This window comes from Amycolatopsis sp. NPDC001319 (assembly GCF_042896185.1).
Classification (GTDB): Bacteria; Actinomycetota; Actinomycetes; order Mycobacteriales; family Pseudonocardiaceae; genus Amycolatopsis.
This window is the reverse complement of the sequence record NZ_JBIAWY010000013.1, coordinates 54,811-111,447: the sequence shown is the minus strand read 5'-3', so window position 1 is coordinate 111,447 and position 56,637 is coordinate 54,811. Positions and strand designations below refer to the sequence as shown.

General features: G+C 69.4%; 48 protein-coding genes and 4 pseudogenes (2 of these 52 cut by a window edge). 20 read left to right on the top strand and 32 right to left on the bottom strand.

The window, feature by feature from the left end:
* Together ACFY1H_RS38710 and ACFY1H_RS38705 are read right to left on the bottom strand one after the other, a co-directional pair.
* Positions 1–821 carry the beginning of a hypothetical protein gene (locus ACFY1H_RS38710; protein WP_386954897.1) on the bottom strand. Its footprint begins 1,972 nt before the window's first position, so the window shows 821 of its 2,793 coding nt (coding positions 1–821); it begins with the start codon at positions 819–821; the stop codon falls past the left edge of the window.
* A gap of 64 nt (positions 822–885) precedes the next feature.
* Positions 886–1,650 carry a GntR family transcriptional regulator gene (locus ACFY1H_RS38705; RefSeq protein WP_386954895.1) on the bottom strand — a complete coding sequence of 255 codons (765 nt, stop codon included), beginning with the start codon at positions 1,648–1,650 and terminating at the stop codon, positions 886–888.
* Between the two features lie 97 nt (positions 1,651–1,747).
* Here ACFY1H_RS38705 and ACFY1H_RS38700 point away from each other — a divergent pair, with 97 nt between their 5' ends.
* Entirely contained in the window at positions 1,748–2,344 is a 597-nt protein-coding gene (locus ACFY1H_RS38700; protein ID WP_386954892.1) for a hypothetical protein, read from the top strand.
* A gap of 3 nt (positions 2,345–2,347) precedes the next feature.
* Here ACFY1H_RS38700 and ACFY1H_RS38695 read toward each other — a convergent pair whose 3' ends face one another.
* Together ACFY1H_RS38695 and ACFY1H_RS38690 are read right to left on the bottom strand one after the other, a co-directional pair.
* Positions 2,348–4,519: a 3-hydroxyacyl-CoA dehydrogenase NAD-binding domain-containing protein gene (locus ACFY1H_RS38695; RefSeq protein WP_366579588.1), complete on the bottom strand. Its 2,172-nt coding sequence runs from the start codon at positions 4,517–4,519 to the stop codon at positions 2,348–2,350.
* Between the two features lie 9 nt (positions 4,520–4,528).
* Positions 4,529–5,740, bottom strand: a complete 1,212-nt coding sequence (locus ACFY1H_RS38690; protein WP_386954889.1) for an acetyl-CoA C-acetyltransferase — start codon at positions 5,738–5,740, stop codon at positions 4,529–4,531.
* 159 nt (positions 5,741–5,899) lie between these two features.
* On the opposite strand from ACFY1H_RS38690, the gene ACFY1H_RS38685 reads away from it, so the two are divergent.
* From ACFY1H_RS38685 to ACFY1H_RS38670, 4 genes are all read left to right on the top strand, one after another.
* On the top strand, positions 5,900–7,072 hold the full coding sequence (locus ACFY1H_RS38685; protein ID WP_386954886.1) for a TetR/AcrR family transcriptional regulator: 1,173 nt from the start codon (positions 5,900–5,902) through the stop codon (positions 7,070–7,072).
* A gap of 87 nt (positions 7,073–7,159) precedes the next feature.
* A complete protein-coding gene (locus ACFY1H_RS38680) occupies positions 7,160–7,336 on the top strand; it encodes a hypothetical protein (RefSeq protein WP_366579592.1) in 177 nt (58 codons plus the stop codon).
* A 142-nt stretch (positions 7,337–7,478) separates the two neighbouring features.
* Positions 7,479–7,805 carry a hypothetical protein gene (locus ACFY1H_RS38675; RefSeq protein ID WP_386954883.1) on the top strand — a complete coding sequence of 109 codons (327 nt, stop codon included), beginning with the start codon at positions 7,479–7,481 and terminating at the stop codon, positions 7,803–7,805.
* A gap of 58 nt (positions 7,806–7,863) precedes the next feature.
* Positions 7,864–9,066 (top strand): low temperature requirement protein A, encoded by a 1,203-nt coding sequence (locus tag ACFY1H_RS38670; RefSeq protein ID WP_386954880.1) that lies wholly within the window; start codon positions 7,864–7,866, stop codon positions 9,064–9,066.
* Positions 9,067–9,069: 3 nt separating this feature from the next.
* Here the strand turns inward: ACFY1H_RS38670 and ACFY1H_RS38665 are convergent, their stop codons facing one another.
* Positions 9,070–9,591, bottom strand: coding sequence for an EF-hand domain-containing protein (locus tag ACFY1H_RS38665; RefSeq protein WP_386954877.1), 522 nt, complete (start codon positions 9,589–9,591; stop codon positions 9,070–9,072).
* A gap of 254 nt (positions 9,592–9,845) precedes the next feature.
* On the opposite strand from ACFY1H_RS38665, the gene ACFY1H_RS38660 reads away from it, so the two are divergent.
* Both ACFY1H_RS38660 and ACFY1H_RS38655 read left to right on the top strand, forming a co-directional pair.
* Positions 9,846–11,141 carry an acyl-CoA dehydrogenase family protein gene (locus tag ACFY1H_RS38660; RefSeq protein WP_386955168.1) on the top strand — a complete coding sequence of 432 codons (1,296 nt, stop codon included), beginning with the start codon at positions 9,846–9,848 and terminating at the stop codon, positions 11,139–11,141.
* Between the two features lie 12 nt (positions 11,142–11,153).
* Complete coding sequence (locus ACFY1H_RS38655; protein WP_386954875.1) at positions 11,154–12,356, top strand: acyl-CoA dehydrogenase family protein; 1,203 nt, start codon at positions 11,154–11,156, stop codon at positions 12,354–12,356.
* Positions 12,357–12,448: 92 nt separating this feature from the next.
* Here ACFY1H_RS38655 and ACFY1H_RS38650 read toward each other — a convergent pair whose 3' ends face one another.
* From ACFY1H_RS38650 to ACFY1H_RS38640, 3 genes and pseudogenes are all read right to left on the bottom strand, one after another.
* Positions 12,449–13,453, bottom strand: coding sequence for a tyrosine-type recombinase/integrase (locus ACFY1H_RS38650; protein ID WP_386955165.1), 1,005 nt, complete (start codon positions 13,451–13,453; stop codon positions 12,449–12,451).
* A 245-nt stretch (positions 13,454–13,698) separates the two neighbouring features.
* A pseudogene (locus tag ACFY1H_RS38645) lies at positions 13,699–13,857 on the bottom strand (helix-turn-helix domain-containing protein); the annotation flags it as partial.
* A pseudogene (locus ACFY1H_RS38640) lies at positions 13,857–14,552 on the bottom strand (IS1634 family transposase); the annotation flags it as partial. The pseudogenes ACFY1H_RS38645 and ACFY1H_RS38640, both read right to left, overlap by 1 nt.
* Before the next feature lie 173 nt (positions 14,553–14,725).
* Between ACFY1H_RS38640 and ACFY1H_RS38635 the strand changes: the two are divergent.
* Entirely contained in the window at positions 14,726–15,082 is a 357-nt protein-coding gene (locus tag ACFY1H_RS38635; RefSeq protein WP_053731577.1) for a VOC family protein, read from the top strand.
* 3 nt (positions 15,083–15,085) lie between these two features.
* On the opposite strand, the pseudogene ACFY1H_RS38630 reads toward ACFY1H_RS38635, so the two are convergent.
* The 3 genes and pseudogenes from ACFY1H_RS38630 to ACFY1H_RS38620 all read right to left on the bottom strand — a co-directional run.
* A pseudogene (locus ACFY1H_RS38630) lies at positions 15,086–15,835 on the bottom strand (alpha/beta fold hydrolase); the annotation flags it as partial.
* 155 nt (positions 15,836–15,990) lie between these two features.
* The gene (locus tag ACFY1H_RS38625) at positions 15,991–16,998 is read right to left on the bottom strand and encodes an AIPR family protein (protein WP_386954871.1); all 1,008 of its coding nucleotides are present in this window, start codon (positions 16,996–16,998) and stop codon (positions 15,991–15,993) included.
* Positions 16,999–17,078: 80 nt separating this feature from the next.
* Entirely contained in the window at positions 17,079–17,567 is a 489-nt protein-coding gene (locus ACFY1H_RS38620; RefSeq protein ID WP_386954867.1) for a hypothetical protein, read from the bottom strand.
* An 894-nt stretch (positions 17,568–18,461) separates the two neighbouring features.
* On the opposite strand from ACFY1H_RS38620, the gene ACFY1H_RS38615 reads away from it, so the two are divergent.
* The gene (locus ACFY1H_RS38615) at positions 18,462–18,881 is read left to right on the top strand and encodes a hypothetical protein (protein ID WP_386954864.1); all 420 of its coding nucleotides are present in this window, start codon (positions 18,462–18,464) and stop codon (positions 18,879–18,881) included.
* A 55-nt stretch (positions 18,882–18,936) separates the two neighbouring features.
* Here ACFY1H_RS38615 and ACFY1H_RS38610 read toward each other — a convergent pair whose 3' ends face one another.
* The 4 genes from ACFY1H_RS38610 to map (ACFY1H_RS38595) all read right to left on the bottom strand — a co-directional run bounded on the left by ACFY1H_RS38610 (position 18,937) and on the right by map (ACFY1H_RS38595) (position 22,370).
* Positions 18,937–19,989 (bottom strand): alpha/beta fold hydrolase, encoded by a 1,053-nt coding sequence (locus ACFY1H_RS38610; protein WP_386954861.1) that lies wholly within the window; start codon positions 19,987–19,989, stop codon positions 18,937–18,939.
* 126 nt (positions 19,990–20,115) lie between these two features.
* Positions 20,116–20,979 (bottom strand): SDR family oxidoreductase, encoded by an 864-nt coding sequence (locus ACFY1H_RS38605; protein WP_386954859.1) that lies wholly within the window; start codon positions 20,977–20,979, stop codon positions 20,116–20,118.
* A gap of 97 nt (positions 20,980–21,076) precedes the next feature.
* On the bottom strand, positions 21,077–21,586 hold the full coding sequence (locus tag ACFY1H_RS38600) for a GNAT family N-acetyltransferase (RefSeq protein WP_386954856.1): 510 nt from the start codon (positions 21,584–21,586) through the stop codon (positions 21,077–21,079).
* Positions 21,587–21,602: 16 nt separating this feature from the next.
* Positions 21,603–22,370: a type I methionyl aminopeptidase gene (gene map, locus ACFY1H_RS38595; RefSeq protein ID WP_386954853.1), complete on the bottom strand. Its 768-nt coding sequence runs from the start codon at positions 22,368–22,370 to the stop codon at positions 21,603–21,605.
* 47 nt (positions 22,371–22,417) lie between these two features.
* Here map (ACFY1H_RS38595) and ACFY1H_RS38590 point away from each other — a divergent pair, with 47 nt between their 5' ends.
* Positions 22,418–22,897, top strand: coding sequence for a RidA family protein (locus ACFY1H_RS38590; protein ID WP_386954851.1), 480 nt, complete (start codon positions 22,418–22,420; stop codon positions 22,895–22,897).
* Here the strand turns inward: ACFY1H_RS38590 and ACFY1H_RS38585 are convergent.
* Together ACFY1H_RS38585 and ACFY1H_RS38580 are read right to left on the bottom strand one after the other, a co-directional pair.
* On the bottom strand, positions 22,894–24,336 hold the full coding sequence (locus ACFY1H_RS38585) for an FAD-dependent monooxygenase (RefSeq protein WP_386954848.1): 1,443 nt from the start codon (positions 24,334–24,336) through the stop codon (positions 22,894–22,896). The genes ACFY1H_RS38590 and ACFY1H_RS38585 overlap by 4 nt on opposite strands.
* Positions 24,337–24,400: 64 nt before the next feature.
* Positions 24,401–24,862, bottom strand: a complete 462-nt coding sequence (locus ACFY1H_RS38580; protein ID WP_386954845.1) for a MarR family winged helix-turn-helix transcriptional regulator — start codon at positions 24,860–24,862, stop codon at positions 24,401–24,403.
* A gap of 33 nt (positions 24,863–24,895) precedes the next feature.
* On the opposite strand from ACFY1H_RS38580, the gene ACFY1H_RS38575 reads away from it, so the two are divergent.
* Positions 24,896–25,639: an alpha/beta fold hydrolase gene (locus ACFY1H_RS38575; protein WP_386954842.1), complete on the top strand. Its 744-nt coding sequence runs from the start codon at positions 24,896–24,898 to the stop codon at positions 25,637–25,639.
* On the opposite strand, the gene ACFY1H_RS38570 is transcribed toward ACFY1H_RS38575, so the two are convergent.
* Complete coding sequence (locus tag ACFY1H_RS38570) at positions 25,626–26,507, bottom strand: alpha/beta hydrolase (RefSeq protein WP_366579624.1); 882 nt, start codon at positions 26,505–26,507, stop codon at positions 25,626–25,628. The genes ACFY1H_RS38575 and ACFY1H_RS38570 overlap by 14 nt on opposite strands.
* 128 nt (positions 26,508–26,635) lie before the next feature.
* Here ACFY1H_RS38570 and ACFY1H_RS38565 point away from each other — a divergent pair, with 128 nt between their 5' ends.
* Positions 26,636–27,364 carry a class I SAM-dependent methyltransferase gene (locus ACFY1H_RS38565; RefSeq protein ID WP_386954839.1) on the top strand — a complete coding sequence of 243 codons (729 nt, stop codon included), beginning with the start codon at positions 26,636–26,638 and terminating at the stop codon, positions 27,362–27,364.
* 3 nt (positions 27,365–27,367) lie between these two features.
* Here the strand turns inward: ACFY1H_RS38565 and ACFY1H_RS38560 are convergent, their stop codons facing one another.
* The 7 genes from ACFY1H_RS38560 to ACFY1H_RS38530 form a co-directional block, all read right to left on the bottom strand.
* A complete protein-coding gene (locus tag ACFY1H_RS38560) occupies positions 27,368–28,525 on the bottom strand; it encodes an acyl-CoA dehydrogenase family protein (RefSeq protein WP_366579627.1) in 1,158 nt (385 codons plus the stop codon).
* A complete protein-coding gene (locus ACFY1H_RS38555) occupies positions 28,522–30,501 on the bottom strand; it encodes an acetyl-CoA carboxylase biotin carboxylase subunit (RefSeq protein ID WP_386954836.1) in 1,980 nt (659 codons plus the stop codon). The genes ACFY1H_RS38560 and ACFY1H_RS38555 overlap by 4 nt, the downstream gene beginning before the upstream one ends.
* 6 nt (positions 30,502–30,507) lie before the next feature.
* Positions 30,508–32,121, bottom strand: coding sequence for a carboxyl transferase domain-containing protein (locus tag ACFY1H_RS38550; RefSeq protein WP_386954833.1), 1,614 nt, complete (start codon positions 32,119–32,121; stop codon positions 30,508–30,510).
* Positions 32,122–32,235: 114 nt separating this feature from the next.
* A complete protein-coding gene (locus tag ACFY1H_RS38545) occupies positions 32,236–33,126 on the bottom strand; it encodes an oxidoreductase (protein ID WP_386954831.1) in 891 nt (296 codons plus the stop codon).
* 39 nt (positions 33,127–33,165) lie between these two features.
* Positions 33,166–33,519: a VOC family protein gene (locus ACFY1H_RS38540; protein ID WP_366579633.1), complete on the bottom strand. Its 354-nt coding sequence runs from the start codon at positions 33,517–33,519 to the stop codon at positions 33,166–33,168.
* A gap of 46 nt (positions 33,520–33,565) precedes the next feature.
* Entirely contained in the window at positions 33,566–34,063 is a 498-nt protein-coding gene (locus ACFY1H_RS38535) for a hypothetical protein (RefSeq protein WP_364050152.1), read from the bottom strand.
* A 54-nt stretch (positions 34,064–34,117) separates the two neighbouring features.
* A complete protein-coding gene (locus ACFY1H_RS38530) occupies positions 34,118–34,708 on the bottom strand; it encodes a TetR/AcrR family transcriptional regulator (RefSeq protein WP_285972690.1) in 591 nt (196 codons plus the stop codon).
* 197 nt (positions 34,709–34,905) lie between these two features.
* On the opposite strand from ACFY1H_RS38530, the gene ACFY1H_RS38525 reads away from it, so the two are divergent.
* Entirely contained in the window at positions 34,906–35,673 is a 768-nt protein-coding gene (locus tag ACFY1H_RS38525) for an SGNH/GDSL hydrolase family protein (RefSeq protein WP_366579962.1), read from the top strand.
* 743 nt (positions 35,674–36,416) lie between these two features.
* Here the strand turns inward: ACFY1H_RS38525 and ACFY1H_RS38520 are convergent.
* From ACFY1H_RS38520 to ACFY1H_RS38510, 3 genes are read right to left on the bottom strand one after another with little or no spacing between them, the layout of a single operon-like run.
* Entirely contained in the window at positions 36,417–36,944 is a 528-nt protein-coding gene (locus tag ACFY1H_RS38520) for a hypothetical protein (RefSeq protein WP_386954827.1), read from the bottom strand.
* A gap of 37 nt (positions 36,945–36,981) precedes the next feature.
* Positions 36,982–38,115 carry a homoserine O-acetyltransferase gene (locus ACFY1H_RS38515; protein WP_386954824.1) on the bottom strand — a complete coding sequence of 378 codons (1,134 nt, stop codon included), beginning with the start codon at positions 38,113–38,115 and terminating at the stop codon, positions 36,982–36,984.
* Positions 38,112–39,419, bottom strand: coding sequence for a bifunctional o-acetylhomoserine/o-acetylserine sulfhydrylase (locus ACFY1H_RS38510; protein ID WP_366579639.1), 1,308 nt, complete (start codon positions 39,417–39,419; stop codon positions 38,112–38,114). Before ACFY1H_RS38510 ends, ACFY1H_RS38515 begins: the two co-directional genes overlap by 4 nt.
* Positions 39,420–39,708: 289 nt before the next feature.
* On the opposite strand from ACFY1H_RS38510, the gene ACFY1H_RS38505 reads away from it, so the two are divergent.
* On the top strand, positions 39,709–41,268 hold the full coding sequence (locus tag ACFY1H_RS38505) for a PucR family transcriptional regulator (protein WP_386954821.1): 1,560 nt from the start codon (positions 39,709–39,711) through the stop codon (positions 41,266–41,268).
* 631 nt (positions 41,269–41,899) lie between these two features.
* Here the strand turns inward: ACFY1H_RS38505 and ACFY1H_RS38500 are convergent.
* On the bottom strand, positions 41,900–42,343 hold the full coding sequence (locus ACFY1H_RS38500) for a pyridoxamine 5'-phosphate oxidase family protein (protein ID WP_366579643.1): 444 nt from the start codon (positions 42,341–42,343) through the stop codon (positions 41,900–41,902).
* Positions 42,340–43,281, bottom strand: a complete 942-nt coding sequence (locus ACFY1H_RS38495; RefSeq protein ID WP_386954818.1) for a zinc-binding dehydrogenase — start codon at positions 43,279–43,281, stop codon at positions 42,340–42,342. Before ACFY1H_RS38495 ends, ACFY1H_RS38500 begins: the two co-directional genes overlap by 4 nt.
* Positions 43,282–43,474: 193 nt before the next feature.
* On the opposite strand from ACFY1H_RS38495, the gene ald reads away from it, so the two are divergent.
* The 3 genes from ald (at position 43,475) to ACFY1H_RS38480 (ending at position 49,941) form a co-directional block, all read left to right on the top strand.
* Positions 43,475–44,590 carry an alanine dehydrogenase gene (ald, locus tag ACFY1H_RS38490; RefSeq protein WP_366579647.1) on the top strand — a complete coding sequence of 372 codons (1,116 nt, stop codon included), beginning with the start codon at positions 43,475–43,477 and terminating at the stop codon, positions 44,588–44,590.
* 593 nt (positions 44,591–45,183) lie between these two features.
* Complete coding sequence (locus tag ACFY1H_RS38485; protein ID WP_386954815.1) at positions 45,184–48,945, top strand: ABC transporter ATP-binding protein; 3,762 nt, start codon at positions 45,184–45,186, stop codon at positions 48,943–48,945.
* A 348-nt stretch (positions 48,946–49,293) separates the two neighbouring features.
* Entirely contained in the window at positions 49,294–49,941 is a 648-nt protein-coding gene (locus ACFY1H_RS38480; protein ID WP_386954812.1) for a DUF4291 domain-containing protein, read from the top strand.
* Here ACFY1H_RS38480 and ACFY1H_RS38475 read toward each other — a convergent pair.
* Entirely contained in the window at positions 49,938–50,210 is a 273-nt protein-coding gene (locus tag ACFY1H_RS38475) for a hypothetical protein (protein WP_220243991.1), read from the bottom strand. The two genes, ACFY1H_RS38480 and ACFY1H_RS38475, sit on opposite strands and share 4 nt — an antisense overlap.
* Before the next feature lie 322 nt (positions 50,211–50,532).
* Here ACFY1H_RS38475 and ACFY1H_RS38470 point away from each other — a divergent pair, with 322 nt between their 5' ends.
* Together ACFY1H_RS38470 and map (ACFY1H_RS38465) are read left to right on the top strand one after the other, a co-directional pair.
* Complete coding sequence (locus ACFY1H_RS38470; RefSeq protein WP_386954808.1) at positions 50,533–54,279, top strand: multifunctional oxoglutarate decarboxylase/oxoglutarate dehydrogenase thiamine pyrophosphate-binding subunit/dihydrolipoyllysine-residue succinyltransferase subunit; 3,747 nt, start codon at positions 50,533–50,535, stop codon at positions 54,277–54,279.
* Between the two features lie 141 nt (positions 54,280–54,420).
* Positions 54,421–55,206 carry a type I methionyl aminopeptidase gene (gene map / locus ACFY1H_RS38465; protein ID WP_386954805.1) on the top strand — a complete coding sequence of 262 codons (786 nt, stop codon included), beginning with the start codon at positions 54,421–54,423 and terminating at the stop codon, positions 55,204–55,206.
* Between the two features lie 15 nt (positions 55,207–55,221).
* Here the strand turns inward: map (ACFY1H_RS38465) and ACFY1H_RS38460 are convergent.
* Positions 55,222–56,421 (bottom strand): annotated as a pseudogene (locus tag ACFY1H_RS38460) (S8 family peptidase); the annotation flags it as partial.
* A 174-nt stretch (positions 56,422–56,595) separates the two neighbouring features.
* On the opposite strand from ACFY1H_RS38460, the gene ACFY1H_RS38455 reads away from it, so the two are divergent.
* Positions 56,596–56,637 carry the start of a GNAT family N-acetyltransferase gene (locus tag ACFY1H_RS38455; RefSeq protein ID WP_386954802.1) on the top strand. 477 nt of this gene lie beyond the right edge of the window, so 42 of the gene's 519 nt are visible here — the first part of the coding sequence; its start codon is at positions 56,596–56,598; its stop codon lies off the right edge, out of view.

The following is a 56,637-nucleotide window of genomic DNA, read 5'->3' as shown; positions in this document are numbered from 1 at the left end:
AGGTCTTCGAGGAACGCGTTGACCAGCAGCCGCGCGACGAACTCCGGCGACTCCTGCTGCCACTCGCCGTCGGTGAGGCGCACCGCGAAGCGCACGAAGCTGCCCGACATCTCCGGCGCGAGGTGCGGCTGGCGCAGGAACCACCGGTACCGCCCGGAAAGCAGCGGCACGCGGCCGGTGACGGCGAGCCGGAACGTCGCCATCGTCAGCAACCGCAGCACCAGCAACGGGTACTTCCACGCGTCGTTGGACGGCACCAGCTCCTTGCCGACGTTCTCGATCGCCGACCGGAACCGCACCAGCAGGCCGTTGTCCTGCAGCTTCCGCAGCAACGTCCGCTCCGGCGGATCCGACGCGGGCAGCTTCTCGGCCATCAGCTGCACGACGAGCGTGAACAGCCCGAACCTGAGGCCGGAACCCCGCGAACGCGGGCTGCGCAGCAGTTCGGTGCGCGCTTCCCACAGGATGTCGCGGATCGCGTGGACGCTCGCCTCGGTCGCGGGACCCTCGGCGTCTTTGCGCTGGTCGAGCGGCAGGTACGCGTACCGCACGCCGCCGCTGGGCCGCGCCGTGCCCAGGCGCCGCTTGAACTCCTCGAGCACACCCTCGGCCGGCCCCACCAGGCACACCATCGGCAAACCCTTGCGGCCCGCGCGTTCCTGCTGGTAGCCCGGCTCCCACTCGACGTTCGCCGCGTGCAACGACCGCGGCAGATCCCCCATCCGCGGCCGTTGGTACAGCGCGCCGACGAGCTTCACCAGCTTGTCGGACCCCGCGAACGCGAGCGGGTCGCGCTCCTCGGTGGGCGTCGTCGTGGTCATGAACCAGTTTCACATGCCAGCACGGGAGGGCTCCCGGCATTTCTGCCGTCACCTACCGAATGGTCTAGTCAGCGGGCCACTCGTAGGACAACTCGTAGCGATCCGCGGCCAGCACCATGTCGTTCATCTCGAGCGGCGTCCCGTCGGTCCCGTAGGCCACCCTCGTGACGGTGATGACGGGGACACCATCGGCGAGCTGCAACAACGACGTCTCACCCGGCGACGGCATCCGCGCCCCGACCTGTTCGGTGAACGAGCCGAGCCGGTGCCCGGCATCCTCCAGTCGCGCGTACGTGCCGCCAGGCCCGGTGTCGGGATCTTCGATAACGGTGCCGCGGGTCAGTTCACGAGGCAACCTCGACACCGCGAGCTGAACAACCAGATCATCGGCGCGCATCACGCGATCCCGAACGGTCACTTCGTCACCCTCGGCGATCCCAAGCCTCGTGGCGGCTCTGGCGTCCGCACGCTCGAACCGGACCTCGACCGACGCGGAGGGAGTGAGCCCGCGCGCTGTGGCATCCGCGCGGAAGGCTCCGCGGTCGCTTTGCCGAGCAGCGCGCGACAGCCGAGTGGTCGCCACTCGTTCCTGCACCAGTGCCGGCGGCCGGACGAACACTCCACGTCCGTGCTCGGAGGTCACCAGACCTTCGGAGCGCAGCATGTTCACCGCTTCGCGAACGGTCGGCCGCGACACACCGTAAGTGTCGACCAACTCGCGCTCGCTGGGCAACTGCTCACCCGGCGCGTATTCACCCGCCGCGATCTTGTCGCGCAGATCCCCGGCGACCTGCCGAAACGCAGGTATGCCGCTTCTGCGATCCACCATGCCACCATTCTTGCACTCATCAACTTGTCTTGACCAGTTGCCCTGCGGTATGTCACCGTAGCGCAACTCGTCAGGACAAGTCGCTGGATGGTGAACCATGGATTCGTTGACCGAGCAGATCGAGGTGGCGCGGACGCGGCTGGAGGAAATCCGCTACTCCCGCGGCTGGACTCTCTCGAACATCCAGGAGATGACCGGCCTCCCGAACCGCGTCACCGCCGCCCGCTGGTGGTTCCGCGCCCCGCACTCGAAGGGCCTGCACCGGCTCGCCGACTACGCCCGCGAACTCGGCTACGGCATCCGCCTGCTGATCGTGGAGGACGACCCCGCCGAACGCCCCCTGCCCTGGCGCGAACGCATGCCCCACACCGACTTCACGACCCCCGACCCCGACGCGGACGCCATGGCCGAACCCCGTCGCCTGCAAGAGAAGTTGCGCCACGCCCGTATGGCCGCCGGCCGCTCCCGCACCGACCTCGCCGACGCCCTCGACGCCAGTCCCCTCCACATCTGGTGCCTGGAGTACAGCCCGACCGTCCACGACTTGGCGTTGTGCGAGTTCCTGATGTACGCCCGTTTCCTCGGCTACACCATCCGGCTGGATCTGGTGCCCGAGCACGACTCCGTACGCGAAAGCCAGAGGGGCTCTTCCCCGGAAGAATCCGGGAAAGAGCCCCTCTCGGTCAGCGCCTAGAACTTATTCGTAGATCTCACCCTTGGCGGCCTTCGCCACCAGCGACTCCGGCGGCAGGAAGTGGTCGCCGTAGCGCGCGGCCAGTTCGCGGGAGCGGTCGACGAAGCCCTGCAGGCCGCCGGCGTACTGGTTGATGTACTGGATCACGCCACCGGTCCACGCGGGGAAGCCGATGCCGAAGATCGAGCCGATGTTGGCGTCGGCCACGGTGGTGAGCACGCCCTCGTCGAAGCACTTCACCGTTTCCAGGGCCTCGGCGAAGAGCATGCGCTCCTTGAGGTCCTCGAAGGGGACGTCGCCGGTGCCGGACTTGAAGGCGTCGCGCAGGCCGGGCCAGAGGCCGGTGCGCTTGCCGTTCTCGTCGTACTCGTAGAAGCCGGCGCCGGTGGAGCGGCCCTTGCGGTCGTACTCGTCGAGCATGCGGTCGATGACGGCCTCGGACGCGTGCGGCGTCCAGGTGCCACCGGCGGCCTCGACGGCGTTCTTCGTTTCGAGGCGGATCTTGCGCGGCAGCGTGAGCGTGAGCTCGTCCATCAGCTGCAGCGGCGGCGCCGGGTAGCCGGCCTGCGAACCCGCCTGCTCGATCGACGCCGGCTCGACGCCCTCGCCCAGCGCGGCGACGGCCTCGTTGATGAACGTGCCGATCACGCGCGAGGTGAAGAAGCCGCGGCTGTCGTTGACGACGATCGGGGTCTTCTTGATCTGCAGGGTGTAGTCGAAGACCTTCGCCAGCGTCGCGGGCGAGGTCTTCTCACCGCAGATGATCTCGACCAGCGGCATCTTGTCCACGGGCGAGAAGAAGTGGATCCCGATGAAGTCCTCGGTCCGCTTCACGCCCTCGGCGAGGGTGGTGATCGGCAGGGTCGAGGTGTTGGAACCCAGCACGGCGTCGGAGTTGACGACGCTCTCGATCTCGCCGAAGACCTTGTGCTTGAGCTCGACGCTCTCGAACACGGCCTCGATCACGAAGTCGACGCCGGCGAAGTCGGCCGCGTCGGCGGTCGGCTTGATCCGGGCCAGCAGCTCGTCGGACTTCTCCTGCGTGGTCTTGCCGCGCGAGAGGGCCTTCTCCTCCAGCTTGACGGCGTAACCCTTGCCCTTGTCGGCGGCTTCCTGCGAGACGTCCTTGAGCACGACGTCGATGCCGGCCTTCGCCGACACGTAGGCGATCGCCGCGCCCATCATCCCGGCACCCAGGACACCCACCTTGCGAGCGGTGTACTTCTCGAAGCCGTCCGGACGCGAGCCGCCCGAGTTGATCGACTGCAGGTCGAAGAAGAACGCCTTCGTCATGTTCTTCGAGACCTGACCGGTGGCCAGGCTGACGAAGTAGCGGGTCTCGACCTGGATCGCGGTGTCGAAGTCGACCTGCGCGCCCTCGATCGCCGCCGCCAGGATCGCGCGCGGCGCCGGCATCGGCGCGCCCTTGAGCTGCTTGCGCAGGTTCGCCGGGAACGCGGGCAGGTTCGCCGCGAAGCTCGGGTTCGACGGGGTGCCGCCCGGGATCTTGTAGCCCTTGACGTCCCACGGCTGCACGCCGCCCTCGGGGTTGGCCTTGATCCACGCCTTGGCGGCGGGCACCAGCTCCTCGACGGTGTCCACGACCTCGTGGACCAGGCCCAGCTCCAGCGCCTTGCGCGGCTTGTGGCGCGTGCCCTGCAGCAGCACGTTCAGCAGCGCGCTCTGGATGCCCAGCAGCCGAACGGTGCGCACGACACCGCCGCCACCGGGCAGCAGGCCCAGCGTGACCTCGGGCAGGCCGATCTGGCTGCCCTTCGCGTCGGCCGCGATGCGGTGGTGCGTCGCCAGCGCGATTTCGAGGCCACCGCCCAGAGCGGCGCCGTTGATCGCCGCGACGACCGGCTTGCCCAGCTGCTCGATGCGGCGCATCTGCGACTTCATCAGCGTGCTGGACGCGGTGAACGCCTCGGCCTGCTCCGGCTTGGCCTGGATCAGGTCGCGCAGGTCGCCACCGGCGAAGAACGTCTTCTTCGCAGACGTGATCACGACACCGGTGATGTCGTCCTTCTCCGCCTCCAGCCGGTCGACGGTCACGCCGAGCGACTCGCGGAACGCGGAGTTCATCGTGTTGGCCGACTGGTTCGGGTCGTCCAGCGTCAGCGTGACGATGCCGTCCGCGTCCTTCTCCCAGCGGATGGTCTTGCTCTCAGCCATTCTGGATCCTCACACCCGCTCGATGATGGTCGCGACGCCCATGCCGCCGCCGATGCACAGGGTCACCAGGGCGCGGCGCGCCTGGCGGCGTTCCAGCTCGTCGACCACGGTGCCGACCAGCATCGCGCCGGTGGCGCCGAGCGGGTGGCCCATGGCGATCGCGCCGCCGTTGACGTTGACCTTCTCGTCGGGCAGGTGCAGGTCCTTCATCCACTTGAGCACGACGGAGGCGAACGCCTCGTTGAGCTCCCACAGGTCGATGTCGTCCGGGGTCAGGCCCGCGGTCTTGAGCACCTTCTGCGTGGCCGGCGTGGGGCCGGTGAGCATGATCGTCGGCTCCGAGCCGATGGCGGCGGTCGCGACGATGCGCGCCTTCGGCGTGAGGCCGAAGGTCTTGCCGACCTCTTCGCTGCCGACGAGCACGATGGCCGCGCCGTCGACGATGCCGGAGGAGTTGCCGCCCGTGTGGACGTGGTCGATCTTCTCGACCTGGTGGTACTTCTGCAGCGCGACGGCGTCGAAGCCGCCCATGTCACCGATCGTGGTGAACGCGGGCTTGAGCTTCGCCAGGCCCTCGACGGTGCTGCCGGGGCGACGGTGCTCGTCGTGGTCGAGGATCGTGACGCCGTTGAGGTCCTTCACGGGCACCACGGACTTCGCGAAGTAGCCGCCGGACCAGGCCGCCTCGGCCTTCTCCTGCGAACGCACCGCGAACCGGTCGACGTCCTCGCGGCTGAAGCCCTCCATCGTCGCGATCAGGTCGGCGCCGATGCCCTGCGGCACGATGTACTCGTCGTACGCCGTGGTCGGGTCCATGAACAGCGCGCCGCCGTCGGAACCCATCGGCACGCGCGACATCGACTCGACGCCGCCGGCGATGATCAGCTGGTCCCAGCCCGAGCGCACCTTCTGGGCCGCGATGTTGGTGGCCTCCAGGCCCGACGCGCAGAAGCGGTTGAGCTGCACGCCCGCGACCGTCTCCGGCAGGCCCGACACGAGGGCGGCGGTGCGCGCGATGTCGGCGCCCTGCTCACCCACCGGCGAGACCACGCCGAGCACGATGTCGTCGATCGCCTTCGGGTCGAGGTTCGGGTGGCGGACCTTGAGCTCTTCGATCAGCCCGACCACCAGGTCGAGCGGCTTGGTGCCGTGGAGGGCACCGCCCTTGTTCTTACCTCGAGGCGTGCGCATCGCCTCGTAGATGTAGGCCTCGCTACTCACTGAACACTCCTCCGCGCAGCGGCGTGGTTGGACACTTCGGTGTATCTCACGGCCGAGCGTACCGGGCCATGGGTGCTAATGCCCATTAACATAAGCCCGGCGAACCCGATGGTGTCAATGGGTTGCCCGTGTTCCGATTAGCGCTATCGTCGGTTCACCATGAGTACTCCAGCCCGCGGGTCGCGCCCCCGCGACCGCAAGGCCCAGCTCGCCGCGGTCGCCGCCGGGCTGTTCCGCGCGCGCGGCTTCCACGGCGTCGGCATCAACGACATCGCGGCCGCGGCGGGCGTCACGGGGCCGGCGCTGTACCGCCACTTCGCGGACAAGCAGGCGATCCTGGCGTACGTCGTGCTGGCCGGGATCGACGACATGGAGGCGGTGACCGCTTCGGCACTGTCGGGCGCGCCTGACCAGCTGGAAGTGCTGCTCACGGGCCTGGCCACGCAGGCCGTCGAACGGCGCGAGATCGCCGCTCTGTGGCGCTGGGAGGGCCCCCACCTGCCCCGCGACGAGCGCCGCGAGATCCGCCACCGCTCGGGCGCGGTGCTCGACGCGTGGACGAAGGCCCTCCTGGCCGCCCGCCCCGACCTCGCCGTGGACGACGCCGAATTCCTGTGCTGGGGAGCGCTGTCGGTCTTCGGCAGCGTGGCCGTGCACCACACGACGGTGGCCCGCCGCCGGTTCGTGCCATTGCTTGTCGAACTGGCCACCGCTGTGTTGAACAGCACACTCCCGGCCGGGGGCATCGCGGAGGTTGAGCGGGACGGCCTCGGCACACCTTCCCGCCGCGAACAGGTCCTGGCCGCCGCGACTGCGCTGTTCGGCGAACGCGGCTTCCACGCCGTGAGCATGGAAGACATCGGCGCCGCGGCCGGCATTGCCGGCCCCAGCGTGTACCGGCACTTTCCGAGCAAAGCGGCTTTGATGGTGGCCATCGGTCACCGGGCTGCGGACCGGCTGGCCCTCGCTGCCGAACAGGCGCTGCGGGCACCGGACGAGCTCTCCGCGTTGCGCCGGCTTGCCGCTTCGTACGTCCACACGTTGCTGCACACGCCCGAACTGCTCGTGTCCTTCACCGCCGACCGCGTCACCATGCCGGACCGCGACAAGGCCGATCTGCTTCGGGTGCAACGGGATTATGTGGATCAGTGGGTGGCTTTGCTGGGGACGATCTCGCCTTCCTTGCCGGCCCGCGAGGCGAAGATCCGCGTGCATGCTGCGTTGACGATCGCCAACGATCTGACTCGGACGCGTCGGGTGAGTGGGCGGGCGAATTTGGAGGCGGAGTTGACGGCTTTGTTGCATGTGGTGCTGGAGTGCCCGGTTCCGTGAGTTCTTGCGGTTTATCGGGGAAGTCGTTTGCTATCACGACATTTGCGGATCGGGGCTGAGCGTCGCGGCACCTTTTCAAGCGGCCCGGTGACTCTGGCGGCGGTCGGAATCGGGGTGGGTGTGGCGTACGGGGTCGGCGAAGTGGTGAACCACTGGCCCGAGATCTCCCATGGGGCGGGCGACACCGCGCAAGACATCGGCCACGGCGTGGAGAACGCCGGCAAGGCCGTCGGCCACTTCTTCTCCAGTATTTTCCAGCCGTGACGAGCCCACTGCCTCCACAGCCGGACGTCTCCACGGGCGAGCCGCGGCCGCCGCGGGCGCCCCGGAGTTTCGGGGCGCCGACGTGACACCGGTCGACCGAAAACCGCGCAGTCACCCGCCGACCCCGGACGGACGAGGGCCGGTGCTCGAATGGCGGCAGGAGACGCCGAAGAGTGCGCTCTGGGCCGGGGTCGTCACGGCGCTGATCGTTCTCGGGTTGCCGACCGCGAACAGCGGCGGTGTCGGCTGGGTGCAAAAGCCCGGTCTGGCGTTCTTCTGGGTTCTCGCCCTCGGCGGCGGTTGGCTCATCTACAAGATCTTCAGCAACGTCTGGCTCGCCGCCGGCGCCACGTGGCTCCAGAACGGCCGGTATTGGGTCGACCTCTACCACTTGACGGAAGTCGCGGTGAGGGCTGCTGGCACCACCACTCCGCCGCCCGGCACGCGGGACGTCCTGAAGCTCCCCTGAAATATCCGTCCTGGGCGAAATCGCTGCCCGTTGCCGCTTCGGCGTGCGAGCATGCCGAGTGCCCACTGGACGAAGGCTGCATCTGGTCACGGCGGACGAGGGACATCGAGTGTCGACGCTCGAGCTGTTCTTCGACCTCGTGTTCGTGTACGCGATCACGCAGACGACCCAGCTGATGGCCGACCACCTGAGCCCCCTCGGGGTCGTCGAGGGGCTGTTGGTGCTGGCGGTGCTGTGGTGGTGCTGGTGCTGCTACGCGTGGCTCGGCACGACGATCCATGTGGACCACGGCATCGCACGGCTCGCGATGTTCGGAGCGATGGGCGTGATGTTCCTGCTCTCGCTCACGGTGCCCGAAGCGTTCACGGACCGGCCGGGCGGACTGGACGGGCCGTTGCTGTTCGTCGGGTGTTACGCGATCGTGCGGGTGCTGCACGAGGTCGCGTACCTGGGCGCTGCTCGGCACGACCCGGAGCTGCAACGCGTGCTGCTGCGGATGTTGCGCGGGCTGGTGCCGAGCATCGGGTTGCTGGTGCTGGCGGCGTTCCTGAACGGGCCGTGGCAGCTGGTGCTCTGGGTGGTCGCGCTGACCGTGGACTACCTGAACGTCTACTTCTCCGGCCCCGCCGGCTGGCGGCTCAACTCGCCGGCGCATTTCGCGGAGCGGTTCGGGCTGATCGTGATCATCGCGCTCGGCGAGTCGATCGTGGCGATCGGGATCGGCATCGGGCCGGTGCCCATGACGTGGCTGATCGCCGGCTGCGCGCTGTGCGGGATCGCGCTCGCGGCGGGCATGTGGTGGACGTACTTCGACGTGGTCGCGCGCGTCGCCGAGCACCGGCTTGCGGGAGCGAAGGGCGTGGAGCGCACGAAGCTCGCGACGGACTCGTACACGTTCCTGCACCTGCCCCTGATCGCGGGGATCGTGCTCGTGGCACTGGGTCTGAAGAAGGCGTTCCTCTACCTGTCCGACACCGCGCACCACACACCCGGCGAAGCACTGCACGGCGTGCCCATGTGGACGCTCACCGGTGGGCTCGCGTTGTACCTCGTGGCGCTGAGCGCGTTGCGGCGGCGGAACGTCGGCAGCTGGAACATCCAGCGCCTCGTGCTCGCCGCGGTGCTGCTCGGGGTCACGCCGCTGCTGGAGCACGCGCCCGCGGCAGCCGCGGTGGTCACCGCGGCCGTGGCGGTGCTGGGGCTGGTCGCGTTCGAGCGGATGGCCTGGGTGCGGCGGCAGGTGCCCCTGCCGCCGCGATGACCGTCAGGGGACCAGGTAGTTCCCGGCGACATCGGGTTTCGTCGGGTGGTAGTACTCCACGATGCCGTCGCGCCAGACGCGGACGGTGATCCGGTCTTCGGAATTGGGTTGGAAAAAATCAAACAATGCGTCGACGTTGGCCGGGTTGAATCCGATGGCGAGCATCAAAGCGGTGAAAAGCGGGCGTTCGATCAGGCCGTCGCCGTCGGGGTCACCGAGGGCGGAGAGGGCGTCGGCGAAGTCGGTGACGGTGTCGTCGAACTTTTCGGGCGAGAGGACGCACGCGGTGAACTCGTCGTAGCTCACCTTGCCGTCGCGGTTGGCATCGAGTTCGCGCTCGACGGTGGTCCACCACTTGCTGAAAGAGGCGCTCAACGCGGCCTTCGCGGCATCGCTCGAGCCGTCCGCCACCTGCTCCACGCGGGTGGACATCGCCGCGAAATCGCTCCCCTCGAGGTATCCGTTGTGATCAACGTCGAACAAGTCGAAAACAACCTTGGTCCGATCTTCGGCAGTGACGGCCATGACTCCCCACATCATTCCGGCGAAAATTCCACATCGAAGTGTGCCGAGACCCAGGTAACCATGAAACCGTTTCCACACTAAAGAGTGCAATTGCCGTCACCGGGCGAATTCACCGGAGAAGCGCAGCAGTTCGGCCGTTCGATCCACCGCCGGTGACGCACCGCCACGCGAAGCCGCGCGGCCCGTGCTAACCTACTCGCCAGTAGGTAACCCGAGGGAGAGGCCACATGGCTGCGGCGAGGAAACGAGACGCGATGGGCTTCGGCCTGGCCGCGCTCACCCGGCTGGCCGGGAGCGGCGTGATCGACAGGGCCGGGCTGCGCGGGCCCGTGCAGAACCTGGTCAAAGCGGGCACCCGCAACGGTTTCCGCGCGGCGGGGGCGGCCACGCGGTCGTTCAAGTCGATGCGACGGCTGGGCAAACCCGCGCGGCTCGCACCGACGACCGACACCGGGCTGTTCGACCTCACACCGAGCGAAGACCAGCAGCTCATCGCCGAAACGGTCACCGAGTTCGCCGCCGAGCAGCTGCGGCCCGCCGCCGCGGACGCCGACGCCAAGCTCGCGGCGCCCGAAGGCCTGCTCACGCGGGCGGCGGAGCTGGGCATCAGCGTCCTGAGCATCCCCGAGGAGCTGGGCGGCGCGGGCACGGAACGTTCCGTGGTCACCAACGCGCTCGTCGCCGAGGCCCTCGCGCACGGCGACATGGGGCTGGCCGTGGCCGTGCTGGCGCCGTCCGCGGTGAGCACGGCGCTCGTGGCCTGGGGCGACGAGCAGCAGCAGGCCGACTACGTGCCCGCGTTCGCCGGTGACCAGGTGCCCGCCGCGGCGCTGGCGCTGCTGGAGCGCACGCCGCTGTTCGACCCGTTCAAGCCCGCCACCAAGGCCAAGCGCACGCCGAAGGGCTACCAGCTCGACGGCGTGAAGTCGCTGGTCCCGCGCGCGGCGGAGGCCGAGCTGTTCCTCGTCTCGGCCGATCTCGAAGGCCGCGGCCCGGCGCTGTTCCTCGTGGAATCGTCGTCGGCGGGCGTCACGGTGGAGGCCGAGCCCGCGATGGGCCTGCGCGGCGCCGCGACCGGCAAGCTGCACCTGGAGAAGGTCGCGCTGCCGGCGGGTGCGTTGCTCGGCGGCGGGAAGGCCGACGTGTTCACCGAGGTCGTGCGCCTCTCGCGGCTGGGCTGGGCGGCGCTCGCGGCCGGGACGGCGAAGGCCGTGCTCGACTACGTGGTGCCGTACGTGAACGAACGCACCGCGTTCGGCGAGCCGATCAGCCACCGGCAGGCGGTGGCGTTCTCCGTCGCCGACATCGCCATCGAGCTGGAGGGCCTGCGCCTGGTCACGCTGCGCGCGGCGGCGCGGGCCGAGCAGGGCAAGGACTACGCGCGGGAGGCCGCGCTGGCGCGCAAGCTGGCCGTGGACAAGGGCATGCGCATCGGCAACGCGGGCGTGCAGCTGCTGGGCGGGCACGGCTTCGTGAAGGAACACCCCGTGGAGCGCTGGTACCGGGACTTGCGAGCGATCGGCGTGATGGAAGGCGCCGTCCTCCTCTAGAAAGGCTTTTCGATGATCAACCTCGAAGTTCCGAAGAAGGCCGGCGCGCTGATCAACCAGGCGTACCAGGCCGCGGCCGAAGTGTTCCGGCCGATCTCGCGCAAGTACGACCGCGCCGAGCACACCTACCCCGCCGAGCTCGACATGTTCGCCGCGCTGCTCGACGGCCTCAACTCCTCCGGCGAAGGCGGCGCCGGCGCGGCGGGCGTGCGCCGGTCCGCTCCGGACACCGCCAAGGGCAACCGCAACGGCGCCAACCTCAACGTCGTCCTCGGCACCATCGAAATGTGCTGGGGCGACGTCGGGCTCTTGCTTTCCATGCCTCGCCAGGGCCTCGGCAACGCGGCCATCAGCTCCGTCGCGACGGACGAGCAGCTCGAACGGTTCTCCGGCCTGTGGGCCGCCATGGCCATCACCGAACCGGACTGCGGCTCCGACTCCGCCGCCATCACCACCACCGCCGTCCTCGACGGCGACGACTACGTGCTCAACGGCGAGAAGATCTTCGTGACTTCGGGCCAGCGCGCGGATGCCGTGGTCGTCTGGGCCACTTTGGACCGTTCGAAGGGCCGCGCCGCGATCAAGTCCTTTGTGGTCGAGAAGGGCACCCCGGGCTTCGAAGTCGTTCGCGTGGAACACAAACTGGGCATCCGCGCGTCCGACACGGCCGTGCTGCGCTTCGAGAACTGCCGCGTCCCCCGCGAAAACCTGCTGGGCACGCCGGACATCGACACCGCCAAGGGCTTCGCGGGCGTCATGCAGACGTTCGACAACACCCGCCCGTTGGTCGCGGCCATGGCGGTGGGCGTCGCCCGCGCCGCGCTGGAGGAAACCCGCCGCATCCTGACCTCGGCCGGCGTCACCATCGACTACGACCGCCCCCCGCAGCACCCGGCCGCCGCCACCTGGCTCGAACTGGAGGCCGACTTCGAATCCGCCTACCTCCTGACGCTGCAATCCGCGTGGATGGCGGACAACCGCAAGCCCAACTCCCTGCAGGCCTCCATGGCGAAGGCCAAGGCCGGCCGGACGGTCGTCGACGTGACCCTGAAGTGCGTCGAGCTGGCGGGGGCTTACGGGTACACGGAGGAATCGCTGCTGGAGAAGTGGGCCCGGGACGCGAAAATCCTGGACATCTTCGAGGGGACGCAGCAGATTCAGCAGCTGATCGTGGCTCGTCGGATTCTCGGGAAGACGTCGGCCGAGCTGAAGTAGTTGTGCTGTAACGGAAATCCGCCCGGCCGCTTGCCCCTGCTTGGGGCTTTCCGACCGGGCGGCTTTCGCGTCGGCGGGGACCGATTTCATGATCAGGCCGCCTCCAGGCCGTCATCGAGGGCAGGCCGTCCGAAGACCGCGTCGACGGCCTCACGCGCCCGCTGGTGGCTCGACGGGACGAGGTGCGTGTATGTCCGGAGCGTGAAGCCCGGGTCCGCGTGCCCGAGGTAGTCCGCCAACTCCTTGATCGAGACCGCGCGAGCGAGCAACGTCGATGCGTAGAAGTGACGAAGCGCATGCATCCCGTCCGCGCGACGCCGGTACTCGACCCCTGCTGCGCGGAACGCTCCGTACCAGACGACTTTGGTGAACAAGTCCCCCGAGTACAGCCGGCCACCTTCCCCGGTCATCAGCAGCCGTGCCGTCACCGGCTCACCGTCAGCGCTCTGCCAGGGCAGCGTGACGGCCGCGGAGGGGAACCGGTCCTCGTGGTCGTCAATCTCGGCCAGCATGGCGGCCGACAACGGGATGGTTCGCTCCTTGCCGCCTTTCGGGCGCGCGAACATCACCACGCCCCTGACAGTCTTGATCTGTCGACGAATCTGCACGGTCATCGCCGTCCGATCGACGTCGTCAGGTGAGAAGCCCAGAATCTCACCCTGCCGCAGACCGAAGCCGGCACCGAGCGGAACTGCGATCTTGAACCGCTCCACCAGCCCCGACCTCACAGCCTGAACACGTTCCTCCGGCCATACGACGATCGGCGGGCTACTCGCGACCGGTCGCCTTACGGTCTTCGCGTGGCACGGGTTCTCACGAATCCGGCGGTCGTCCACGGCCGAGTCCATCACGCCGGAGACGGTGTTGAACAAGACCGCCTGGTAGTTGTCCGAGAGCTTCCGCTCTTCCATCGAGCCGACCCAGTCACGAATGGTCGACGGCTTGATCTGCCCGACCTTCTTGGTCTCGAAGACCGGGTAGATCTGGCTTTCGAGCCGACTGAGGATGGTTGACCGCGTGCCCGGGTCCGGAGACTGGCTCTTCACCCAGCTCTCCGCCTGCTGCCGAAACGTCGTCGAGGACGCCCGCGGATCGATGTACTTGTCTTCACGCTTGTCGGACTCGACGCCGATGAGGAAGTCTTCGGCGCGCTTCTTCTGCTTGTCCGCGAACGACTTCGAGCGTTCGTTGTTGTCAGGGTCGAGTTAGCGGACCTTGTACCGCAGACCGATGCCGTACAGCTCGGACCGTTCCATGACGGGCTTGCCCCGCGCGTTGAGGATGACCTTCCCGGTCACCGCATCCCGCGCGGGGCGAAACCAACGGTCTTGAATGTGCCCCATCAGGCCGCCTCCGCGTCGACCCAGGCGCGCAGCTTGGCCGGGTCATAGCGCAGGTGCCGACCGATCTTCTTCACCGGCGGGCCCTCACCGCGCCATTTCCACTGGTAGAGCGTCTTCACCGGGACCCCGAGGTAGTCGGAGACGTCCTCGACGGTCCAGAACGGATGGTCGGCAGCATCGTAGTGGTCTCGCCCCGGTTGCCCTCGAACGCGTTAACCATCAACGGAAACCCACTTGCGTCGGTGAGCAGCCCGATCGTGATCTGCGGCTCCAGGCGGCGTTCTTTGGAGAACCCAGGCTCACGGAACCCGTCCCCGGCATCGGTCTCGAAGTACAAGGTGGACACATCGTAGAGAACCAGTGAAGCCGGCCCCAGATCAGCGGTGCGGGCGCACGCCGCGGCCAACTTCTGCCGCCAGGACTCTTTCGCGAACGCGGGCAGACGCCGCTTGAGGGTCGCGTACGCCGGCGGGTCGAAACCTGCCTCCTCGACCACCCGCAGACTGTCCAGCTTGCTGGTCGGCTCGACGATCCGTGCCAGCACCAGTAATCGGAACACCTCGTCACCACCAGCGGCCTCCTCGAACCCCAACAGCTGGTAGGCGTGGCCGAGCGCGTCCCACAGGTACCCCATCCGCGACGACGTGATCGCAAGCGGCCCACCACCAGCACCACTGCCGGCCTGCAACGCCGCGAAGTCCGGGCCAAAGTCGAGCTCGGGCTGCCCCACAGCCAGACGCTGCCTCGCCACCGCCTCGAGCGCCTCCAACGCCGCATCGTCATGCGCCGAGCCGATGTGCTCGATGTCCCGCGACCCGCGACCCGCGACCCGCGACGAGTGCACGATCTGCACCGCCCTGGCCCCCGACGCCGTCTTCACCGTGCGCACATACGCCACGAGAGACAGCCTAGAACCGGCCGCTTAGTGCGCAGATTTTCGCCGTTCACACGACGAAACCGCAGCTCAACAGCCAGCACCCTACCCAAGATCAGCGATCTTGAGCCAAAGTCAGGTAAGGTGACGGAATGGTCATGCGGGTGGCGGTTCCCGTGCTGCCGTGCCGAGATGTGCAGGCAGCGCGGTCGTACTTCACGGACGTGCTCGGATTCGACACCATATTCACCTGGGAGACCCCACCTAGCTACGCGGCCGTGATCCGCGACACCGCCGAGTTCCACCTGTACGCCGAAAGCAGCGTCGGCCCGGCCAGGGTGACGGTTGTCGTCGACGACGTCGATTCCTGCCACGACGAGCTGCGCGCCCGCGGCGCCGACATCGTCGAGCCACTGGCTGACCGGCCCTACGGGATGCGCGACTTCAACGTACGGACACCCGATGGGCACTTGTTGATCTTTAGCCAGCCGCTTACCGAGTACGGGTGACCATCAGCGGACCAGCCGGAAGAATGACCGGACCTCGTCGACGAACAACGCCGGCTGCTCGAACGCCGTGAAGTGGCCGCCCTTGCCGGGCTCGTTCCAGTACCGGATGTTCGGGAACCGACGCTCCGCCCACCGCCGAGACGGGCGCTGCAGCTCCTTGGGGAAGACCGAACAGTCGGTGGGTACGGTCACCGGCGCGCCGGCCGACCCGGAGATCCATTCGTTGACCTGCCGGAGGCTTTCCCAGTACAGCCAGGCGGATGAGGCACCGGTGCCGGGCAGCCAGTAGAGCATCAGGTTGTCGAGCAGCTCATCCCGGGTAATAACCCGATGCAGGTCGCCACCGGAGTCGGTCCACGACCAGAACTTCTCGACGACCCAGGCGCAGAGGGCGGCCGGCGAGTCGACCAGCCCGTAGCCGACCGTCTGCGGCCGGGTCGACTGCTGCGCCGAGTATCCGGAGCCCCATTCGTCCGCCTCCCGCAGTGTCGCGAGCGCCGCCCGCTCGGCACCGGTGAGGTCGTCCAACGTGGCCGGATCGGGCGGTGCGAGCGGCGGCATGAGATGGATGCCGGCGACCCGATCGGGTTGCCGTTGACCGATGCTCGTCGCGATGCTGGTGCCCCAGTCGCTGCCCTGGGCGCCGAACCGCCGGTAGCCGAGCCGGGCCATCAGCTCGCACCACGCGTCGGATGTCCGCTCGATCCCCCACCCCGGCGCGGCCGGCTTGTCGCTGAAGCCGTAACCGGGAAGCGATGGACAGACCCTAGAACCGGCCGCTTAGTGCGCAGATTCTCGCCGTTCACACGACGAAACCGCAGCTCAACAGCCAGCACCCTACCCAAGATCAGCGATCTTGAGCCAAGTCAGGTATTGCGCCATTGCGCGACAGCTACCCAACGTTTTTCTTACTGCAAAGCCTCCAGTTGTTTAGTGATCTTGCCAACCAAGTCTTTGCATCTAGACGCATTCTTGAACAGGCTAGTAATGTAGCTGTTGGCATACATCGATTCTACGCGTTCAGTCAGCATCTTTACGATCGATAGCGTAAGCTTTGGCACGGTGTCTAAAATCTTCGACCAATCGAGATCCGGATCATCCACCTTGCTCATATCGAGCATGTGAAACACTAGATGTGCAACTACTCTATTATCTTGCACGACAATAGACTTTTCTCGGCCCTCTTTTCTGTAACGCAAACGATTCAGCACAGAATCAACCGAACGCAGTACTTCAACGGTACGCCAAATCCTGAACGCGCTGACCACGGAATTGAAAAGCGATTTATATGGCGCCCTGTCCGTTGACTCCCACAGACGTCCTACGGCACTTTTCGCAAGAACCGCCAACGACGGGTCCGGATACGCGCACGCGAGCGCAACCGTTGCTTCGTAAACCGTGCACCCCGTAGCCTGATCTGGCGGTTGGTCACCTCGCTTGATCGCATAGATTTTGCTGCACGAAAGAAGCATCTCTACACGCAGCCTAGCTTGCTCAGGGTCCAGAGCTACGAAGTCGCTGGCCTCAACAGAATTCTGAGTATTAGTTGCCCTTGTAACTTCCTTCGCGAATTCCGGCGGACAAGCTTCTAGTGAGATGAACCGGATCCATACGCGTGCATTTTCAGCAGCTTCTGAGTCCTTCAACGCCCTGTGAATACTTGCAACCGTCTGCGCACCATTTACTACACTCGCGCCGAATAGCGAGAATTTTCCATAGTTTCGCGTGGTGGCTCCACGCGCTGATTTTTCGATCTTTTGACAAAGAACAGTGATACCATTATTGAAGTACCAGAAATGCTCAGGCCCCCGAGTAAGAGTGTCCCGAAGGTCGTTGTTTACCCCAGTCGCACCTAGCGATCCGCGAATATTCTGCGCGAACAGTTTATCTCCGTATCGCGCATACCAATCGCCCACCGTCTTCGCGTCGACTACACCATAGAATGCCTCGTATGGCTCAGTTACAGTTCCCCAGTGCTCAACGGTTGCAGATAGGTCTACAGATGAACGACAGGGTTAAGTGTACTTGCACCTGTCGTGGCTACAACCAGAACAAAGCGAACACTTGGATCCCCTAGCGCTTCACTTATGAGATCCTTCTGGCGAGCGATTTTATCGTTGAACCTGTCAAACCGTTCGTCAGTTAGGTCTTTGAAGCCGGCAACGAAGTTGCGAGAGTCACCCAGTCCTATAGTTGCCGTACCATTAGAATCCCACTTGGACTGCACAAGTATTACTTTTGAATTAGCCTGATCGAGGTAGATGGCGTCGATTCCGTTGTCATTACTTCCGTCGACCACACAGCTTGCAGCCTGCACCTGATCAACATCCGCAAACCGCTGAAGCGCGAATGCCGCCAAGGCTCTCGTACAAAACACCTTCTCTTGCTGCTCGTCGCTAGCCTTCGCATAGTCAGACATGTCGATAAGCTGATCGAAGTCACGAACCAGCGCAGCCTTGATGTGTCGCACGTGAACCTTGCTCAATTCCCATCCTCTCTGCGTTCAGCAGACGCCGCCTACTGCCGAATTTACCTCTACAGGATCAAGGGCGCGCCGCCGCTGGCGGCGCGCCTGTCGCCTACGCAGCCCCTCGCCTGGGCGGCCGCATCCGCTTCCGACACGGCGGGCTGCCGCTCCGCTTCGCCCGCCGGCCGGGCGGTGCGGCCGTCAGCGGGGCACCTGGCGCAGCGCCGCGCGGCGGCAACACACGAGTCCCCTGCCCCATCCCGGCCTCCTCGACGAGCTACGAGCGGTGGTGACATTCGGGTCGTTCGTGACTCGATCTCCGTTACGCACCGTCGTGGGAGACCTCCATCCCGACGCCGGATCGTGACAACGGCCGGTAGCACCGCGTCAAGACGGTGAAGCGTGTCTTGACCCGGCACCACCGGCCGAGTGCTTGGCCTCGTATCGGGATGCAGGGGTAGGTGTGGCTGGTCGCCAGGCCGTCTCCAGGCCGTCAGCGGCCAGGGAGAGGCGACAGACGACGAGAACTAACGAGACACATCAGCGCAGGTCAGAGGCCGTTTCCAGCCAAGATCGCAAGGTCAGCGAAAACCGGCTGAGAAATCCTCGACATCTTCGAGGGGACGCAGCAGATTCAGCAGCTGATCGTGGCTCGTCGGGTGCTGGGGAAGACGTTGGCGCAGTTGAAGTAGCCCGTGGAAGTGCCCGAGGAACTCCGAAGTGCCGTGGCGGGACATGAGCGACGCCGGCGCCGAAGCGTGCTACAGCGGCGCCCTCGGCGCATTCAAAAGGCACTCTTCGCACTCAAGTGAGTTTTTCCCCAACTCGTCCGGCAATTTGCGGCCAAGGTGCAGAATATCGGATTGATCTCCGAACGATCGTTTTCCGCACCTTTGCCCTAGCCTTCCCCGCATGACGAACCCTGGGGTTTACGGCCCGCCGAAGGGCCTGGGGCAGGCGCGGATCTTCATGTGGATCCAGGTCGCCTTCAACGTGCTGGGCTCCCTCCTGCTCCTGGTCGCCGCGGCCGCCGCGTCGGTCGGCGACACCGGAGTCGCGGGCCTGCTGGTCGTGATCATCGTGATCAACATCCTGATGGCGGTGGTCCTCGCCGTCTGCGCGATCACGCTGCAATCGGGCAAGCAGTGGCCGTGGGTCACGGCGATCGTGGTCGAGGCGATCGTCGTGATCAACGGAATCGTGACCATCATCAGTTCCGGCGTGACCGGCATCCTGCCGATCGTGTTCGCCGGCCTCGCGCTGCGCGGCCTGCTGCACAAGGACGTCCGCGCGTGGATCACCGCCCAGCGCGGCCCCGCGCCCGCCATCTGACGGCAACGCAAAGCGGGCCACTCGGAGTCCCCGGGTGGCCCGCTTCCCAACGCCGTCAGATGCGATCGTCGAGGAACTCGTCCAGATAAGTCCACGTGGTGCCCCGCGCCTTGCGCCCGGTGAGCACACCGAGGTGGCCGCCGGGTGCGGTGCGGAAGCGCACCTCCGGCGCGTTCTCCAGCAGCCGCACCACGCGTTCCACCGAAGGCTGCGGGGCGATCGTGTCGTTCTCGCCCGCGACGACGAGCACCGGGGCCTTCACGTCGGCCAGGCTGATCTTGCGCCCGTTGAGGTCGACGGTGCCCTCGGCGAGGTCGTTGGTACGGAACAGGCGGTGGTAGAGCTGCCCGAACGTGCGGCCCGGGTATGCGTACATGTTGTCCATGAAGTGGTCCACGGCCTCGATCTGCGCGAGGTAGTCGCGGTCGTCGAGGTTCTTGAGGATCGCGATGGGTTTCGTGATCTCCTTGCTGATGCCCGTCGCGCGGAACACGCGGCTGACCAAATAGGACGGTGCCCCGCCGAACGCGCGGTAGACCGGCGTGAGCAGGTGACCGCCGGTGAGGTCGACGAGCGGGCGGAACGGCGCGACGATCGGGATCGCCGCGAAGTCGACCGGCGACGCGATGGCGGTGACGGACTCGATCGGCAGCTCCGGCTGGTCGGCGTTCACCAGCAGCGAGAAGATCCCGCCCAGCGACCACGACACCAGGTGCACGCCCTCACCGCCCGCGTCTTCGCTCACCTTGCGGATCGCGCGCGGCAGCACCTCGTCGATCCAGTGCTCGATGCCGAGGCGCCGGTCGGAGAACGCCACGTTGCCGTAGTCGACGAGGTAGACGTTGCGCCCGGCCTCCACGAGGTGCTCGATCAGGCTGCAGCCGCGGCGCAGGTCGAAGCACAGCGCGGGCGCGGCCAGCGGCGGCACGAGCAGGATCGGCGGCCCCGACACCGGCGCGCCGCTGTGGGTCATCCGGTACAACGAGCGGTTCGGACCCTGGTCGATGAGCACCCGCGGCATCGGGCGCAGGTCGGCGACGCCACCGTGCAGCACCTTCCCCACGACGTTCGACGCCGCTGCGGCCAGCCGTGCCGTGGGTGAAACCATGCGTGCCTCCTGAGCTCGACCTCTCGGAGGCAATCTTGCCCGGGGCCGCGGGCGGCATCAACACCGCCACACTTGCAAGCACCCGGCAAGCACGTCCATTTCGGACAGTGCCCGGTGACCGGGAAGCTAGTTCCCCGAGTCGGCGGCCGGAGCGCTCTGAGCAGCGCGGGACTCGTATTCCGCCCGGGCCGGGGAATGCGCGGCCGAAGCCAGCAGCTGATCGCCGCCGAGCGCGCGGACGAACCATTCGCCGAACGCACGCGGGAACAGCCGCGTGATCCGGCCCGTGAAATCCAGCGATTTCGGCACGAAAACATCGAACTTCGGGTATTTCAGGGCATCCGCGATCGCCGCGGCGACGTCTTCGGGCCCCACGGACTTGATGAACTTCGCCTCGCCGAGCCCCGATGCCAGCTCCGTGCGCACGACCGCCGGCATCACGCAGGACACCGACACGCCCGTGCCGCGCAGCTCCAGGTGCACCGCCTCCGACAGCCCGACCACGGCGTGCTTGGTCGCGCAGTACGTGGCCGCGCCCGGGAACCCGGACTTCCCGGCCATCGAAGCGACGTTCACGATGTGCCCGGTCCCCCGCGGCTTCATCCGCTTCACGGCTTCGCGCGTGCCGTGGATGACGGCGTGCAGGTTGATCTCCAGCATCCGGCGCGTCGCCGCGTCGTCCTCCTCGTCGAGCGGCGCGAGCGGCATGATGCCGGCGTTGTTGATCAGCACGTCGATGGGCCCGACCTGGCGTTCGACCTCGTCGAGGAACTCGGTGAACGCTCGGGTGTCGGTGACGTCCAGCGGCAGTGCGACGGCTTCGGGCCCCAGCTCACCGGCCGTCTTCTCCGCGCGGACGTGGTCGAGGTCGCCCAGCACCACCCGCGCGCCGAGCCGCTTGAGCGCGGTGGCCGTGGCGGCCCCGATGCCCTGCGCGCCACCGGTGATGACGATGACCTTCCCGGCGAGCGAACGCGGCTGCTTGGCCATGACGGGGCTCCTCCTGCGTCGACGGAGACGGAACACTGTTGGCGTCGTGTCAATATGGTGCCCCGGCGTGGCGCCGAGCGCCAGTCGACTGCCCCGATCAGGGGCGTTGCTCGAAGACCTGACCGATCCAGCCGTCGACGTCGAAGCGGACCGTCGGCGTGAAACCTTGGCCCTCGTAGTAGCGCTGCAGCTCGCCGTCGCCGCCGGCCCAGCAGTCGACGCGCACGAGGCTGATGCCGCGTTTCCGGGCCTCCGCCAGCGCGTACTCCAGCAGCCGCGCACCCACGCGATGCCCCGCGAACCGGCGCGACGTGATGAGCAGCCCGATGTACAGCTCCCGCTCCCAGGCCGGCGGCACGTGCTTCGGGCATTCGTCCTGAACGATCAGCGCCCCCGCGGGCTCCCCGTCCACCTCCGCGAGGCGCAGGCCCGGCTCCTTCGTCATGTCGGCCACGCGCGAGGCCCGGTGCGGAATGCCGCTCCACGGCCGATCACCCCACTGCCCGGCGCTGCCGCGCGCCACCAGCCACTCGACGGCCTCGTCGAAGAAGCGCAGCAACGTGTCGGCGTCGCCGGGCTCGCCCGGGCGGATCGTGAACGTCCCCATCCCCGACGTTGTACCCCTAGGGCAGCGTCAGGACCACCGGCCCGGCCTCGGTGATCGCGACGGTGTGCTCCGAGTGCGACGCGCGGGTGCCGTCGGTGGTGTGGACGGTCCAGCCGTCGTCGGCGTGCCGGTAGTCGTCGCGGCCGCCGCGGGTGAACATCGGCTCGAGGGCGAGGACGAGGCCGGGCCGCAGGCGCAGGCCGCGGCCGGGGCGGCCGTCGTTGGGCACCGGCGGGTCCTCGTGCATCGCGCGGCCGATGCCGTGGCCGCCGTGGTCTTCGGTGACGCCGTAGCCCGCGGCGCGGCCGATCGTGGCGATGGCAGCGGAGACGTCACCCATCTTCGCGCCCGGCTGCGCCGCCGCGATGCCGGCCGCGAGCGCCTGGTCCGTCGCCGCGATCAGGGCGAGGTCGGCCGGGTCCGCGGCGCCGACGACGAAGCTCACGGCGGCGTCGCCGTGCCAGCCGTCGATCGCCGCACCGCAGTCGATGCTCAGCAGGTCGCCGTCACGCAGGCGGTACCGGCCGGGGATGCCGTGGACGATGGCGTCGTTCACGCTCGCGCAGATCACGCCCGGGTACGGCGTCGGCGCCCAGTTCGGGTGGTAGCCGAGGAACGACGGCTTCACCCCCGCGTCGGCTATCACTTGCGCGGCAACGGCGTCCAGCTCGGCCAGCGACACGCCGGTGTCCGCGGACTCCCGCACGGCCGCCAGCGCCCGGGCCACCACGCGGCCCGCCTCCCGCATCACCGCGAGCTCGGTCGCGGTCTTCAGCTCCACCATGCGGATAACTATACCGGTATTACTATCCAGGTCCGTAGGCTGCCGCTGTGCACATCGAAACCCGCCTGGCCGAGCTCGGCCTCCAGCTGCCGGAGCCGATGACCCCGCCGCCCGGCGTCACGCTCTCCTTCCCGTGGGTCCGCGTCTTCCGGGACCGCGCGTTCGTTTCGGGCCACGGGCCACTGCTGCCCGACGGGTCGCTCGCCGGCCCGTTCGGCAAGGTCGGCGCCGAGGTCACCGAGGAGCAGGCGTACGCGGCCGCCCGCCTGACCGCGCTCGCGGTGCTCAGCTCGCTGAAGCTCGCGCTCGGCGACCTCGACCGCGTCACGGCGTGGCTGCGCGTGTTCGGCATGGTCAACACCGCGCCGGGGTTCGCCCGCACTCCCACCGTGGTCAACGGGTTCTCCGATCTCATCGTGCAGCTGTGGGGCGCGGACGCGGGCGACCACGCGCGCTCGGCGGTCGGCCTCGCGGAGCTGCCGTTCGGCATTCCCGTGGAGATCGAGGCGGAAGTGGCGATCGACTAAGCGCCGGAGTACCCGAATCGCGCGGGAGTCGCGGTGCCACGGGCGGCGACGTAGCCGTCGGGGCGCACGAGCAGCCAGCCGTCGTCGAGTTGCAGGTCGTCGGCCACCGATTCAGCCACGGGGCAGGCAGTCATCCCGGGCGCCGAGTGACGCACGGTGGCGCGGTGGACGAGCAGCCAGCGCGGAACACGCAGCCGGTCGAGGAAGTCGCGCCAGCCGGGCGTCGTCGCACCTGGAGGATCGACACGGGTGACGCGCTCGCCGGGTGCCGGAACTCCCGGACCGGGCGTGGTGAGCGGGCTGTCGGCGTAGCGCGAAGCGAGTGCCTGCGTGCTACCGATGATCTCGCGGCCCGCACCGTCCACTCCGGACTGATCGGAGAAGTCGCCGTGCATCACGTAGTCGGTGATCATCGCGGTGGCGTCGAGCAGCGCGGCACCGACCGGGACGCGTTCGCGAGAGTACGTGTCCAGCAGGGCCACGCCGGCCTCGCCCGCGCAGACGGCCGCGAGTTTCCAGCCCAGGTTGAACGCGTCCTGCAGCCCGGTGTTCATGCCCTGGCCGCCGGCCGGGCTGTGGACGTGGGCGGCGTCGCCCGCGACGAAGCAGCGGCCGGACCGCATGGCCGGCACCGCGCGCTGCTGGATGGTGAACGGTTTGATCCAGTCGCGGATGCGCACCCGCGCCCGGGCGCCCGTCGCCGCGGCGAGGCGGCCGCGGAAGCGTTCGGCGACGGCGCCCGGAGTCTCGACGCCGCCGGCGGTCCACGCGGTGTCGGTCAGGCGCCAGCGCGCCGGCTCGGGCAGGGGGAACGCGAGCATCGCGGCGTCGTCGGCCGAAAGCCAGTGCATGGCGACGGGGTCGAGAGCGCTCTCGACCTCCGCGTCGACGACCAGCCACGTGTGGCCGGACTCGCCGCGCAGCGGGATTCCCAGCTGCTTGCGCACGACGCTGTGCGCGCCGTCGCAGCCGACGAGCCACGGCGTGGACACGGTTTCCCTGGTGCCGTCACGGACGACCACGGTGCGAACGGCGTCGGCGTCCTGTGTCAGGGATTCCAGGCGCGTCGACCATTCGACGCGCGTGCCCAGCTTCGCGAGACGTTCGCGCAGCACGCGCTCGGTGACGCACTGGTCGACCAACAGCACGAACGGGAAGCGCGAAGGCACTTCGCTGTAGCCGATGCCGTACGCGAGTGGCTCTTGGCCGGCGAGGTGCCGCACGAACTTCGTGACGCGCACGCCGTTCGCGAGCAGCTCGTCGAGCACGCCGAGCTCGTCGTAGATCTCCATCGTGCGCCCCAGGTTGCCCAGCGCACGGCTGATGCGCGTCGGCCCCGCGGCCGCGTCGACGATCCGCACCGGCACGTCGCGGCGCCGCAGCTCGATCGCGGCCAGCAGCCCCACCGGGCCCGCGCCGGCGACCAGCACCTCGTCCATGACCCCCACCTCAACTGTCAGGTTACCTGACAATAAGCCTCGGAGGTGGCCCGGTTCAAGAGGTTCAGTCGATGGCCTCCCAGTCGAGGTCCAGTGCGGCCCGCAGTTGCTCCAGCCGACGTGCGCCCACGCGTTCGCCGAGTTTGCGTTCGAGGTCTTCGAGCACTTCGCGCGCCAGGTTCAGCCGCGCGACGCCGGCCTCCGTCGGCCGGACGAGCTTGTTGCGCGCCGACGCCGGGTCCGGGTCCACGCGCACCAGCCCCGCCCTGGTCAGCTCACCGACCGCCTGGTGCGCCGACTGCCGCGCCACCCCCGCGCGACGCGCCAGCTCCGCGATCGTGATGCCCTCGGCGTCGAGCTTCGCGACGATGTCGATCTGCGTCATCGTCAGCCGCGCCTCGCCGCGCGCGGCCAGCTCTGTGAGGATGCCGTCCTCGAACCAGCGCGTCATTCCGCGCGCGAGCGGACCGAGCAGCGGACCCTGGCCTGAGCTGGGGGTTTCGGCAAGGGATCGACGTGGCGTCATGCGTCGAGTTTAATCGTCAGGTACCCTGACGTTATGGCGCTCTTGACGCTGACCTCCCCCGACGGCGTGCGGCTCGCCGTCGAACGCACCGGCTCCGGCCCACCACTGGTGCTGGTCGGCGGCGCCGGGGGCGACCGCAGGGCATGGGGCGCGGTGGTGCCGTTCCTCGGCGACGAGTTCACGGTGTACGCACTGGACCGCCGCGGGCGTGGGGGCAGCGGCGATCGGGCCGGGTCGGAGGTGGCGGACGAGGTCGCCGACGTCGTCGCCACGGCGGTTGCGGCCGGCGGTGATGCCGTGGTGGCCGGCCATTCGTCGGGGGCACTGCTGGCGTTGCGGGCGGCGGCGGTGCGGCCGGATGTGGTGCGGCGGGTGGTCGCGTATGAGCCGCCATCAGTGGTCACGGCGGGTGTCGCCCAGCGGCTGCGGGCACTGGTCGACGCCGGTGATCTCGACGGCGCGTTGACCTCGTTCCGCACGGAGGCGGTGGGGATGCCGGCCGACGTGGTCGCGTCGATGCGAAAAACCCTGCAGTGGCAAGAAGATCTCACGCTCGCCCACACCACTGCGTACGACGCGGCGATCGTCGAGGCGGGGTTACCCGAGGTCTCCGTGCCGGCCCGGTTCGTGCTGGGTGGCGCCAGCCCGGCCCGGATGGCCGACGGTGTGCGCCACTACGCCGCGCGGCTCGGCGCGCAGGTGCGGGTGCTGGACGGTCAGCAGCACTTCGCGCAGCGCACCGCGCCTCGGGAACTCGCCGCGGTCATCGCGTCTTGACCAGCGCGGCGATCCTCGTCGCGAAGTCCGCCCACAACTCGCGCGGCAGGCTGTGCCCCATGCCGGGCACCACCACGAGCTCCGCGCCGGGTATGGCCGCCGCCGTGGCGCGGCCGCCGCTGAGGTCGCACATGCGGTCGGCGTCGCCGTGGATGACCAGGGTGGGCACGTCCAGCCGCCGCAGCCGGTCCGTGCGGTCGCCCGACGCCACCACGGCGACGGCCTGCCGCGGCATGCCCAGCGCGGGGTAGCCCCGGTCGAACGTCCGCCCCGCTCGCTCGGCAATGGCATCCTCGTCGAACTCGAACCCCGGCGACCCCGTGATCCCCGACGCGCGCACCTGCCAAGCCACGAACGCCTCCCGCTCGCTCGGCGGCTGTCCCATCTCGACCAGGATCGACGGGTCGGGCGCGCCCACCTCCGGGGCGCCGGTCGTGGACATGATCGACGTCAGCGTCCGCACCCGATCGGGGTGCTCGATGGCGACCATCTGCGCGATCATCCCGCCGAGCGACGCTCCGACGAGGTGCGCGCTTTCCAGCCCGAGCAGATCGAGCAGGCCGACCGTGTCACCCGCGAGATCCGACAGCGTGTAGGACGCCGTCGCGAAATCCCCCGCGAGAACGGCTGCGAAATCCGGCACGGGCGCGTCGTCGAAATGCGTAGACCGGCCGGAATCGCGATTGTCGAAGCGGATCACGTACAGGCCGCGGTCCACCAGTTCCCGGCAGAACTCCTCAGGCCAATTGATCATCTGCGCGCCACCGCCCATGATCAGCACGACCGGCGGCATTCCAGGATCACCGAAGCATTCGTACGCCAGCTCGATTCCGGACGGGCCGACGTTCAGCGCGAGTTCCTCAGACATGCCGACCACAATAATCATTCGGCGGCGCGGAAACATCGCTCCGAAGACCGATGTTTCCGGCTTGCCACCCGGGTTATGGTGAAAGGGGATCGACCGGCGGTCCGGCGTTTTCTGCCATGATCGGTCGCATGACCCCGGACAACCACACCCTGCCGGCCAACCACTACGACAGCTTCGCCGAGGCATACGCGGCCCAGAACGAGGGCGGCATCCAGAACGCCTACTACGAGCAGCCCGCGATGCTGGAGCTCGCCGGAGACGTCGCCGGGAGACGGATCCTCGACGCCGGCTGCGGCGCCGGCCCCCTGTCCGCGATGCTGCGCGACCGCGGCGCGATCATGTCCGGGTTCGACCTCAGCGCCGGCATGCTGGAGCTGGCCCGCTGCCGCCTCGGCCCCGAAGCCGACCTGCGCGTCGCCGATCTGGCCGAGCCGCTGCCCTACGCCAACAACGCGTTCGACGACGTCGTCGCGTCCCTCGTGCTGCACTACCTGGCGGACTGGGGCCCGTCACTCGCCGAGCTGAAGCGCATCCTCAAACCGGGCGGTCGGCTGTTGATCTCGGTCGACCACCCGTTCGCGATCCACGCGCTGCAGCGCCTGGACGGCCTCAAGACCAACTACTTCGAAACCTACAAGTGGACCGAAGACTGGACGTTCGGTGAGCAAACCATCCCGATGTCGTTCTGGATCCGGCCACTGCACGCCATGACCGCGGCCTTCACCGCGGCGGGCTTCGAGATCTCCGTGCTCAGCGAACCCATGCCCGCACCGGAAGCCCGCGAGCTGTGGCCCGAGGACTACCGGCTGCTCACGATCAGCCCGAGTTTCCTGTTCTTCGTGCTGACCGCTCGGTAAGCGCTACCCGGCGACGCCGAGGTGACGAGCGATGAGCATCCGCTGCACCTCGCTCGTCCCCTCGCCGATCTCCAGGATCTTCGCGTCGCGGTAGAAGCGGCTGACCGGGTACTCGTTCATGAAGCCGTAGCCGCCGTGAATCTGGGTGGCGTCGCGGGCGTTGTCCATGGCGGCGTTGGAGGCGACGAGCTTCGCGATGGACGCTTCCTTCTTGAAGGGTTCGCCGCGCAGCATCTTCGACGCCGCCTGGTAGTACGCGAGGCGCGCGGTGTGGGTGCGCACCTCCATGTCGGCGATCTTGAACTGGATCGCCTGGTACTCGCCGATGCGGTGCCCGAACGCGACGCGGTCCTTCACGTACTTGAGGCACTCGTCGACACACCCCTGGGCCAGACCGACGCTCAGGGCGGCGATCGCGACGCGGCCTTCGTCCAGAATGGACAGGAACTGCGCGTAGCCGCGGCCGCGGATGCCGACCAGGTTCTCGGCCGGCACGCGGACGTCGGCGAAGGACAGCTCGTGCGTGTCCGAGCAGTTCCAGCCGACCTTGGAGTACTTGGGCGCCACGGCGAAGCCCGGCGTGCCCGAGGGCACGAGGATCGCGGAGATCTCCTTGCGGCCGTTCTCCATCACGTCGGTGACGGCCGTGACGGTGACCAGCCGCGTGATGTCGGTACCGGAGTTGGTGATGAACGCCTTGCTGCCGTTGATCACCCACTGGTCGCCGTCGAGCTTGGCCCGGGTACGCGTGGCGCCGGCGTCGGAGCCGCCACCCGGTTCCGTGAGGCCGAAACCGCCGAGGGCCTCGCCGGAGCACAGCGCGGGCAGCCAGGTTTCCTTCTGCTCCTGCGTGCCGAAGCGGTAGATCGGCATCGCACCGAGGGAAACGCCGGCCTCCAGCGTGATCGCCACCGACGAGTCGACCCGCGCCAGCTCCTCCAGCGCCAGGCACAGCGCGAAGTAGTCACCGCCCATGCCGCCGAACTCCTCGGCGAACGGCAGGCCGAACAGGCCCATCTCGCCCATCTTGGCGACGAGCTCGTAGGGGAACTCTTCCTTCTCGTACAGCGGCCCGATCACCGGCGCGACCTCGTTGTGCGCGAAGTCCTCGACCGTCTTGCGGAGCGCTTCGTACTCTTCGTCCAGCCGGAAGTCGATCATCGTTGCTCCTCGTTCGGGCTGACCACGGCCAGGGTTTCGTCCAGCGCCACCTGCTGGCCCGCGCGCGCCGAAAGCTCGCTCACCACGCCGTCGATCGGCGCGGTCACGGTGTGTTCCATCTTCATCGCTTCCACGACCAGCAACGGCGTGCCGGCCGCGACGACGTCGCCTTGAGCGACCTTGACCACGAGCACCGTGCCCGGCATCGGGCTCTTCACCGGCCCGGCGCCCGCGGCCTCACCGCGGGCGGCCAGGCGCACTTCCTGGTCCGCGAACGCGAAACCGAAGCCGTCGCGCGCGAGCCAGACCGTCCGTTGTGGACCATCGGCGCGGCGGTAGCGCTCGATCCCGCTGTCCCGCCGGACTTCCAGCACATCGCCGACGCGGGTCGCGGTGGCTTCGACCGGTTCGTTGTCGTCGACCTGCACGGTCGAACCCGTCACGCGGACCACGGCCTGGACCTCGCCGGCCCGCAGCCGGAACGTGACCCCGCCACCGCCACCGATGCGCCACCCGTTGGGCACGTCCCACGGATCCACCACGGAACCCTTCGGCTGCAACGAAAGCAGCCGGTCGAGCGCCGCCGCCACGAAGAACCCTTCGGGCACTTCCGACGACACCAGCGACGACAGCCGCCGGTCCACCAGCTCCGTGTCGAGCCGGCCCGCGCGCACGTCCTCGTCGGCGAGCAGGCTGCGCAGGAACGCGATGTTCGTGCCCAGGCCCAGCAACGCGGTGTCCGCCAGCGCGCGGTCGAGCTTGCGCAACGCGGCCGCGCGGTCGGGACCGTACGCGATCACCTTGGCCAGCATCGGGTCGTAGTTCGACCCGACCACCGCGCCCTCGGTCATCCACGAGTCCACGCGCACGCCGTCGCCCGAAGGTTCGTGCACGGCCAGCACCGTGCCGCCCGTCGGGATGAAGCCGCGCGCGGGGTCCTCGGCGTACACCCGGGCTTCGATGGCGTGGCCTTCGAGGCGCACGTCCTCCTGCTTCACCGTCAACGGCTCACCGGCGGCCACGCGGACCTGCCACGCCACGAGGTCGAGCCCGGTCACCATCTCCGTGACGGGGTGCTCCACCTGCAGCCGCGTGTTCATCTCCATGAAGAAGAACTCGTCCGGGTCGTGCGCGGACATGATGAACTCGACGGTGCCCGCGCCGACGTAACCCACCGACCGCGCGGCCTCGGCCGCGGCGGCGCCCATCTTCTGGCGTGTGGCCTCGTCGAGCAGCACCGACGGGGCCTCTTCGATGATCTTCTGGTGCCGCCGCTGCAGGCTGCACTCGCGTTCGCCGAGGTGCAGAACGTTTCCGTGTTTGTCGGCCAGCACCTGGATCTCGATGTGCCGCGGCGTGGTGACGAACCGCTCCACCAGCAGCGTGTCGTCACCGAAGGAGCCCCGGGCCTCGCGGCGCGCGGACTCGATCGCGGCGGCGAGCTCCGACTCCTCGTGCACGAGCCGCATGCCCTTGCCGCCACCGCCCGCCGACGGCTTCAGCAGCACCGGATAGCCCACCCCGGCCACGGCCTCGGCGAACCCGCCCTCCGGAATGTCCACATCGGACACCCCGGGGACGACCGGCACACCGGCCGCGGACACCGTGGCCTTGGCCCGGATCTTGTCGCCCATCTGCTCGATCGCGGCGACGGGCGGGCCGATGAACACCAGCCCCGCCTCTTCACACGCTCGCGCGAACGCCGCGTTCTCGGCGAGGAAGCCGTAACCCGGGTGCACGGCCTGTGCGCCCGTCACCTGGGCCGCGAGGACGATGGCCGGGATCGACAAATAGCTTTTCGCCGCCTCGGCCGGGCCGAGGCGCACCGCGGTGTCGGCCTCGCGCACGTGCTTGGCGTCGGCGTCCGCGTCGCTGTACACCGCGACGGAGCGGATGCCCAGCTCACGCAGCGAGCGGATGACGCGGACCGCGATCTCCCCGCGGTTGGCGACCAGAACGGTGTCGAACGAAGACATGCTCACTCACATCCGGAAGACGCCGTAGTTGACCTCGGGCAGGGGTGCGTTGGCGGCGGCCGACAGTGCGAGCCCGAGCACCGTGCGGGTGTCCGCCGGGTCGATCACGCCGTCGTCCCACAGCCGAGCGGTGGAGTAGTACGGGCTGCCCTGGTGCTCGTACTGCTCACGGATCGGCGCCTTGAACGCGTCCTCGTCCTCGGCCGACCACTCGCCGCCGCGGGCCTCGATCGCGTCACGGCGGACCGTCGAAAGCACCGACGCCGCCTGCTCGCCGCCCATCACGGAGATCCGCGCGTTGGGCCACATCCACAGGAACCGCGGCGAGTACGCCCGCCCGCACATCGAGTAGTTGCCGGCGCCGAACGAGCCGCCGATGATCACGGTGAACTTCGGCACCCGCGCGCACGCGACGGCGGTGACCATCTTCGCGCCGTGCTTCGCGATGCCGCCGGCCTCGTAGGCCTTGCCGACCATGAACCCGGTGATGTTCTGCAGGAACACCAAGGGAATCGAGCGGCGGTCGCACAGCTCGATGAAGTGCGCGCCCTTCATGGCCGACTCGGCGAACAGCACGCCGTTGTTGGCGATGATGCCAACCGGGTGGCCGTGGATGTGCGCGAAGCCGGTGACGAGCGTGGCGCCGTACTCCTTCTTGAACTCGGAGAACCGGCTGCCGTCGACCACGCGCGCGATCACCTCGCGCACGTCATAGGGGGTGCGCGAGTCCGTGGGCACCACGCCGTAGAGCTCTCGCGGGTCCACGGCCGGTTCCTCGACGGGCCGCACGTCCCACGGCCGCGGCGTGCGCGGGCCGAGTGTGGAGACGATGTCGCGGACGATGCGCAGCGCGTGGGCGTCGTCGTCGGCGAGGTGGTCGGTGACGCCGGACTGGCGCGAGTGCACGTCGCCGCCGCCCAGCTCCTCGGCCGTGACGACCTCACCCGTCGCGGCCTTCACCAGCGGCGGGCCGCCCAGGAAGATCGTGCCCTGGTTGCGGACGATCACCGCTTCGTCGCTCATGGCCGGCACGTACGCGCCACCCGCGGTGCACGAGCCGAGCACGGCCGCGATCTGCGGGATACCGCGTGCGGACATCGTGGCCTGGTTGTAGAAGATGCGCCCGAAGTGCTCGCGGTCGGGGAACACGTCGTCCTGGTGCGGCAGGAACGCGCCGCCGGAGTCGACGAGGTAGATGCACGGAAGGTTGTTGTGCAGCGCCACTTCCTGGGCGCGCAGGTGCTTCTTGACTGTGAGCGGGTAGTAGGTGCCGCCCTTGACGGTGGCGTCGTTGGCCACGATCACGCACTCGCGCCCGGAGACGCGCCCGACGCCGGTGATGATGCCGGCGCTCGGCGCCTCGTCGTCGTAGAGGCCATTGGCCGCGAGCGGCGAGAGCTCCAGGAACGGCGAACCCGGGTCCAGCAACGTGTCGACGCGGTCGCGCGGCAGCAGCTTGCCGCGTTCCACGTGCCGGGCCCGGGATTTCTCGGGCCCGCCGAGGCGGGCGGTGTCCAGGCGCTTGCGCAGGTCCTCGACGAGCTCGCCGTGCGAGGTGACGCTGCGGGCGAACCCGTCGCTGCGCGGATCCGCGGAACTGCTCAGTACCGGCGTGTCCATGACTCCCCGTCGAGACGTTGGTGATCCAAGATGTTAGCGGTCGTTAACTCCTCTTCGGATGTTAGCGACCGCTAACCGGAGTGTCCACCCAGGGTCCCGCGGCTCACACTCGCGTCAGCCGGGCCCGTCTCCGGTGGCCGCGAGCAGCGGGACCACGATTTCGCTGACGGGTGTGGGGATGCCGTGGTGGCGCCCGCGACGCAGCACCACCCCGTTGCGGACGTCCCATTCCAGCGGCCGGCCGGCTTCGCGATCGGCCAGGATCGACGTGCCCATGTCCGCCGGGTAGGCCCGGAACGCGTCGATGATTTCCCGGGGCACATCGTCATCGAGGTCGGCGCCCTCGGCCCGGGCCACGGCGAGGCACTCCCGCAGGTACACGAGCCCGAGCTCGGCGATGTCGGCCCGCGCGAACATGCCGGCGCGCCGGCCGGTGAGGGCCATCAGGCCCGCGAGCGCGTTCTGCATGAGCTTGCGCCAGGCCAGCGAGCGGAACTCGGCGACCGGTTCGACGGTGCACAAGCTCCCGGCCAGCGCCTCGGACACCGCGCGGCCCGCCTCGGTGTCGGGCACGGTCAAGCGGGCCGGGGCGCGCAGCCACACCGACCCGTCGGCCCGGGTCTGCGCCGGGAACCACACGACGCTGGGCAGCACCCGGCCGAGGTTCGCGTGTGCCGCGACGACGGCTTCCTGCTCGACGCCGTTCTGGAGCACGCAGACGATCGTGCCGGCCCGGCACAGCGCGGCCAGCCAGGGCGCGGCTGCCGCCACCTGGGTCGCTTTGACGGCCAGGAAAAGGAGATCGACCGGGGTGACGTCCGGCGTCACCTCGACCTGGACCGGACCGGGCACCACGAGGTGCTCCCCCGGAGCGTGCAGCTCGAGCCGGTCGCGGGCGGTGCGGCCGTACAGCCGGGGTGTGCGGCCGACCTGGTGCAGTGCGGCCGCGATGGTCGTCCCGATCGCTCCGGGGCCGACCACGGCGACGCTTCCGGGCGTCGTCATTCTCCGAGTATCGCCCGGTTCACCGCGGCCGGCCGGGCGTCACGCGGACTGCCACAGCTCGATGCGGTTGCCCTCCGGGTCGGTGACCCAGCCGAACCGCCCGATGCCGGCCATCTCCTGCGTCTCCTCGGCCACTTCGGCACCCTTGTCGCGCAGCTGGGCGAGCATGGCGTCGAGGTCGCGGACGCGGAAGTTGAGCATGGTCTGCTGCGACTTCGAGCCGAAGTAGTCCGTGCCGGCCTCGAAGGGCGCGAAGACCGTCGGGCCGGGATCTTGGCGCCACACCCCGTTTTCGTCGGCGTCGAGGCCGAGGCAGTCGCGGTACCAGGCGCCCAGCGCCGCGGGGTCCGAGGCGCGGATGAAGTAGCCGCCGATGCCGAGCACGCGTTCCATGGCCGTGATCCTGCCAGCGCGGCGGGCGTTTGTCCGGAAGTCGGGCTCAGCCGGTGACGGCGTCGGAAATCCAGTCTGCGACGGGCAGATCGCGGTCGAGGCATTCGACCGACAACCGGATCGTCCAGCGCAGCGCTTGGAGCACGAGGCTGTCGACCTCGTTGGGCGCGGCGCTGGCCAGCGCGATCTCCACCTGCTCGCGCGCGGCGGCGGTGTTGCCGTGCACCTCGGCGAGCAGCGTGCGCACGGCGGTGCGCACGGGCGGGTCGGCCTGGTCGATGGAAACCTCTTCGCCGTCCTCGTCGAAGACCTGGACCTTCACGGGTGCCGTGCCGCCGTCACCGAGCGTGGACACCATGGCGCTGCACTCGCCGAACAGCAGCAGCATGAGCTCCTTGGTCTCCTCAGAGCGCGCCTGCGGCTCGTCGGACGACGGGGTGACCTCTTCGAGCGCCTCGGCGTCCTCGCCGAGGCTGATGGCGACGAGCGCGCGCTGCGCCTTCTCCACGAGCCGCTGCTCGTCCTCGCTCCGGTCCGGGGTCACGTGCCTATCAAACACCAGCACCGGCTTCCGTGGGGATACCCCGAATCCGGGTGATCAGCCCGCCGCGGAAAGTGCGCCCAGAGCGAGCCGGCAGAGCAGTTCGGACAGCTCTGCGTCACCGAGATGGCGGTTGTACGGCGTCGAGTTGATCAAGCCGAACACGGCGTGTGCCGCCGAGCGGGCTTCGCGCTCTTCGAGGCCGGGGATCGCGTCGCGGATCGCGCGCACCCACACCTCGACGTACTGCCGCTGGAGCGCACGTACCTGCTTGCGGTCACTGTCGGTGAGGTTCGCGAGGTTGCGCTCCTGCACGGTGATCAGCGCCGGGTGGTCGAGGGCGAAGCCGACGTGGAAACGCACCAGCGCTTCGAGGAGCTCGAGCGGCGTACCGCCCGTCTCGGCGCGGTCGGTGCCGCCTTCGAGCAGGTAGTGGCTGATCGAGTTCAGCATCTCGCCGAGGATGGCGTCCTTGCTGCGGAAGTGGCGGTAGAGCGCCGGTCCCGAGATGCCGACGGCCGCGCCGATGTCGTCGATCCCGACACCGTGGAAGCCGTGGTGGGCGAACAGCTCGGCGGCGGCGGCCATGATCTGTTCACGCCTGTTCGCCTTCTCGCCGTTCACGAGTGGGGTGGGGTTCGCCGGCATTCGGTCATAGTAGGACGGGCGGTTAGCGAGCGCTAACTTCCGGCCCTACTTAGTGCTTGGGCCAAGTGGAGTCACCTGCGGATTCTGGGGTGTCGTGTGGGGATTCCACCTGGTATTCGTATTCCTCGTCGAGCCGTCACGACCAGGAGTGACCCATGGCTGAAGCCACCCGTCCCACCTCACGATCGTTCCTCCGGATGTGCGCGGCCCTGGGGGTCGCTGTTCTCGCCTCTCTGGGCATTGTGGGCACCGCCAACGCTGCACAGAGCTACGTCGCACTCGGCGACTCCTACTCCTCCGGGGTGGGCGCCGGGAGCTACGGCAGCTCGGGCAGCTGCAAGCGCAGCGCCAACGCCTACGGCCAGCTGTGGGCCAACGCCCACGCCGGCACCACGTTCACCTTCCTCGCCTGCTCGGGCGCGAAGACCGGTGACGTGCTCAACCAGATCAACTCGATGCCGTCCAGCGCCAGCCTGGTCACCCTCACGGTGGGCGGCAACGACGCCGGCTTCACCGACGTGATCACCACCTGCACCCTCAACAGCGACCAGACCTGCATCGACCGGGTCAACACCGCCAAGACCTACGTGCAGAACACCCTGCCGAGCCTGCTCGACAACGTCTACCGCGCCGTGAAGTCCAAGGCGCCCAACGCGAAGCTCGTGGTGCTGTCCTACCCGCGCTTCTACACCGTGCCGGGCTCCTGCAGCGTCGGCCTGAGCGACACCAAGCGCTCCGCGATCAACTCCGGCGCCGACACGCTGGCCTCGGTCCTGGCTTCCCGCGCGGCCGCCGCCGGTGCCCAGTTCGTGGACGTGCGCTCGGCTTTCGTGGGGCACAACATCTGCTCCTCGGCGAGCGACTACCTCCACAGCCTCACCTGGCCGGTGGACGAGTCGTACCACCCGACCGCGGCCGGGCAGCGGGGCGGGTACTACAACCCGTTGACGTCGGCGATCGGCTGATCTGTTCTGTTCGTTCGGTTCTGTTCGTTCGGAAGGGGCGTCCCTTGGTGGGGCGCCCCTTCTTTTTGTTCGCTTTGATCGACTGAGGTCGGTGGTTCGCGGAGGATGGCGGGGTGGTCGTTCTTGATTCCCCCCGATCGATGGCTTTCGGCCGCTCGCTCAGGGTGTTCTCGTTCGCTGAGCGCACTTTTCCCGGAGCATCAACGTGCCGCAGGGCCGACGAACTCGACCATCGAGGTTCCACGATCGGGTGCTGTGGACAACTCCGAACCGACCTGGCCTGCTGTGGACAACTCCGCCTGAGCACAGGGTTTCGTCGCCGACGACCGATAGAATGAATCCTGGGCAGCCCCCTTAGGGAGGGTGGGCTATGCCGTCGCGCGGGGGTTGTGCCGGGAGCGATCTGCGTTCTGCAGGCGAGAGTTCTCTGGAGTCGTGAGCAAAGGTAGAGAGCAGTCGGGACGTCGCTGCGGTGCCACTCCTCGTGCGCGCGGCGGGGACCGTGTGTGGGCCTGGTGCCGGTGCAGGCCGGACGCCCGTGCAGGCCTGGCGCAAGTGCGGACCTGGTGCCGGTGTGCCGGTGCGGGCCCGGCGCCGGTGCCAGTGCGGGCCTGGCGCCGGTGCCAGTGCGGGCCGGACGCCCGTGCAGGCCTGGCGCCGGTGCCGTTGTGCCGGTGCGGGCCGGACGCCCGTGCAGCCTGGCGCCGGGGCCGGTGTGCCGGTGCGACGTCACAGGCAAACATTCAGGCGTAAGAGCCGATCGGGCACGTCCACGCGGTGCAGTCGTCAGCCCAGAGCGCGACGCCGTCGTGGAGAAGCGCGTGGGCAGGGCGAGCGGTGCCGGGAACCGGGGGTAGCCCGACGCGGAGGTGCTCGACCACGAAGTCCTGCAGGCGGTCCGCCGCGGTGGCCAGACGGGAGGCGGCGGGGCCGTCCGGGATTTCGAAGCCGAAGGAACTGCCGTCCGCGGACGAGGCGGTGACGACGATCATCGCGTCGCGAAGGTGGGCGGTCCAGGTGAGGCCGGTCAGCCAAGCGCGGTGCGAAGCCGAAGCAGTGGAGTGGGCGAAGTCGCGCAGGATCGGGTGCAGGTCGAGGGAGATTGGCTGGCCGGGCTCGGCGCCGAGCCCGTCGGCGAGGCCGGCCGAGCCAACCTGGCCGCCCGCACCCGCCGACCCCAGCGGATCCGACGAGCCAACCGGGTCACGCCGATCGGCCGAACCAGCCGGGCCGTAGGTGATCTCCAAGCGCGAAGTGAAGGCATCGTCCACCACACCACCGTGCCGTGAACCAAGCAGGCGCGCCCGGTCAACCCAGCAGGGACTTCGCCAAAGCCGCGATCTGCCCCGTCTCGATCAAGAACGAATCGTGCCCGTACGGCGACGAAACCACCGCCGTCTCACCGCCGACGCCCTCGGCGATCTCCACCGACTGGTACAGCGGGTAGAGCCGGTCGCTGTCCACGCCGGCGACCACGGTGCGCGCGCGGACGCGCGAGAGTGCCGAGGCCACCCCGCCGCGGTCGCGGCCCACGTCGTGGGTGTTCATGGACTCCGTGAGGACCACGTAGGAACCGGCGTCGAAGCGGCGGACCAGCTTGTCGGCGTGGTGGTCCAAATAGGACTCCACGGCGAAGCGGCCGCGGCGCAGCGGGTCCTCCGAACCCTGCGGCTTCCGGCCGAAGCGTTGCGCGAGTTCGGGTTCGCTGCGGTAGGTCACGTGGGCGATCCGGCGGGCGACGCCGAGGCCGGCGTGCGGGCCTTCGCCAGGCAACAAGGCGTAGTAGTCGCCTCCGTGCCAGCCCGGGTCGGAGCGGATGGCGTGCAGCTGCGGCGCGGCCCAGGCGATCTGCTCGGCCGACGCGCGGGCCGTCGAAGCCAGAACCAGGACGGACGCCACCCGATCGGGCAAAGTCACCGCCCATTCGAGGGCCCGCATGCCGCCCATCGAGCCGCCGACGACGGCGGCCCAGCGCTCGATGCCGAGCGCGTCGGCGAGTGCGGCTTCGGTGGCCACCTGGTCCCGCACGGTGACGGACGGGAAGCGGCTGCCGTAAATCCGGCCGTCGGGGTCGGGGGACGACGGGCCCGTGGAGCCCTGGCAGCCGCCGAGCACGTTGGGCGCCACCACGAACAGCGAGTCCGTGTCGAGCGCCTTGCCGGGCCCGACGAGCCCGTCCCACCAGCCCGCGCTGGGGTGGCCGGGCTCGGCGGGGCCGGCGATGTGGCTGTCGCCGGTCAGGGCGTGCTCGACGAGGACCGCGTTGGACCCGTCGGAGTTGAGCGTGCCCCACGTCTCGTACGCGAGGGTGTAGGACGGCAGCGACCCACCGGCCTCCAGCGACAGCGCGCCGGGACCGGTGAACCACTGCCGCCTGCCGGGTGGGTCCCCTGCCCGCCACGCACCGGTGACGGGCAGGGGAAACGCACCGGAATCCGTCACAGTTCCGCCTTGGCGGCGCGGAAGCCCGCCTCGAGGTCGGCCTTGAGGTCCTCGATGCCCTCGAGCCCCACGGCGAGCCGCACCAGGCCCGGCGTGACGCCGCTCGCGAGCTGCTCCTCCGGGCTGAGCTGGCTGTGCGTGGTCGACGCCGGGTGCACGATCAGGCTGCGCACGTCGCCGATGTTCACCAGCTGGCTGTGCAGCGTGGTGCCGTCGACGAACTTGCGCCCGGCCTCGACGCCGCCGCGCAGGTCGAACGACAGCACCGCGCCCGCGCCGCGCGGCAGGTACTTCTGTGCGGCCGCGTGGAACTTGCTCGACGGGAGGCCGGCGTAGTACACCGTCTCGACCTCGTCGCGCTCCTCCAGCCACTCCGCAAGCGCTTGCGCGTTGGCGACGTGGCGCTCGAGCCGCAGCGAAAGCGTCTCGATGCCCTGCAGGATCAGGAAGCTGTTGAGCGGCGAGATGGCCGCGCCGGTGTCGCGAAGGATCTGCACGCGCGCCTTCGCCGCATACGCGCCGGGGCCGAGGGCTTCCCAGTACTTGAGACCGTGGTAGCTCGGGTCCGGCTCGGAGAAGCCCGGGAAGCGCGCCGGGTCCTTGCCGAAGTCGAACGTGCCGCCGTCCACGATCACGCCCGCGACCGTGGTGCCGTGGCCGCCGAGGTACTTGGTGGCCGAGTGCACGACGATGTCGGCGCCGTGCTCGATCGGGCGCAGCAGGAACGGCGTGGGCACGGTGTTGTCGACGATCAGCGGCACGCCGGCCTCGTGGGCGACGTCGGCGACGGTGCGGATGTCGAGCACGTTGCTGCCCGGGTTGGCCAGCGTCTCGGCGAAGAACGCCTTCGTGTTGGGCCGCACGGCCGCGCGCCACTGCTCGGGGTCGTCCTGGTCGTCGACGAACGTGACCTCGATGCCGAGCTTCGGCAGCGTGTAGTGGAACAGGTTGTAGGTGCCGCCGTAGAGCGACGGGCTGGACACGAAGTGGTCACCCGCGCCGGCCAGGGTCAGGATCGCCGCGGTGGTGGCCGCGGAGCCGGAGGCGAACGCGAGCGCCGCGACGCCGCCTTCGAGCGCGGCCAGGCGCTGCTCCAGCACGTCCTGGGTGGGGTTCATGATGCGCGTGTAGATGTTGCCGGGCTCGGCCAGGCTGAACAGGTCTGCACCGTGCTGGGTGTCGCGGAAGACGTACGACGTGGTCTGGTAGATCGGCGTCGCGCGGGCGCCCGTCGCGGGGTCGGGTGCCGCGCCGGCGTGGATCTGCTTGGTCTCGAAGGACCAGGCCGAGGTGTCTTCCGGCATCTGTTTCTCCTTGCGGCTCAAAGGGATCGGCTCCTCGGACGAAGCTAGCTCCCCTGAACGGCCCACCCAAGGGTTCCCACGGGCTGGGAGTACTCCGTCAACCTACCGTGCAAGTCGATCACCCGACAGGGTGCCCGGGCGCGGCTGTTCGGGTGACCGTCCATAACGGACTCCGCGACCCCGTCGGAGCGCGAACCGGTTGCTTTCGGAGCCGGTTCCTCCGTTCGGCGGTTGCCCGAAGGCTACCCGCGCCGAGCGCCCCGGACGCGTCTCGGCGAGGATGTATCCCGTGGTCTCGGTGCGCAGCGTGGTCGACCGGGTGGGGCCGACGTTGCTCCACGCGCTCCAGCTGCCCGACGACTGCCCGGCGGCGGGCGACGTGGTGATCGCCGAGCCCGGCGTGCCGGCGGGCATCGCGGCGGGCGACCTCGTGCTGGGCGTCGCCACGGCCGATCCGGCCGACGCGGCCGAGCTGGTGCGGGTGAGCGCCACGCAGGGCGCCGCCGCCGTCCTGCTGAAACCGCCGCTGGCAGCCAAGCCCGCCGTGCGGCGCGCGGCGAAAACGGCCGGGATAGCGCTCATCCAGGTCCATTCGGCGACGTCGTGGGCCCAGCTCGTGTGGCTGCTGCGCACGGTCCTCGACGCGCTGGGCGACGAATCGGAGTCCCTCGAAGACGGCGGCGATCCCGGCTCCGGCGACCTGTTCCGGCTCGCCGACGCGGTGGCGTCCGTGGTCGACGCGCCCGTGACCATCGAGGACACGAACTCGCGCGTGCTCGCCTACTCCGCGCGCCAGGACCTCACCGACCCCGCGCGCGTCGCCACGATCATGGGCCGCCGGATCCCCGACGACGTGCTCGCCCGGTTCCGTTCGCGCGGCGTGTTCCGCGAGCTGTCACGCGGCCGGCAGACGATCTTCGTGCCCGCCCAGCGCGACGGCACGCTGCCGCGGCTGATCGTGCCCATCCGCATGGGCGGTGAGCTGCTGGGGTCGATGTGGGCCGTCGTCGCGGGGCCGGTTTCGGAGGAACGCGCGGCCGCCTTCGCCGACGCCGCGCCCGTTGTCGCGCTGCACCTGCTCCGCCGCCGCGCGCACACGGACGCGCAACGCCGCGCGTCGGCCGAGTTGCTGCGCGCCGTGCTCGAAGGCCACGCCGGCCAGCGACGCGTCGTGGCCGAACTGGACCTCTCCGACGAGCCCCACCGCGTCGTCGCGATCGAGGTCACCGGCGGCGACGGCCGCGACGCCGAGGGCCTGCGGCTGGCGCTGCTCGAACGCATCTCCCAGGGCATCGGCCGCCGCCCCGTCGCCACCGAACTCGGCGGCCTCCTCTACGCGGTCGTCCCCGACGGCAACGCCTGGTCCGAACTGCGCGACGCCCTGACCCTCCAGCCAGCCTCCCGCCGCGGCGGCGTCCCCCGCGCCGCCGCCGGCGCGCCCGTGGCCGTCTCCGCGCTGGCCACCTCGCGCACCCAGGCCGACGAAGCCCTGGGCCTCCTGCGCGCCGGCCTGGTGGCCGGCCGCGTCGTCGCCTACGAGGACGCCTGGACTTCCCTGGTGCTCCACCGCGCCGCCACGGGCTCCGCCACCGCCCACGTCGCCGACCTCGGCCCGCTCAGCCTCCTGCGCACCCACGACGACACCACGAAAGCCGGCTACGTCGACACCCTCTACGAATGGCTCCGCCACCCCGGCGACCCCCGCGCGGCCGCCGCGGAGCTGCGCATCCACCCGAACACGTTGCGGTACCGGATGAAGCGGTTGCTGGATCTTGTGCCGCTTGATCTGGATGATCCGGATGTGCGGTTGGCGTTGCTCATGCAGTTGGTGGCGTTGCGGTGGAGCTGACGTACGCGAGTTCCTGTCCGCGAAGGGTTTCCGGGATCCACGCGGCGGCTTGTTTGGTCTCGTTCAGGTAGGCGCTGAACCACGGGGCCCAGCGCTGGTCGTCAGACCGCAGGTACCGCACCGACTTCCGCCGCCCGCTGGACGTCGAAGGCCACCACCTCCGCGGGACCGCTCGTGACAACCGAGTGATGGGTTTGGTTTGTCCACAGGCAGGTCGTCTTTTGCGGAGTTGTCCACAGATTGCGCTGGCGCCGTCTTTCGGGGCCATGGGCCGGTAGGCTGGAACAGGGACGCCCCCGTGGAGGGTGGGGGCTGTCTGTCGGGGCGGGGTGGATGCCGAGCAGGGTGCGGGCGCGGATGGGATTGCGAGTCATGTGGCGTAGTCCGGCGGCGGTCGTGTCGCCGGTGTGGCGGAGTGCGCTGATGGCCAGGAGGGACATCGCGAGCACGGCTGTCATGCGATCACGGGGTCCAGACACCCACATGATCAACCAGAGCCGCGTAACCAGGCCATAGCGAGTTGTTGGACCCCACGGTGGAGGGCAGGCGCCGTCGCGCGGACTCTGGCGGAATGCGCGCAATTCGGCCCGACGCCCTCGCGTCGAACACGCCGACGGCCGGCCGGTGTTGCTCAGTCAGCTGATGGGGCTGCGGTGGAGCTGACGTACGAAAGGTCTTTCGCACGAAGCCTTTCCGGCGCCAGCCGCACCCAAACCGTGCCGCGGTCAGCCTCGGTCAAGTAGGCGCGGAACCGCGGGTCCCACCGCTGCTCGTCAGGTCCCAAGTACCGCGCCAGCTTCCGCCGACCGCGTGGCACGTCGAAGGCCACCACCTCCGCGGGACCGCTCGCGACGACCTGGCGCACCAAGCCGGTCGCGAGATCGCACACATCAACCGTCAACGCGAGCCGTGGGGACGAGCGAACCTGCCCGGGCAAGCGGGACCACGGACCGCTGAGGATCCAAAATGCCCGGTCCTCCCAGAGGTACCAAGTAGGGCGGACGGTGGGACCGTCCGTGGCGACGCGCGCGGTGAGTGGCTGCGCGAGGAACTCGTCGACGTCGAACGACTTCACGCGACCAGCAACGTCTTGCCAAAAGTCCCCCGCGCCTCCATCGCCGCATGGGCGTCCGCCGCCGCGGCGAGTGGAAACCGTTGGCCGATAACCGGAGTGAGGCGGCCGGCCGAGGCCGCGTCGAGGGCGGACACCGTGAAGGCGCGGAGTGCGGCCGCGTCGCCCAGGGAGCGGATGACCGTGACGCCGCGGGACCGGGCGTCCTCTTCGGACACTTCCGCCCACGTGCCGCTCGCGAGGCCGTACACCGCCATGCGGCCGCCGGGGCGTAGCAAGGAGAAAGCGGTGGTCCCGATCGCGCCGCCCACGCCGTCGAAGACCACGTCGAGCGGTCCGACTGCCGAAGCCCAGTCGGCGGCCGTGTAGTCCACCGTCATGTCCGCGCCCAGCTCCCGGGCGCGCGCGAGTTTTTCAGCGCTGCCCGCCGCCGCGACGACCTGTGCGCCGGCCGACTTGGCCAGTTGCACGAGGAGGCTGCCGACGCCACCGGCGGCGGCCTCGACGAGCACGCGGTCGCCCGGCGCGACGGCGGCGGCGTGGACGAGGCCGGTGGCCGTCCGGCCGTCGGCGAGGAGGGCGACGGCGGCGTCAAGCGAGAGCGCGTCGGGCACCGGGAAGACCAGGGTCGCGTCGACGACCGCGCGCTGGGCGTAGCCGCCGCTACCGCCGGTCGAGGTCACCACGCGCCGGCCCACGAGGGCCAGGTCGACGCCGTCGCCGACTTTGCTGATCACGCCGCCGACGCCGTTGCCGGGGATCATCGGCAGGGCGGCATCGACCGGTCCGAAGCCCGACGCCCGGAACTGCGTCTCCACGAACGTCACGTTCACGAACGCCACCTCGACCAGCACCTGGCCCGGCCCCGGGACCGGGTCGGGCGCCTCCCCCGCCACGAGCACCTCGGGTCCGCCGAACTCCCTCAACCACACCGCACGCATGCCACGCCCTCCCCGAGATCGACGAACCAGGTGCGACAGCCAACAACCTCGAGCGCGGTCGAGGTCAAGCGATTTGTTCTCGTGGCACCATGAAATGGCAAAAGAACTGTTCCGCGCGCATGATGACACCGCCGTCCGGGTGCATCACCGTGAGTGGCAGCACCTCGAACCGAACCGCCGCCAGGAGGCCGCCGTGCGTATCGCCGTTCCCCGTGAGATCAAGAAGCACGAGTACCGGGTCGCCCTGACCCCGGCCGGCGTCCACGAGCTGGTGGGGCGTGGTCACGACGTGTTCGTCGAGACCGGCGCCGGGGTGGGTTCGTCGATCAGCGACGAGGAGTACGTGGCCGCGGGCGCGAAGGTGCTCGCCACCGCGGACGAGACGTGGGCCGAGGGCGAGCTGGTGCTCAAGGTGAAGGAGCCCATCGCCGAGGAGTACCCCCGCCTGCGCAAGGACCTGGTGCTGTTCACCTACCTCCACATCGCGGCCGACCGGCCTCTGACCGACGCCCTGCTGGCGGCGGGCACCACGGCGATCGCGTACGAGACGGTGCAGACGGCCACCGGCGCCCTGCCCCTGCTCGCGCCGATGTCCGAGGTCGCCGGCCGGCTGGCGCCGCAGGTGGGCGCCTACTCGCTGATGAAGCCGAGTGGCGGCCGCGGCGTGCTGCCCGGCGGCATCCCCGGCGTGCACCCGGCGCGGGTCGTGGTGATCGGCGGCGGCGTCGCGGGCATCAACGCCGCCCGCGTGGCGCTGGGCCTGGGCTCGGACGTCGAGATCCTGGACACCAACGTCGACCGCCTGCGCCAGATCGACAACGACTTCGGCGGCCGCATCCGCACGGTCACCTCCAACCGCCTGTCGGTCGAGGAGGCCGTGCTGGAGGCCGACCTCGTGATCGGCGCCGTGCTGGTGCCCGGCGCGAAGGCCCCCAAGCTGGTCTCCAACGACCTCGTCTCGCGCATGAAGCCGGGCTCCGTGCTGGTCGACATCGCCATCGACCAGGGCGGCTGCTTCGCCGACTCGCGCCCCACCACGCACGACGACCCGACCTACCGCGTCCACGAGTCGGTGTTCTACTGCGTCGCCAACATGCCGGGCGCCGTGCCGCGGACCTCGACCTACGGCCTCACCAACGTGACGCTGCCGTACGCCGTGCAGCTCGCCGACCGCGGCTGGCACGCGGCCCTGAACGCCGACGCGTCGCTCGCCAAGGGCCTCAACACCCACGACGGCGCCCTCACCAACGAGCCCGTCGCCACCGCGCACGGCCTGCCGCACACGCCGCTGGCGACCGCCCTGGCGTGACCCTTCCGATCCACCTGGCGCCTCGAGGGGCCTCCGCGAACCAGCGGGGGCCCCTCGTGTTCTCTTCGGGCACCGCGCCGAGGCCGAACAGGAACCCCTGGCCGAAGCGACGTTCGTCACGCTCCGCGTCCCGTTCAGCGGTACCCCTTCGACGGCAGAAGTGCCCTTGACAAGGGGTTTCACGATTCTGAACGTGCTTCTTCACCGGTTGCGGGCTCACTCTGTGAAGAAGTAATCCGGCTTCGTTGAAGACCCCGAGGAGCGAAGTCCGCACTTATTACCTAAGCTGGTACTCGGCGACCCGCTCCCAGTGACCCCCAGGCTGGTTGAGCGGGTCGCCCCTTCTCCCCCTTCCTGTTCGCACTTCGTGCTGCCGTGGAAGGGGCGAGGTAGTGCCCGGGGCCGAGCCCCCGGAACCCCCACCGTGCGGTCGGTGCCGGACCCCGCGTGGTTGCGGTGGGTCGCGATGCGTTGTGGCGCAAGAGCTTCACTGCGTCAGGTCGCGGTCGCGCTCCCCCGGCCGAAGGGGTGAAGGGACCCGTCACACCTTCAAGGCGGAATAAAAAGTCGGTCCCCATGCCTAGATTGAGAACGTGACCACCACTGCGACGCGTGCGCGTCAAGACCGTCCGGCTGCTGAGACGCCGGCTCCCCCCGTCGGCTGGGTCCGGCGGCTCTCGGCCGCGTGCTGGGAGCACCGGGGGGTCGTCGTGCTCGCGATGGCCGCGGCGATCCTGTCCGTGGGCGTGCAGGCGGCGAGCCCGCTGCTCGTGCGCACGGCGGTCGACGACGCGGTGGCGGGCCACACCGCGGGCCTCGGCGGCATCGCCGCCGCGCTGGTCACGCTGCAGGTGGTGGCGTTCGGGTCGGCGTTCCTGCGCCGCTACGTCGGCGGCCGGCTCGCGCTCGACGTGCAGCACGACCTGCGCAACCGCGTGTTCGGCTCCGTTTCGCGGCTCGACGGTGGCAAACAGGACGCGCTGCGCACCGGCCAGGTGGTCTCGCGGGCGATCTCCGACCTGCAGCTGGTCACGGGGCTGCTGATGCAGGTGCCGCTGTCGGCGGGCTCGGTCATCTTCGCGCTGCTCGCCCTGGGCGCGATGCTGTGGATGTCGCCGCTGCTCACGCTCATCGCGCTGGTGGTGGCGCCGGCCGTCGGCATCATCGTCACGTTGAGCCGCAAACGGCTCTTCCCGGCCACGTGGTCGGCCCAGCAGCGCGCGGCCGACGTGGCGCAGCAGGTGGAGGAGACCGTCACCGGCGTGCGCGTGGTGAAGGGCTTCGGCCAGGAGTCGCGGGAGGTCTCGCGGCTCGAGCGCACGGCGCGGCGGTTGTTCGCCGAGCGGCTGCGCGCGGCCAAGCTGTCCGCGGTGCCCACCGCCACGACCACCGCGCTGCCGGCCGTCGGCCAGGTCGCGGTGCTCGCGATCGGCGGCGTCCTGGCGCTCAACGGCCAGATCAGCCTCGGCACCTTCCTCGCGTTCGCCACCTACCTCGCCACGCTCATCGGGCCCGCGCGGATGCTGTCCAGCCTGGTGGTACAGGCCCAGCTGACGCGCGCGGGCGCCGAGCGCGTGTACGAGCTCATCGACGCCCAGCCCGACGTGGTGGACAGCCCCGACGCGCGGCCGCTGCCGGAGGGCCCGCTCGGCGTCGAGCTGGAAGACGTGAAGTTCGGCTACACCCGCAGCGAGCCGGTGCTCGACGGCCTCACGCTCACTGCGCGGCCGGGCGAGACGCTCGCCCTGGTGGGCACGGCGGGGTCGGGCAAGTCCACGATCTCGCTGCTGCTGCCGCGGTTCTACGACGCGCACGCGGGCGTGGTCCGCGTCGGCGGCCTCGACGTGCGCGACGTGCCGCTCAAGCAGCTGCGGCAGGCGATCGGCGTCGTGTTCGAGGAGGCGTTCCTGTTCTCCTCGTCCGTGCGCGACAACATCGCCTACGGCCGCCCCGACGCGAGCGACGAAGAGGTGCACGCGGCGGCGCGCGCGGCCGAGGCCGACGAGTTCATCCGTGCCCTGCCCCACGGCTACGACACGGAGGTCGGCGAGCGCGGCCTCACGCTCTCGGGCGGCCAGCGCCAGCGCCTGGGCCTCGCGCGGGCGCTGATGACGGACCCGCGTGTGCTGATCCTGGACGACGCGACGTCGGCGATCGACACGGTCACCGAGGCCGCGATCCACGACACCCTGCGCTCGGTCACGGCCTCGCGCACCACGCTGCTCATCGCGCACCGCCGGTCCACGCTGCAGCTGGCCGACCGCATCGCCGTGCTCGACCAGGGCAAGGTCGTCGACGTCGGCACGGAGGAGGAGCTGCAGGCGCGCTGCCCGCTGTTCCGCGAGCTCGTGGCGGGGCCGGGCGACGACGTCGAGAAACCGCACCGCTGCGAGGACCTCGAGCCCGACGCCGGCGGCGTGACGCAGGTGCTGTGGCCGCGCGACGACGGCCGCGACGAGGTCGACGCGCTCGCCGAAGCCGCCGCCGCACGCGGGGGCGCGCCGGGTGGCGGGACCGGTTTCGTCGGCGGCGGAGCGGGGGCCGACGTGCCGCCGACGCCGGAGCTGCTGGAGGGCGTGCGCAAGCTGCCGCCGGCCGACGACCGGCCGCGACTGTCCGAAGTGGACATCACCGCCGCCGACCCGGGGTTCCGGCTGTCGCGGCTGCTGAAGCCCGTGCGGTGGCCGCTGGTCGCGGTGATCGCACTGGTGGCGGCCGACGCGCTGGCCTCGCTGGCCCTGCCCGCGCTGTACCAGCGAGGGGTGGACCACGGCGTGCAGCCGGGTGTCGTCAGCGTGATCTGGCTGATGGCGGGCATCGGCGCGATCGTGGTCGCGGCCGACTGGTTCGTGGTGCGCGGCCAGACGCGGCTCACCGCGCGCGTCGGCGAGACGGTGCTGTACTCGCTGCGGGTGCGCAGCTACGCGCACCTGCAGCGGCTCGGGCTCGACTACTACGAGCGCGAGCTGTCCGGGAAGATCATGACCCGGATGACCACGGACGTCGATGCGTTGTCCACGTTCCTGCAGACCGGCCTCGCCACCGCTGTGGTGAGCGTGCTGACGCTGGTGGGCATCACCGTGGCGCTGCTGGTCACGGACGCGTCGCTGGCGTTGTACGCCCTCGCGCTGCTCCCGGTGCTGCTGGCGTCGACCGTGATCTTCCGGCGGGTCGCTTCACGCGCGTATTCCGAAGCACGCGAGAAGGTCAGCGTGGTCAACGCCGACCTGCAGGAGAACGTGAGCGGCCTGCGGGTCGCCCAGGCGTACACGCGCGAAGAGCGTTCGGCGGAGGCATTCGCTTCACGCAGCGACGCGTACCGGCGCTCGCGGTTGCGGGCGCAGCGTTACGTCGCCACGTACTTCCCGCTGGTGGCGCTGCTGTCGGACCTGGCGACCACCACGGTGCTCGTGGTCGGCGCGAACCGCGTGGCCGCGGGGACGCTGGAGGCGGGCGTGCTGCTCGGGTTCCTGCTGTACCTGCAGCAGTTCTTCTCGCCGATCCAGCAGCTGTCGGCGGTGTTCGACGGCTACCAGCAGGCGGCCGTCGGCCTGTCCCGCATCGGCGACCTGCTGCGCACGCCGACGTCGGTGCCCCCCGCCGCGCACCCGATCGCGCTGCCCGAGCACCTGAGCGGCGAGGTGACGTTCAAGGACGTCGACTTCTCCTACACCGGCGCCGATCAGCCGGCTTTGGAGAAGCTGTCGCTGGACGTGGCACCGGGCGAAACCGTGGCACTGGTCGGCGCGACGGGCGCGGGCAAGTCCACGGCGGTGAAGCTGGTGGCGCGCTACTACGACGCCACGGGCGGCGCGGTGCTGATCGACGGCGTCGACGTCCGCGAGTATGACCTGCCCGGCCTGCGCGCCCGCATGGGCGTGGTGCCGCAGGAGGCGCACCTGTTCTCCGGCACCGTCGCCGACAACGTCCGCTACGGCCGCCCCGACGCGACCGACGCGGAGGTCGAGGCGGCCGTCCGCTCGGTCGGCGCGCTCGACGGCGTCGCCGCCCTGCCCGCCGGCTTCCTGCAGCCCGTCGGCGAACGCGGCCGGTCGCTGTCCGCGGGGCAGCGCCAGCTCGTCGCGCTCGCCCGCGCCGAGCTCGTGAACCCCGACGTCCTCCTGCTCGACGAGGCCACCGCTGCCCTCGACCCCTCCACGGAGGCGGCCGTCCTGCGCGCCACCGAACACCTGGCGCGCCGCCGCACCACCTTCGTCGTCGCGCACCGCCTGGCCACCGCCGCCAAGGCCGACCGCATCGTCGTCCTCGACCACGGCCGCATCATCGAACAGGGCACCCACACCGACCTCCTGGCCGCCGGCGGCCACTACGCCCGCCTGTGGTCCCTCGGCTGACGTCGCCGGCGAGACCCCCGAGGCCGGGCCGACCTCGGGGGGTCTCGCCGCGCGGCCGGCCAACCGCATGCCAACGTGCGCGCCTGTGCCGGCCGGCGCAGGCGCGGCGGCCGAGCAGCTGCGCGCCGCCGCACAGACGCGCGGCGTGCGCCTGCGACTCACCGCGATGCCGCGCCGCGGCGTTCGACGAGTGTGTGACCTGACAGTCACCCGGCCGGCGCCATCCCCGGCAAGTCCCGGATCCGGCGGGCCTCGCCGCGCAGCCGACCAGCCGCGCGCGACCCCGTGCCGGCCAGCCGGCGGAAAAGCCTTCGCCAGGCCAGGGCGTACAACACGAGAATCAGGAGGGTGTTCGAAGAAACAGCGGTCGAAGCGGCCGGGATCCCGGCCCGCCAAATCCGCGCGCGGCACGACGAGCGGACGATCCGCGTCTACCAGGCGTACTCGCCGGAGATCGCCGACGCGGCGCTGGCAGCGGGGACGTTCGTGGCGCCGTTCAAGCGGGAGCGGATGACGTGGATCAAGCCGTCGTTCGCGTGGATGGGGTACCGCTGCGGCTGGGCGGCCAAGCCCGGGCAGGAGCGGGTGCTGGCGCTGGACCTGACGCGCGAGGGCTTCGCCTGGGTGCTCGCCCACGCGGCGCTGAGTCACTTCGACCCGCGCGTGCACCGCGACGAGGCGGCGTGGAAGGCGGCGATGCGGGCCAGCCCCGTCCGCGTGCAGTGGGACCCCGAGCGTGACGTGCACCACCGGCCGCTGCCGCACCGGTCGATCCAGCTCGGGCTGAGTGGCGAAGCCGTGAACCGGTACGTGGACGAGTGGATCACCGCGGTCACCGAAGTCACGCCGGTGATGCGCGCCATCCGTGCGCACCTCGCCGACGGGCGGGTCGCCGAAGCTCAAGCGCTCTTGCCGGTCGAGAAGCCGTACCCGCTGTCCGCCGAGCTGGCCGAGGCCGTCGCCGCGAGCCAGGACGACGCGAGCGAAGGAAACTAGGGCAGCTCGCGCCAGGCCAGCTCGCCCCAGCCGGCCGACGTGACCTCCGCCTCGGAGGCCCAGCGGACCGTGCCCGGGCGGACGTGGCTGTCCTGGTCGATGGACCAGTCGGGTTCGCAGGGGGCGACGTGCTCGAAGTCGTCGATGCCGGCGGGGGTGTGCCACACCACGCCGCAGGAGTCGCACATGAGGACGACCTTGCCGTTCTCGACGACCAGGGGGCGGATGAGCCCCTGGTCCCAGAACGAGGGACATTCGACGAGCCACATCGTGCTGCACCACCTCGGAGCGCCGGGGCGGCCGCACAGCCGACGTGGGCCGCATCCTCCCGACAGTGCACCGGGCGGGCGTGAACGCGTGCGGGCGGCTCGGCGAAGCAGGCACCAACGTTGCCCGAAATGGTCGTGACAGGCGAATCTCCTCTACCTCAAAAGTCCGCTCCTCGGGACACTTGATCGAGTCAGTGATCGATCCCCTAGTGCGCCAGGCCTCACACAGGGCAGTTCCATCACACGGCCGCTACAGAGGGGGTTAGCCTGGTAGGCGCATTAGCACAGACAAGATCGAGACGGATAGAGGCGAGCCCAAGCCGTGTCCAGCAGCAGCCCTGCGTCACAGTTCGGCCCCAACGAGTGGCTGGTCGAGGAAATGTACGACCAGTTCCTCGCGGACCCTTCCTCAGTCGATGCCGCCTGGCACGACTTCTTCGCAGACTTCAAGCCGACGCAGACGGCACAGGCGAAGGCCGACAGTGCGCGCCAGAGCGCGGCCGCCACCACTGCGGCCAGCGGTAACGGCCACGCGACCGAACCGTCCGCCAAGGCGGTCCAGAACGCCGAGTCGGCCGCCCGGCAGTCGGCGCCGGCCAAGCCGGCCGGCCGGCCCACCCAGGCCGCCACCCCGGCCCCGGCCCCGAAGACCGCGCCCGCGAAGCCGGCTCCGAAGGCCGCCGAGAAGGCGCCCGCTGCCACACCGGCGGCGAAGGAAGAGCCCGAGACCAAGCAGCTGCGCGGCGCCGCCGCGGCGATCGCGAAGAACATGGACGCCTCGCTGACGGTGCCCACCGCGACCAGCGTGCGCGCCGTCCCGGCGAAGCTGATGGCGGACAACCGCATCGTCATCAACAACCACCTCAACCGCACCCGCGGCGGCAAGATCTCCTTCACGCACCTCATCGGCTACGCCATGGTGCGGGCGCTGAAGGACTTCCCGAACATGAACCGGCACTACCAGCTGATCGACGGGAAGCCGTTCGCGGTCACGCCGGAACACGTGAACTTCGGCCTCGCCATCGACATGAAGGGCAAGGAGGGTGCGCGCACCCTCGTCGTGGCCTCGGTCAAGGGTGTCGAGGACATGTCCTTCCTGCAGTTCTGGCAGGCCTACGAGGACATCATCAAGAAGGCCCGCAACAACAAGCTCACCGCGGACGACTTCGCCGGCACCACCATCTCGCTGACCAACCCGGGCGGCATCGGCACCAACCACTCGGTGCCGCGCCTGTCGGCCGGCCAGGGCGCGATCATCGGCGTCGGCGCCATGCAGTACCCGGCTGCGTTCGAGGGCACGAGCGAGAAGACGCTGGTCGACCTGGCCGTCAGCAAGATCATGACGCTGACGTCCACCTACGACCACCGCATCATCCAGGGCGCCGAGTCGGGCGAGTTCCTCAAGCGCATCCACGAGCTGCTGCTCGGCGGCGACGGCTTCTACGACGACGTCTTCACCAGCCTGCGCCTGCCGTACGAGCCGATCCGCTGGGTCGCCGACATCCCCGAGGGCCCGGTCGACAAGACGGCCCGCGTGATCGAGCTGATCGACGCGTTCCGCACCCGCGGCCACCTGATGGCCGACACGGACCCGCTGAACTACCGCCAGCGCAGCCACGTCGACCTCGACGTCATCTCCCACGGCCTCACGCTCTGGGACCTCGACCGCGAGTTCCCGGTCGGCGGCTTCTCCGGCCAGGAGCGCATGACGCTGCGCGACATCCTGGGCGTGCTGCGCAACTCGTACTGCCGCACCGTCGGCATCGAGTACACGCACATCCTCGACCCCGAGGAGCGGCGCTGGATCCAGGACCGCGTGGAGATCCCGCACGAGAAGCCCGACTCCACCGTCCAGAAGTACGTGCTGTCGAAGCTCAACGCCGCCGAGGCGTTCGAGACCTTCCTGCAGACGAAGTACGTCGGCCAGAAGCGCTTCTCGCTGGAAGGCGGCGAGACGGCGATCCCGCTGCTCGACACCATCCTCGACAAGGCCGCCGAGCACGAGCTCGACGAGGTCGTGATCGGCATGCCGCACCGCGGCCGCCTCAACGTGCTGGCCAACATCGTCGGCAAGCCGATCAGCCAGATCTTCCAGGAGTTCGAGGGCAACCTCGACCCGGGCCAGGCCCACGGCTCCGGTGACGTGAAGTACCACCTCGGCGCCGAGGGCAAGTACTTCCGCATGTTCGGCGACGGCGAGACGAAGGTGTCGCTGGCCTCGAACCCGTCGCACCTCGAGACGGTCGACCCGGTGCTCGAGGGCATCGTCCGCGCCAAGCAGGACATCCTCGACAAGGGCGACAGTGCCACCGGGGGCTACTCGGTGCTGCCGGTCCTCATGCACGGCGACGCGGCCTTCGCGGGCCAGGGTGTCGTGGCCGAGACGCTGAACCTCGCGCTGCTGCGCGGCTACCGCACCGGCGGCACCGTGCACGTGATCGTGAACAACCAGGTCGGCTTCACCACCGCGCCCGAGCACTCGCGCTCGTCGCAGTACGCCACCGACGTCGCGAAGATGATCGGCTCGCCGATCTTCCACGTGAACGGCGACGACCCGGAAGCCGCCCACTGGGTGGCCAAGCTGGCCGTGGAGTACCGCCAGGCGTTCCACAAGGACGTGGTCATCGACCTGATCTGCTACCGCCGCCGCGGCCACAACGAGGGCGACGACCCCTCGATGACGCAGCCGGCGATGTACGACATCATCGACACCAAGCGCTCGGTCCGGAAGACCTACACCGAGGCGCTGATCGGCCGCGGGGACATCTCCGTCGAAGAGGCCGAAGCCGCGCTGCGCGACTTCTCCAGCCAGCTGGAGCACGTCTTCAACGAGGTGCGTGAGCTCGAGAAGCACCCGGCGAAGGCGAGCCCCTCGGTCGAGGAAGAGCAGCAGGTGCCGGCGAAGGTCACCACGGCCGTCTCGAAGGAGGTCGTGGAGCGGATCGGCGACGCGTTCGTCAACGTCCCCGAGGGCTTCACCCCGCACCCGCGCGTGAAGCCGGTCATGGAGCGCCGCCACAAGATGTCGCGCGAAGGCGACGTCGACTGGGCGTTCGGCGAGCTGCTCGCGTTCGGTTCGCTGGCGATGGAGGGCCGCCTGGTGCGGCTGTCCGGCCAGGACTCGCGCCGCGGCACGTTCACGCAGCGGCACTCGGTGTTCATCGACCGCAAGACCGGCCAGGAGTACTCGCCGCTGCAGAACCTGGCCGACGGCCAGGGCCGCGTGATGATCTACGACTCGGCGCTGTCGGAGTACGCGGCCGTCGGCTTCGAGTACGGCTACGCGGTGGCGAACCCCGAGTCGCTGGTCATGTGGGAAGCGCAGTTCGGTGACTTCGTCAACGGCGCGCAGACCGTGATCGACGAGTACATCTCCTCGGGCGAGGCGAAGTGGGGCCAGCGCTCCGACGTCGTGCTGCTGCTGCCGCACGGCCACGAGGGCCAGGGCCCGGACCACACGTCCGGCCGTATCGAGCGCTTCCTCTCGCTGTGCGCCGAGGGCTCGATGACCGTCGCCGTGCCGTCGACCCCGGCGAACTACTTCCACCTGCTGCGCCGCCACGCGCTCGACGGCATCCAGCGTCCGCTGGTGGTCTTCACACCGAAGTCGATGCTGCGCAACAAGGCCGCGACGTCGGCGGTCGAGGACTTCACCGGCCAGAGCCGGTTCATGTCCGTCATCGACGACACCACCCAGAACCCCGAAGGCGTCCGCAAGGTGCTGCTGACCTCGGGCAAGCTCTACTGGGAACTGGTGGCCGAGCGCGCCAAGCGCGAGGCGAACGACGTCGCGATCGTGCGCATCGAGCAGTACTACCCGCTGCCGAAGCGCAAGCTGCTCGCCGCCATCGAGCGCTACAGCAACGCGCAGCAGATCGCGTGGGTCCAGGAGGAGCCGGAGAACCAGGGTGCGTGGCCGTTCTTCGGTCTCAACCTGCCGCGGAAGTTCCCGGAGGTCTTCGCCGGCCTGCAGGTCGTCTCGCGCCGCCCGATGGCCGCGCCGTCGGCGGGTTCGTCGAAGGTGCACGAGGTGGAGCAGAAGGCGCTGATCGCGAAGGCGTTCGACTGATCGCTGGTTGCTTTCCGGAGGCCACCACGGTTCGCCCGTGGTGGCCTCCGGCCGTTTCCGCACCTCGAGTGCGTGGTATTTCTATACCGGCCAGTGTTAAGCTGGCGGTATAACTATACCTTTTGTGCTGCGAGGTTTTTCGTGATCGAACTGAAGACGCCTGCGGAGATCGACCGCATGCACGTGACCGGCCGCTTCGTCGCGGAGGTCCTCACCGAGGTCGGCCGGCTCGCCGACGTGGGCGTCAACCTCCTGGACCTCGAGCACCACGCGCGCGGCATGATCAAGCGGCGCGGGGCCGAGTCGTGCTACTGGGACTACTCGCCTTCGTTCGGCAAGGGACCGTTCCGCAACGTCATCTGCCTTTCGGTGAACGACGCGGTCCTGCACGGCCTGCCCCACGACTACGTGCTCCGCGACGGCGACGTGCTCACCGCGGACGTCGCGGTGAGCATCGACGGGTGGGTCGCCGACTCCGCTCGCACGGTGATCGTCGGAACTCCCGCCGAGGAGGACCTGCGGATCGTCCGCGCCACGGAGGAAGCGCTGGAGGCGGCGATCTCGGCGGCTCTCCCCGGCAACCGCCTGGGCGACATCTCCGCGGCGATCTACGCGGTGGCGACCTCGTACGGCTACCCGGTCAACACGGAGTTCGGCGGCCACGGCATCGGCCGCACCATGCACGAGGACCTGCACGTCTCCAACAAGGGCACGGCGGGGCGCGGCTTGAAGCTCCGGCCGGGCCTGACGCTCGCGCTGGAGCCTTGGTTCGCGCGCACGACGGACCGCATCGTGTACGACCCCGACGGCTGGACGATCCGCTCGGCCGACGGCTCACGGACGGCGCATTCCGAGCACACGGTGGCCGTCACCGAGGACGGGCCGGTGGTGCTCACGCGACGCGAGGCGGAACTTTCCGCCGGCTGACTCAGGTCACCCGGTGCCCTCGGCACCGGTGTACACCAGCACGTTCGGCGACCCGGTGCCCGCGTCGGTGATCTCGTCCTTCGTCCCCGCGTCGACCAGCGCGTCGCGGACCTCTTCGGGTGTGGCCGACGGGTTGTCGGCCAGGTACAGCGCGGCGGCGCCGACCACGTGCGGAGTCGCCATCGACGTGCCGCTGATGGTGTTGGTCGCGGTGTCGCTGCCGATCCAGGCGGACGTGATGTCGGTGCCGGGTGCGAAGAGGTCGAGACAGGTGCCGGTGTTGGAGAAGACGGACCTGGCGTCGGTGTCCGTGGTGGCGCCGACGGTGATCGCCTCGGGTACGCGGGCGGGCGAGGCGTCACACGCGCTGCCGCCGTAGGAGTTGCCGCCCGCGATGCCGTACGTGACACCGGCTTCGATCGACCGCTGCACGGCCTCGTCCACCACAGTGGACACGGGACCGCCGAGGCTCATGTTCGCCACGGCCGGCTTCTCGGCGTTCTCGGTGACCCAGTCGATGCCCGCGACGACCTGGTCGGTCGTACCGCTGCCGGTGCAGTCGAGCACGCGGACGGCGGTCAGGCTGACTTCCTTCGCCACGCCATAGGTCGTGCCGCCGATCGTGCCGGCGACGTGGGTGCCGTGGCCGTAGCAGTCGGTGGCGTCGGAGTCGTTGTCCACGAAGTCGTACCCGGAGACGGCGCGGCCGTCGAACTCGGAGTGCGTGAGGTTGATCCCGGTGTCGATCACGTACGCGTGCACGTCGGCGGCCGTCGTGCTGTAGCTGTAATCCGCGTCCAGCGGCAGCTCACGCTGGTCCACCCGGTCGAGACCCCACGACGGCGGGTCCGACTGGTCCTCCGACACCTGAAGCACGCGGTTCTGCTCCACAAAGGACACCGCGGGGTCGGCGGCCGTGCGCTTGGCCTGTGTCTCGGACATCGTGCCGGTGAAGCCGCGCAAAGCCTTCGAGAACGTGCGCTCGACCGACCCGCCGTGGCGGCCGGTGACGCTCTTCGCCGTCGACTCCACCGAAGTGCCGTTCTTGAGCACCACGAGGTAGCTGTCCTTCACCGCACCGGCGCTCCCCGCGCCCACGATCGCGCCTTCCTGAGCGGACGCCACGCCGCTGCCGAACACAGTGACGGTCGCGATCGAGGCGGCACTCGCCAGGATCGTCACGCTTCTGGTCACAGTTACCCGAGATTTGCGCACAGTTCGTCCCTCCTCGACCAGTGCGGACACCGGTTGGCCTGAGGCTAGGTGTGCGGCCCTGTTCGCCGGAAGAAGAGTCGTCCGGGAGGTTTTCACCGCGTTGCCCTGTTCGGACCATTCGCTGATCGGAAAAGGGTTTTACCCCCGCACACGCGGCCAGCAAGAATTCACGCCATGCTGATCCGCCGAGCCGTCCGCGCCGACGAGACCGCGATC

What these genes read in the sequence shown, in the direction of transcription:
- ACFY1H_RS38705 (WP_386954895.1), bottom strand. Translation starts at nt 1,650, where the DNA reads ATGGTGGATCGCAGAAGCGGCATACCTGCGTTTCGGCAGGTCGCCGGG.
- ACFY1H_RS38700 (WP_386954892.1), top strand. Translation starts at nt 1,748, where the DNA reads ATGGATTCGTTGACCGAGCAGATCGAGGTGGCGCGGACGCGGCTGGAG.
- ACFY1H_RS38695 (WP_366579588.1), bottom strand. Translation starts at nt 4,519, where the DNA reads ATGGCTGAGAGCAAGACCATCCGCTGGGAGAAGGACGCGGACGGCATC.
- ACFY1H_RS38685 (WP_386954886.1), top strand. Translation starts at nt 5,900, where the DNA reads ATGAGTACTCCAGCCCGCGGGTCGCGCCCCCGCGACCGCAAGGCCCAG.
- ACFY1H_RS38665 (WP_386954877.1), bottom strand. Translation starts at nt 9,591, where the DNA reads ATGGCCGTCACTGCCGAAGATCGGACCAAGGTTGTTTTCGACTTGTTC.
- ACFY1H_RS38660 (WP_386955168.1), top strand. Translation starts at nt 9,846, where the DNA reads ATGGGCTTCGGCCTGGCCGCGCTCACCCGGCTGGCCGGGAGCGGCGTG.
- ACFY1H_RS38655 (WP_386954875.1), top strand. Translation starts at nt 11,154, where the DNA reads ATGATCAACCTCGAAGTTCCGAAGAAGGCCGGCGCGCTGATCAACCAG.
- ACFY1H_RS38635 (WP_053731577.1), top strand. Translation starts at nt 14,726, where the DNA reads ATGGTCATGCGGGTGGCGGTTCCCGTGCTGCCGTGCCGAGATGTGCAG.
- ACFY1H_RS38615 (WP_386954864.1), top strand. Translation starts at nt 18,462, where the DNA reads ATGACGAACCCTGGGGTTTACGGCCCGCCGAAGGGCCTGGGGCAGGCG.
- ACFY1H_RS38610 (WP_386954861.1), bottom strand. Translation starts at nt 19,989, where the DNA reads ATGGTTTCACCCACGGCACGGCTGGCCGCAGCGGCGTCGAACGTCGTG.
- ACFY1H_RS38605 (WP_386954859.1), bottom strand. Translation starts at nt 20,979, where the DNA reads ATGGCCAAGCAGCCGCGTTCGCTCGCCGGGAAGGTCATCGTCATCACC.
- ACFY1H_RS38600 (WP_386954856.1), bottom strand. Translation starts at nt 21,586, where the DNA reads ATGGGGACGTTCACGATCCGCCCGGGCGAGCCCGGCGACGCCGACACG.
- map (WP_386954853.1), bottom strand. Translation starts at nt 22,370, where the DNA reads ATGGTGGAGCTGAAGACCGCGACCGAGCTCGCGGTGATGCGGGAGGCG.
- ACFY1H_RS38585 (WP_386954848.1), bottom strand. Translation starts at nt 24,336, where the DNA reads ATGGACGAGGTGCTGGTCGCCGGCGCGGGCCCGGTGGGGCTGCTGGCC.
- ACFY1H_RS38580 (WP_386954845.1), bottom strand. Translation starts at nt 24,862, where the DNA reads ATGACGCCACGTCGATCCCTTGCCGAAACCCCCAGCTCAGGCCAGGGT.
- ACFY1H_RS38575 (WP_386954842.1), top strand. Translation starts at nt 24,896, where the DNA reads ATGGCGCTCTTGACGCTGACCTCCCCCGACGGCGTGCGGCTCGCCGTC.
- ACFY1H_RS38570 (WP_366579624.1), bottom strand. Translation starts at nt 26,507, where the DNA reads ATGTCTGAGGAACTCGCGCTGAACGTCGGCCCGTCCGGAATCGAGCTG.
- ACFY1H_RS38565 (WP_386954839.1), top strand. Translation starts at nt 26,636, where the DNA reads ATGACCCCGGACAACCACACCCTGCCGGCCAACCACTACGACAGCTTC.
- ACFY1H_RS38560 (WP_366579627.1), bottom strand. Translation starts at nt 28,525, where the DNA reads ATGATCGACTTCCGGCTGGACGAAGAGTACGAAGCGCTCCGCAAGACG.
- ACFY1H_RS38555 (WP_386954836.1), bottom strand. Translation starts at nt 30,501, where the DNA reads ATGTCTTCGTTCGACACCGTTCTGGTCGCCAACCGCGGGGAGATCGCG.
- ACFY1H_RS38550 (WP_386954833.1), bottom strand. Translation starts at nt 32,121, where the DNA reads ATGGACACGCCGGTACTGAGCAGTTCCGCGGATCCGCGCAGCGACGGG.
- ACFY1H_RS38545 (WP_386954831.1), bottom strand. Translation starts at nt 33,126, where the DNA reads ATGACGACGCCCGGAAGCGTCGCCGTGGTCGGCCCCGGAGCGATCGGG.
- ACFY1H_RS38540 (WP_366579633.1), bottom strand. Translation starts at nt 33,519, where the DNA reads ATGGAACGCGTGCTCGGCATCGGCGGCTACTTCATCCGCGCCTCGGAC.
- ACFY1H_RS38530 (WP_285972690.1), bottom strand. Translation starts at nt 34,708, where the DNA reads ATGCCGGCGAACCCCACCCCACTCGTGAACGGCGAGAAGGCGAACAGG.
- ACFY1H_RS38525 (WP_366579962.1), top strand. Translation starts at nt 34,906, where the DNA reads ATGTGCGCGGCCCTGGGGGTCGCTGTTCTCGCCTCTCTGGGCATTGTG.
- ACFY1H_RS38510 (WP_366579639.1), bottom strand. Translation starts at nt 39,419, where the DNA reads ATGCCGGAAGACACCTCGGCCTGGTCCTTCGAGACCAAGCAGATCCAC.
- ACFY1H_RS38495 (WP_386954818.1), bottom strand. Translation starts at nt 43,281, where the DNA reads ATGCGTGCGGTGTGGTTGAGGGAGTTCGGCGGACCCGAGGTGCTCGTG.
- ACFY1H_RS38475 (WP_220243991.1), bottom strand. Translation starts at nt 50,210, where the DNA reads ATGTGGCTCGTCGAATGTCCCTCGTTCTGGGACCAGGGGCTCATCCGC.